At 60.9% G+C, this 41,997-nt stretch carries 38 protein-coding genes, 1 other RNA gene and 2 pseudogenes; 15 read left to right on the forward strand and 26 right to left on the reverse strand.

The genetic code is table 11. The annotated features are described in order from the left end of the window. Positions 1-2: 2 nt before the first annotated feature. From ACIGDJ_RS12240 to ACIGDJ_RS12250, 3 genes and pseudogenes are all read left to right on the forward strand, one after another. A pseudogene (locus ACIGDJ_RS12240) lies at positions 3-1,220 on the forward strand (glutamine synthetase family protein); the annotation flags it as partial. Between the two features lie 208 nt (positions 1,221-1,428). Beyond that, positions 1,429-2,181 carry a carbonic anhydrase family protein gene (locus ACIGDJ_RS12245; RefSeq protein WP_312999748.1) on the forward strand — a complete coding sequence of 251 codons (753 nt, stop codon included), beginning with the start codon at positions 1,429-1,431 and terminating at the stop codon, positions 2,179-2,181. 89 nt (positions 2,182-2,270) lie between these two features. Next, on the forward strand, positions 2,271-2,897 hold the full coding sequence (locus ACIGDJ_RS12250; protein WP_101161463.1) for a TetR/AcrR family transcriptional regulator: 627 nt from the start codon (positions 2,271-2,273) through the stop codon (positions 2,895-2,897). Between the two features lie 133 nt (positions 2,898-3,030). On the opposite strand, the gene ACIGDJ_RS12255 is transcribed toward ACIGDJ_RS12250, so the two are convergent. From ACIGDJ_RS12255 to ACIGDJ_RS12290, 8 genes are all read right to left on the reverse strand, one after another. Next, positions 3,031-3,246 (reverse strand): molybdopterin-binding protein, encoded by a 216-nt coding sequence (locus tag ACIGDJ_RS12255; protein WP_003229256.1) that lies wholly within the window; start codon positions 3,244-3,246, stop codon positions 3,031-3,033. 31 nt (positions 3,247-3,277) lie between these two features. Further along, positions 3,278-4,084, reverse strand: coding sequence for an aliphatic sulfonates ABC transporter ATP-binding protein (gene ssuB / locus ACIGDJ_RS12260; protein WP_397479312.1), 807 nt, complete (start codon positions 4,082-4,084; stop codon positions 3,278-3,280). Continuing rightward, on the reverse strand, positions 4,081-4,863 hold the full coding sequence (gene ssuC, locus ACIGDJ_RS12265; RefSeq protein ID WP_093097304.1) for an aliphatic sulfonate ABC transporter permease SsuC: 783 nt from the start codon (positions 4,861-4,863) through the stop codon (positions 4,081-4,083). The genes ssuB and ssuC overlap by 4 nt, the downstream gene beginning before the upstream one ends. A gap of 9 nt (positions 4,864-4,872) precedes the next feature. Beyond that, positions 4,873-6,021 (reverse strand): FMNH2-dependent alkanesulfonate monooxygenase, encoded by a 1,149-nt coding sequence (gene ssuD, locus ACIGDJ_RS12270; protein ID WP_101161467.1) that lies wholly within the window; start codon positions 6,019-6,021, stop codon positions 4,873-4,875. 25 nt (positions 6,022-6,046) lie between these two features. Continuing rightward, entirely contained in the window at positions 6,047-7,021 is a 975-nt protein-coding gene (locus tag ACIGDJ_RS12275; RefSeq protein ID WP_397479313.1) for a sulfonate ABC transporter substrate-binding protein, read from the reverse strand. A gap of 89 nt (positions 7,022-7,110) precedes the next feature. Then, entirely contained in the window at positions 7,111-7,704 is a 594-nt protein-coding gene (gene ssuE / locus ACIGDJ_RS12280; protein ID WP_101161471.1) for an NADPH-dependent FMN reductase, read from the reverse strand. 331 nt (positions 7,705-8,035) lie between these two features. Beyond that, complete coding sequence (locus ACIGDJ_RS12285) at positions 8,036-8,674, reverse strand: peroxiredoxin (RefSeq protein WP_024014725.1); 639 nt, start codon at positions 8,672-8,674, stop codon at positions 8,036-8,038. Positions 8,675-8,969: 295 nt separating this feature from the next. Beyond that, on the reverse strand, positions 8,970-10,328 hold the full coding sequence (locus tag ACIGDJ_RS12290; protein WP_397479314.1) for an OprD family porin: 1,359 nt from the start codon (positions 10,326-10,328) through the stop codon (positions 8,970-8,972). 367 nt (positions 10,329-10,695) lie between these two features. Between ACIGDJ_RS12290 and tauA the strand changes: the two genes are divergently transcribed. Next, positions 10,696-11,682, forward strand: coding sequence for a taurine ABC transporter substrate-binding protein (gene tauA / locus ACIGDJ_RS12295; RefSeq protein ID WP_397479315.1), 987 nt, complete (start codon positions 10,696-10,698; stop codon positions 11,680-11,682). Between the two features lie 161 nt (positions 11,683-11,843). Here tauA and argA read toward each other — a convergent pair whose 3' ends face one another. Together argA and argE are read right to left on the reverse strand one after the other, a co-directional pair. Further along, complete coding sequence (gene argA, locus ACIGDJ_RS12300; RefSeq protein ID WP_129997877.1) at positions 11,844-13,145, reverse strand: amino-acid N-acetyltransferase; 1,302 nt, start codon at positions 13,143-13,145, stop codon at positions 11,844-11,846. 267 nt (positions 13,146-13,412) lie between these two features. Then, the gene (argE, locus tag ACIGDJ_RS12305) at positions 13,413-14,567 is read right to left on the reverse strand and encodes an acetylornithine deacetylase (RefSeq protein WP_101161478.1); all 1,155 of its coding nucleotides are present in this window, start codon (positions 14,565-14,567) and stop codon (positions 13,413-13,415) included. Between the two features lie 158 nt (positions 14,568-14,725). Here argE and ACIGDJ_RS12310 point away from each other — a divergent pair, with 158 nt between their 5' ends. Beyond that, complete coding sequence (locus tag ACIGDJ_RS12310) at positions 14,726-16,096, forward strand: inorganic triphosphatase (RefSeq protein WP_397479316.1); 1,371 nt, start codon at positions 14,726-14,728, stop codon at positions 16,094-16,096. A 93-nt stretch (positions 16,097-16,189) separates the two neighbouring features. Here ACIGDJ_RS12310 and ACIGDJ_RS12315 read toward each other — a convergent pair whose 3' ends face one another. Further along, on the reverse strand, positions 16,190-16,654 hold the full coding sequence (locus tag ACIGDJ_RS12315; protein WP_024014730.1) for an Lrp/AsnC family transcriptional regulator: 465 nt from the start codon (positions 16,652-16,654) through the stop codon (positions 16,190-16,192). A gap of 125 nt (positions 16,655-16,779) precedes the next feature. Here ACIGDJ_RS12315 and ACIGDJ_RS12320 point away from each other — a divergent pair, with 125 nt between their 5' ends. From ACIGDJ_RS12320 to ACIGDJ_RS12330, 3 genes are all read left to right on the forward strand, one after another. Next, the gene (locus ACIGDJ_RS12320) at positions 16,780-17,118 is read left to right on the forward strand and encodes a hypothetical protein (protein ID WP_101161482.1); all 339 of its coding nucleotides are present in this window, start codon (positions 16,780-16,782) and stop codon (positions 17,116-17,118) included. A gap of 92 nt (positions 17,119-17,210) precedes the next feature. Beyond that, on the forward strand, positions 17,211-18,995 hold the full coding sequence (locus ACIGDJ_RS12325; RefSeq protein ID WP_101161485.1) for a GspE/PulE family protein: 1,785 nt from the start codon (positions 17,211-17,213) through the stop codon (positions 18,993-18,995). A gap of 64 nt (positions 18,996-19,059) precedes the next feature. Beyond that, complete coding sequence (locus ACIGDJ_RS12330) at positions 19,060-19,380, forward strand: DUF2388 domain-containing protein (RefSeq protein WP_172667868.1); 321 nt, start codon at positions 19,060-19,062, stop codon at positions 19,378-19,380. A gap of 140 nt (positions 19,381-19,520) precedes the next feature. Here the strand turns inward: ACIGDJ_RS12330 and gcvP are convergent, their stop codons facing one another. The 9 genes from gcvP to ACIGDJ_RS12375 form a co-directional block, all read right to left on the reverse strand. Next, the gene (gcvP, locus tag ACIGDJ_RS12335) at positions 19,521-22,394 is read right to left on the reverse strand and encodes an aminomethyl-transferring glycine dehydrogenase (protein ID WP_397479317.1); all 2,874 of its coding nucleotides are present in this window, start codon (positions 22,392-22,394) and stop codon (positions 19,521-19,523) included. A 200-nt stretch (positions 22,395-22,594) separates the two neighbouring features. Next, positions 22,595-22,978: a glycine cleavage system protein GcvH gene (gene gcvH, locus ACIGDJ_RS12340; protein ID WP_042607071.1), complete on the reverse strand. Its 384-nt coding sequence runs from the start codon at positions 22,976-22,978 to the stop codon at positions 22,595-22,597. Between the two features lie 48 nt (positions 22,979-23,026). Then, positions 23,027-24,109, reverse strand: a complete 1,083-nt coding sequence (gene gcvT / locus ACIGDJ_RS12345) for a glycine cleavage system aminomethyltransferase GcvT (RefSeq protein ID WP_101161490.1) — start codon at positions 24,107-24,109, stop codon at positions 23,027-23,029. A 155-nt stretch (positions 24,110-24,264) separates the two neighbouring features. Next, positions 24,265-25,881 (reverse strand): iron ABC transporter permease, encoded by a 1,617-nt coding sequence (locus tag ACIGDJ_RS12350; RefSeq protein ID WP_101161492.1) that lies wholly within the window; start codon positions 25,879-25,881, stop codon positions 24,265-24,267. A gap of 141 nt (positions 25,882-26,022) precedes the next feature. Next, positions 26,023-27,027 carry an extracellular solute-binding protein gene (locus ACIGDJ_RS12355; RefSeq protein ID WP_101161494.1) on the reverse strand — a complete coding sequence of 335 codons (1,005 nt, stop codon included), beginning with the start codon at positions 27,025-27,027 and terminating at the stop codon, positions 26,023-26,025. A 221-nt stretch (positions 27,028-27,248) separates the two neighbouring features. Continuing rightward, entirely contained in the window at positions 27,249-28,466 is a 1,218-nt protein-coding gene (locus ACIGDJ_RS12360; protein WP_178081231.1) for a 2-octaprenyl-3-methyl-6-methoxy-1,4-benzoquinol hydroxylase, read from the reverse strand. Between the two features lie 109 nt (positions 28,467-28,575). Beyond that, positions 28,576-29,763 carry a 2-octaprenyl-6-methoxyphenyl hydroxylase gene (gene ubiH / locus ACIGDJ_RS12365; RefSeq protein ID WP_101161498.1) on the reverse strand — a complete coding sequence of 396 codons (1,188 nt, stop codon included), beginning with the start codon at positions 29,761-29,763 and terminating at the stop codon, positions 28,576-28,578. After that, a complete protein-coding gene (pepP, locus tag ACIGDJ_RS12370; RefSeq protein ID WP_101161500.1) occupies positions 29,760-31,094 on the reverse strand; it encodes a Xaa-Pro aminopeptidase in 1,335 nt (444 codons plus the stop codon). Before pepP ends, ubiH begins: the two co-directional genes overlap by 4 nt. A 27-nt stretch (positions 31,095-31,121) precedes the next feature. Continuing rightward, a complete protein-coding gene (locus tag ACIGDJ_RS12375; protein WP_101161501.1) occupies positions 31,122-31,682 on the reverse strand; it encodes a YecA family protein in 561 nt (186 codons plus the stop codon). A 125-nt stretch (positions 31,683-31,807) separates the two neighbouring features. Here ACIGDJ_RS12375 and ACIGDJ_RS12380 point away from each other — a divergent pair, with 125 nt between their 5' ends. The 4 genes from ACIGDJ_RS12380 (at position 31,808) to ACIGDJ_RS12395 (ending at position 33,226) form a co-directional block, all read left to right on the forward strand. Continuing rightward, a complete protein-coding gene (locus ACIGDJ_RS12380; protein WP_007911197.1) occupies positions 31,808-32,017 on the forward strand; it encodes a TIGR02449 family protein in 210 nt (69 codons plus the stop codon). Continuing rightward, complete coding sequence (locus ACIGDJ_RS12385; protein WP_056791703.1) at positions 32,014-32,331, forward strand: cell division protein ZapA; 318 nt, start codon at positions 32,014-32,016, stop codon at positions 32,329-32,331. The genes ACIGDJ_RS12380 and ACIGDJ_RS12385 overlap by 4 nt, the downstream gene beginning before the upstream one ends. Before the next feature lie 30 nt (positions 32,332-32,361). Further along, positions 32,362-32,540: non-coding RNA, 6S RNA (gene ssrS / locus ACIGDJ_RS12390), on the forward strand. An 80-nt stretch (positions 32,541-32,620) separates the two neighbouring features. Beyond that, positions 32,621-33,226 carry a 5-formyltetrahydrofolate cyclo-ligase gene (locus tag ACIGDJ_RS12395; protein WP_101161503.1) on the forward strand — a complete coding sequence of 202 codons (606 nt, stop codon included), beginning with the start codon at positions 32,621-32,623 and terminating at the stop codon, positions 33,224-33,226. Between the two features lie 35 nt (positions 33,227-33,261). Here the strand turns inward: ACIGDJ_RS12395 and ACIGDJ_RS12400 are convergent, their stop codons facing one another. Further along, a complete protein-coding gene (locus tag ACIGDJ_RS12400) occupies positions 33,262-33,417 on the reverse strand; it encodes a hypothetical protein (protein ID WP_090287349.1) in 156 nt (51 codons plus the stop codon). Positions 33,418-33,614: 197 nt separating this feature from the next. Here ACIGDJ_RS12400 and ACIGDJ_RS12405 point away from each other — a divergent pair, with 197 nt between their 5' ends. After that, on the forward strand, positions 33,615-34,064 hold the full coding sequence (locus ACIGDJ_RS12405; RefSeq protein WP_397479318.1) for an EVE domain-containing protein: 450 nt from the start codon (positions 33,615-33,617) through the stop codon (positions 34,062-34,064). A gap of 94 nt (positions 34,065-34,158) precedes the next feature. Here ACIGDJ_RS12405 and ACIGDJ_RS12410 read toward each other — a convergent pair whose 3' ends face one another. Further along, on the reverse strand, positions 34,159-34,566 hold the full coding sequence (locus ACIGDJ_RS12410) for a flagellar basal body-associated protein FliL (protein WP_056791694.1): 408 nt from the start codon (positions 34,564-34,566) through the stop codon (positions 34,159-34,161). 150 nt (positions 34,567-34,716) lie between these two features. On the opposite strand from ACIGDJ_RS12410, the gene ACIGDJ_RS12415 reads away from it, so the two are divergent. Both ACIGDJ_RS12415 and glpT read left to right on the forward strand, forming a co-directional pair. After that, positions 34,717-35,694 carry an NADPH:quinone oxidoreductase family protein gene (locus ACIGDJ_RS12415; protein ID WP_397504558.1) on the forward strand — a complete coding sequence of 326 codons (978 nt, stop codon included), beginning with the start codon at positions 34,717-34,719 and terminating at the stop codon, positions 35,692-35,694. Between the two features lie 256 nt (positions 35,695-35,950). Further along, on the forward strand, positions 35,951-37,300 hold the full coding sequence (glpT, locus tag ACIGDJ_RS12420; RefSeq protein ID WP_397479320.1) for a glycerol-3-phosphate transporter: 1,350 nt from the start codon (positions 35,951-35,953) through the stop codon (positions 37,298-37,300). Here glpT and ACIGDJ_RS12425 read toward each other — a convergent pair. The 4 genes and pseudogenes from ACIGDJ_RS12425 to rho all read right to left on the reverse strand — a co-directional run. Next, the gene (locus ACIGDJ_RS12425; protein ID WP_024014748.1) at positions 37,276-37,944 is read right to left on the reverse strand and encodes a gamma-glutamylcyclotransferase; all 669 of its coding nucleotides are present in this window, start codon (positions 37,942-37,944) and stop codon (positions 37,276-37,278) included. The two genes, glpT and ACIGDJ_RS12425, sit on opposite strands and share 25 nt — an antisense overlap. Positions 37,945-38,128: 184 nt before the next feature. Continuing rightward, entirely contained in the window at positions 38,129-39,097 is a 969-nt protein-coding gene (locus ACIGDJ_RS12430) for a CDP-6-deoxy-delta-3,4-glucoseen reductase (protein ID WP_397479321.1), read from the reverse strand. Beyond that, the gene (gene ubiD, locus ACIGDJ_RS12435) at positions 39,097-40,563 is read right to left on the reverse strand and encodes a 4-hydroxy-3-polyprenylbenzoate decarboxylase (protein ID WP_039757427.1); all 1,467 of its coding nucleotides are present in this window, start codon (positions 40,561-40,563) and stop codon (positions 39,097-39,099) included. The genes ACIGDJ_RS12430 and ubiD overlap by 1 nt, the downstream gene beginning before the upstream one ends. Positions 40,564-40,801: 238 nt before the next feature. Further along, positions 40,802-41,997: pseudogene (rho, locus tag ACIGDJ_RS12440) on the reverse strand (transcription termination factor Rho); the annotation flags it as partial.

Here is a 41,997-nt window from a genome sequence, read left to right on the forward strand (position 1 = left end):
AAGGCATCAACCTGCCGGCCTCTCTATTTGCTCTGGATATCAATGGCTCCACGGTGGAAAGCACCGGCCTGGGCCTGGACATCGGCGACGCCGATCGTATCTGCTATCCAATCCCCGACACCCTGTGCAACGAGCCATGGCAGAAGCGCCCGACCGCGCAACTGCTGATGACCATGCACGAACTCGAAGGCGATCCGTTCTTCGCCGATCCCCGTGAAGTGCTGCGCCAGGTGGTGACCAAGTTCGACGAACTGGGCCTGACCATCTGCGCCGCATTCGAACTCGAGTTCTACCTGATCGACCAGGAAAACGTGAACGGCCGTCCACAGCCGCCACGCTCGCCGATCTCCGGCAAACGCCCGCATTCGACCCAGGTCTACCTGATCGACGACCTTGACGAATACGTCGACTGCCTCCAGGACATTCTGGAAGGTGCCAAAGAGCAAGGCATTCCGGCCGATGCGATCGTCAAGGAAAGTGCCCCGGCGCAGTTCGAAGTGAACCTGCACCATGTCGCCGACCCGATCAAGGCGTGCGACTACGCGGTCCTGCTCAAGCGTCTGATCAAGAACATCGCCTACGACCATGAAATGGACACCACCTTCATGGCCAAGCCGTATCCGGGCCAGGCGGGCAATGGTCTGCACGTGCACATTTCGATTCTGGACAAGGCCGGCAAGAACATTTTTGCCAGCGAGGATCCCGAGCAGAACGCCGCGCTGCGTCACGCGATCGGCGGTGTGCTCGAGACCCTGCCCGCGCAGATGGCGTTCCTCTGCCCGAACGTCAACTCGTACCGTCGTTTCGGCGCGCAGTTCTACGTACCGAACTCGCCGTGCTGGGGCCTGGACAACCGCACCGTGGCGATTCGGGTACCGACCGGCTCCGCCGATGCCGTGCGTATCGAACACCGCGTGGCGGGCGCCGATGCCAACCCGTACCTGCTGATGGCTTCGGTGCTGGCCGGCGTGCATCACGGTCTGGTCAACAAGATCGAGCCGGGCGCACCTGTCGAAGGCAACAGCTACGAGCAGAACGAGCAAAGCCTGCCGAACAACTTGCGCGATGCCCTGCGCGAGCTGGACGACAGCGAGGTGATGGCCAAGTACATCGATCCGAAGTACATCGATATCTTCGTCGCCTGCAAGGAGAGCGAGCTGGAAGAATTCGAACACTCCATCTCCGACCTTGAGTACAACTGGTACTTGCATACCGTGTAAGCGGTTGCAGTAACAACAACGCCGCCGGCCTTAAAGCCTGCGGCGTTTTTTTTGCCCGCAATTGATGCTTACCGATCAACCAGCAATCTCGGAATGGCCCTACAGGGTCCGTCGAAGTCACCCTACAGAGCAATCCCTGCCGCCCTCTCACACTCAAGAACCCCGGGATCTGACCGGTTTTCTTTCCACAGTGCCGAGAGTAACCCTCATGAAAAAGCAGCTAATGAGCGCCGCCATTACATTGTTGATCACCAGTGTATGCACGACCGCAGGGGCAACCACAGGGCAAGCCGCCACATGGAGTTACGCCGCCCCCACCGGGCCGGAACAATGGAGCGAACTGAAGAGTGACTATGCGCTTTGCTCGTCCGGCCTGACGCAATCGCCAATCGACATCCGCGATGCAGTCGACACTCGACTTGCCCCCCTTGTCTTCACGTATCAGCCGAGCGCAGCTGTCGTCTCGAACAACGGTAATACCATTCAGGTGGCGCCCGTGGATGCGGGCAGTCTCACCCTCGCGTCCGGCGATTATTCCTTCGTGCAGCTGCACCTTCATACGCCAAGCGAAGAACAGATCCAGGGCCGCTCCTATCCAATGAGCGCGCATCTGGTTCACCGTAGCGCTGCAGGCGAACTGGCCGTCGTCGCAGTGCTGTTTGAAGAGGGGGCGCACAACCCGGCACTGGATTTGATTTTGGAAGCCATGCCCAAGGAGGCGGGCGGTGTGATGAATCTGCAAACGCTGAACGTTACCGATCTTTTGCCTGCCACCCGCCATTACTACGCCTACGCTGGCTCCCTGACGACACCACCGTGTGCTGAAGGTGTTCGCTGGCATGTCCTTTCCACAGCGGTGACGCTGTCTCCCGCACAACTGCAGGCTTTCCAGGCGCTGTACCCGATGAACGCTCGTCCGGTGCAACCCTTGAATGGCCGTAGCGTGGAGGTCGGCGGCTAGGTCGCAGACGGCCAGCCGGGGCAATGGGCCCGTGCAGACAAGGTGCAAGTCGCCTCGTACAATGCCCGCTGCCCCCGCTGGAGATTTCAATGAGCCGACTCGTCACCCCACGCAAACCCCGCGCTCGCAGCCAGGCCCGGATCGATTCGATACTCGACGCCGCGCGCACGCTGCTGGCGGCCGAGGGCGTGGCGAGCCTGTCGATCTACAGCGTCGCCGAACGCGCGCAGATTCCGCCCTCCTCCGTGTATCACTTTTTCGCCAGCGTCCCAGCGCTGCTCGAAGCGCTGACCGCCGATGTGCATGCGGCATTTCGCGCCTGCCTGCAAGCGCCGATCGATCACGATGCCCTGCATGACTGGCGAGATCTGTCGCGACTGGTCGAACAGCGCATGCTTGAAATCTACGACGAAGACGCGGCTGCGCGGCAATTGATCCTGGCGCAACACGGCCTGACCGAAGTGACCCAGGCCGACCGTCAGCACGACCTGGAGCTGGGCGATTTGATGCACAAATTGTTCGACCAGCATTTCGAGCTGCCGAGGCTGCCGGACGATGTCGATGTGTTTGCCCTGGCGATGGAACTGGGCGACCGGGTTTATGCCCGCTCGGTGCAGCAGCACGGCCAGATCACCCCGCGCATGGCTGAGGAAGGGATGCGGGTGTTTGATGCCTACATCGGCCTGTATCTACCGCCCTATCTACCTAAACGCTAATAGATCGCAGCCTTCGGCAGCTCCTACCTTGGAATGCGTCCCCCTGTAGGAGCTGCCGAAGGCTGCGATCTTTTGATCTTCAAAAAAAACCCCGCAGGGCTCACACCCTCGGGGTTGTTTTTTGCTCACCGACTTACAACTTGGCGATCGACACCTCGGTGGATTTCACGAAAGCAATCACCTCACTGCCCACCACCAGCTCCAGCTCTTTCACCGAGCGAGTGGTGATCACCGAAGTGACGATACCCGAAGCGGTCTGCACGTCGATTTCCGACAGCACGTCGCCGAGGACGATTTCCTTGATCGAGCCTTTGAACTGGTTGCGCACGTTGATGGCTTTGATAGTCATGGCATTGATTCCTGTCGTTGATAAAACTGAGTTATTGCGCCCAACGCAATTGCGCAGGCAGGGGTGAAACGGGTTCCGGCGTCGGCGGTTCGCCGGGCAGGGACAGAACACGGTTGAGCACTTCGGTTTCCAGTGCGGCCAGGCGATGCGAGCCGCGCGCGCGTGGGCGCGGCAGTTCGACGTGCAGGTCGAGGCCGACTTCGCCGTCCTCGATCAGGATCACCCGATCGGCAATCGCCACCGCTTCACTGACATCGTGGGTCACCAGCAGCACGGTAAAACCGTGTTGCTGCCAGAGCCGTTCGATCAGTTGCTGCATCTCGATCCGGGTCAGTGCATCCAGCGCGCCGAGCGGTTCGTCGAGCAGCAGCAGTCGCGGTTGATGGATCAGCGCCCGGGCCAGCGCGACGCGCTGCTTCTGGCCACCGGACAATGCCGCCGGCCATTCATGAGCGCGATCCGCCAGGCCCACCGCTTCCAATGCATCCAGCGCTTGCTGGCGCCAGTTACCCTTGAGGCCGAGGCCGACGTTGTCGATGATCCTTTTCCACGGCAGCAGCCGCGCTTCCTGGAACATCAGACGCGTATCGTCACGCGCCTGGCTGAGCGGCGCGGAGCCGGCGAGCAGGTCGCCGCCAGTTGGTTGATCGAGACCGGCCAGCAAGCGCAAGAACGTGCTCTTGCCACAACCGCTGCGCCCGACCACGGCGACGAACTGCCCCGCCGGAATATGCAAATCGATGTCCCGCAGCACCTGCCGCGCGCCGAAGGTTTTCTGCAGGTTGCGCACCGCCAGCGGAATCCCGCGCAGCAGCCGTGGAGGTTGTTGAGCGGTCATGCCGCACCTCCCTTGGCGACCTGATAGGCCGGGTGCCAGCGCAACCACACACGTTCAAGCCCTCGGGCGGCGAGGTCGGCGAGTTTGCCCAGCACCGCGTAAAGCAGAATCGCCAGTACCACCACATCGGTCTGCAAAAACTCACGGGCATTCATCGCCAGATAGCCGATACCGGAGCTGGCCGAGATCGTTTCAGCGACGATCAGCGTCAACCACATGAAGCCCAACGCGAAACGCACACCGACCAGAATCGAAGGCAGCGCACCCGGCAGAATCACCTGCCGGAACAGACTGAAACCGCTCAAGCCATAACTGCGCGCCATCTCCACCAGCGCTGGATCGACGTTGCGGATGCCGTGGTAAGTGTTGAGGTAGATCGGGAACAACGTGCCCAGCGCCACGAGGAAAATCTTCGCCGACTCATCAATGCCGAACCACAGAATCACCAGCGGAATCAGCGCCAGATGCGGCACGTTGCGAATCATCTGCACCGAGCTGTCGAGCAGGCGTTCGCCCCACTTCGACAGGCCGGTGATGAAACCCAGCACCAGGCCAATGCTGCCGCCGATGGTGAAACCAAGTGCCGCGCGCCAGCCGCTGATCGCCAGGTGCGTCCAGATCTCGCCGCTGCGCACCAGACTGACGCCGGCTTCGATTACTGCCACCGGTGCCGGCAGGATCCGCGTCGACAACCAGCCCGCCGACACCGACAACTGCCACACCGCCAGCAGCAACACCGGCAGCGCCCAGGGCGCGAGGCTGTGGATTAATTTCTTCATGGCCGCGCCTCAGCTCTGCGACGCGGCTTTGGGCAGGATGTCGTTGGCAACCATCTCGCCGAACGGGCTGACATAACCGGCGCTTTTCGGCAGTTCCGGGCGCTCGACGTCCAGGTGCGGGAACAGCAGCTCGGCCACACGATACGACTCTTCGAGGTGTGGATAACCGGAGAAGATGAACGTATCGATGCCCAGATCAGCGTATTCCTTGACTCGCGCTGCCACAGTCGGGCCATCGCCGACCAGTGCCGTACCGGCGCCGCCACGTACCAGACCGACGCCGGCCCAGAGGTTCGGGCTGACTTCGAGGTTGTCGCGGCTGCCGCCGTGCAGCGCGGCCATGCGTTGCTGGCCGACCGAATCGAAGCGCGCCAGCGAGGCCTGCGCACGTTGGATGGTGTCGTCGTCCAGATGCGAAATCAGCCGGTCCGCCGCTTGCCAGGCTTCGGCGCTGGTTTCACGGACGATCACATGCAGACGAATACCGAAGCGCACGGTGCGTCCGAGCTTGGCGGCTTTGGCCCGGACTTGTGCAATTTTTTCGGCAACGGCCGCTGGCGGCTCGCCCCAGGTCAAGACCATCTCCACTTGCTCGGCGGCCAGATCCTGCGCCGCTTCCGATGAGCCGCCGAAATACAGCGGCGGACGCGGTTGCTGGATCGGCGGATAGAGCAGCTTGGCGCCTTTGACGCTGATGTGCTCGCCGTCGTAATCAACGGTTTCGCCTTCCAGCACGCGACGCCAGATACGGGTGAATTCTACCGAGGCCTGATAGCGTTCTTCGTGGTTGAGGAACAGACCGTCGCCCGCCAATTCTTCCGGGTCGCCGCCGGTTACCAGATTGAACAGCGCACGCCCGCCGGACAAACGATCCAGCGTCGCAGCCTGCCGGGCCGCAACCGTCGGGGAAATAATCCCGGGGCGCAGGGCAACGAGAAATTTCAGACGCTGGGTCACCGCAATCAGCGAGGCCGCCACCAGCCACGAGTCTTCGCAGGAGCGCCCGGTAGGAATCAGCACACCGCCAAAACCGAGGCGATCCGCCGCTTGCGCAACCTGTTGCAGGTAACCGTGGTCGACCGCGCGGGCGCCTTCGGCGGTGCCAAGGTAATGGCCGTCGCCATGGGTAGGCAGGAACCAGAAAATGTTGAGGCTCATGGAGTGGTCTCCTTGTGGATTCGAATTACTGCGCTTGGGAGCTTTGGGCCACAGTGGCCGGCGGGGTCCAGATCACGTCCTTGATACTCAGCGGCTTGGGAATCAGCTTGAGCTGGAAGAACGTGTCGGCGATTTTCTGTTGTGCGGCGACCACGTCCGGGGTAAGGAACAGCGCGCCGTAGCCTTGGCGTTTCACCGAGGTCAGGGTGATGTCTGCCGGCAGACCGAGCAGTGGCGCGACCTGTTGGGTCACGTCCTCAGGATTGGCTTTCGACCATTCGCCGACCGCGCGCACTTCTTCGACGAGCGTCTTGATCACCTCGGGATTTTTCTGCGCGTAAGGTTTGGTAGCGAGATAGAACTGGTGGTTGTCGACGATGCCTTTGCCGTCACGCAGGGTGTGCGCTTGCAGTTGCTTCTCGGCGGCCGCCTGGTACGGATCCCAGATGACCCAGGCGTCGACGCTGCCACGCTCGAACGCGGCGCGGGCATCGGCCGGCGGCAGGAACACAGTCTGAATGTCGCTGTACTTGAGGCCGGCGTCTTCCAGTGCGCGCACCAGCAAGTAGTGAACGTTGGAGCCTTTGTTCAGCGCGACTTTCTTGCCTTTGAGATCGGCCACCGATTTGATCGGGGAGTCTTTTGGCACAAGGATCGCTTCGCTGTGCGGCGCTGGCGGTTCGTAAGCCACGTAGAGCAGATCGGCGCCAGCGGCCTGGGCGAACACAGGCGGGGTTTCGCCGGTCACGCCAAAGTCGATCGAACCGACATTGAGACCTTCGAGCAGTTGCGGGCCGCCGGGGAATTCAGTCCATTGCACGTCGACGCCTTGGGCGGCCAGCCGTTTTTCCAGCGTGCCTTTGGCCTTGAGCAGCACCAGCGTGCCGTACTTCTGATAACCGATCCGCAAGGTCTCGGCTTGAGCTTGAGTAATGGCGCCAATGGACACAGCCGCAGCAAACAGAGCGACCAGACCACGACGCAAAAATACAGGGCGCATGGCGCTCTCCTTTTTGCTGTTGGGTTGTGGCTGCACCTGCTTGCCCGTTGGCGGGCGAGTAAGGCCAGTACTTCAAATTGCGGTGAGACTCAAATGCTCCAGCGGGCACTCAACAAACGTTCGTTCAACAAGCCCGGCTCCAGCGGTTTCGGCCGGCGCGCCATGGCGCCGACAAACTGCTCCAGCGCTTCATGCAGACGCTGCTCCAGCGCTGGAGCCAGTTGCGCGGCGGCACTGCCTTCGCCGTAAGCGATCTGGCTGTCCTCGGCGAAAATACCCTGCAGCATTTCCTGGGCTTTGAGTGCCGACAGCACAGGCTTGAGCGCGTAATCGACCACCAGCATGTGGGCGATACTGCCGCCGGTGGCCATCGGCAAGACAATCTTGTGGCTCAGCGCACGTTCCGGCAGCAGATCCAGCAGGGTCTTCAGCGCTCCGGAAAACGAGGCCTTGTACACCGGCGTGGCGATCAGCAGGCCATCGGCGTTTTCGATCTGTTGCAGCAGGTCGAGGACCTTCGGGCTGTCGAAGCGGGCGTGGAGCAGATCCTCGGCCGGGAAATCCCGTACCTGATAACTCACCACTTCCACCCCTTGCTGCTGCAACCAGCGTTGCGAACGCTCCAGCAGCACTCCGGAACGGGAGCGCAGGCTGGGGCTGCCACCGAGTGAGACGACCAGCATTGCAGATTCCTTTAAGCGTTACAGGCGATTCGCAGGCTGCGATCTCGCTTCAATGGCAGTGACCTTACCAGTTGATTTATATATCCATAAATCATATTTATTCATTTAGTTATGCGTTTAAGAGATATACCTTTTAGCCGAATTCAGGCGAAAAAAAAGGCCGTCGAGACGGCCGAAATTCCCCTGCATCGTGGCTCTTAAAGCTCAATTGCGGGTTGCCTGCGCTGACGCCTTCGGGGGCAAGCCCGCTCCCACATTTGGAATGCGTTCTCCCTGTGGGAGCGGGCTTGCTCGCGAAAGCGCCGGTAGCTACGGCCAATATCTCACTGATTCATTTGTTCGGCTGCGGCGTCAGGCGCAGGTACGGCTTCACCGCGCGGTAGCCTTTCGGGAAGCGCTGTTTGATCTCGTCCTCATCCTTGAGCGACGGCACGATTACCACTTCTTCACCGTCCTGCCAGTTGGCCGGCGTGGCGACTTTGTAGTTGTCGGTGAGTTGCAGCGAGTCGATCACCCGCAGGATCTCGTGAAAGTTGCGCCCGGTGCTCGCCGGGTAAGTAATGGTCAAGCGGATCTTCTTGTTCGGATCAATCACGAACAGTGAACGCACGGTCAGCGTGTCGTTGGCGTTCGGGTGGATCAGGTCGTAGAGATCGGAGACCTTGCGATCGGCATCGGCCAGGATCGGGAAATTGACAATGGTGTTCTGGGTCTCGTTGATGTCCTCGATCCACTTGTGGTGCGAGTCGACCGGGTCGACCGACAGCGCGATGGCCTTGACACCACGCTGGCTGAATTCATCCTTGAGCTTGGCGGTGAAACCCAGCTCGGTGGTGCACACCGGAGTGAAATCCGCCGGATGGGAAAACAGCACACCCCAGCTATCGCCCAGCCATTCGTGGAAACGAATCTTGCCGGCGCTGGAGTCCTGTTCGAAATCGGGGGCGATGTCGCCGAGTCTGAGGCTCATGGTGCTGCTCCTGATGAGGGATGGGAGACAACAACTGTAGCTCGTGATTGATCAGCGTTAAAAAGAATAAATAACTAGATATCTAGAACATTAAAGAATATTAAACATCTGTTCATTGGACACCGACCGGTATCGCGACGAACATCTCACGCAAGGTTCGAGAAGGCCTTGAGTTGCAGCAAAGAGGGAAATCGGGAAGGGCTTACGGGGGTGAGCCTGACTCGAAACGCAAAAGCCCCGTCCGGCGCGATGCCGGACGGGGCTTTTTTTTTGCTTCAGTAACTTGGTCGAGCTGTTACAGCAGCGGGATCGAGTAGCTGAGGATCAGGCGGTTTTCGTCCTGGTCGCGTTGACCGGCGATGTCGGTGCGCCACGAAGCGTTTTTCCACATGAAGCCGACGTTTTTCAACGGGCCTTCTGGAACAACGTACGCTACGGTCAGATCGCGTTCCCACTCGGAAGCGCCATTGGAAGTCTGGACGCGACGAGCGTAGGTATCTACGTTGTCACCGCGCAGGTAAACCATGCCGGCGGTCAGGCCTGGCACGCCAACTTTGGCGAAGTCATAGGAGTAGCGTGCTTGCCAGGTGCGCTCGCCGGCGCGGGCGAACTTCTGGATCTGCATGTCGGTGATCGTGTAGTTCGACGAACCGTCACCCTGGTTCAGCCAAGGGAAGTCGCTGCTGCCGTTGCTCACCTGATAGCCGCCACCAAAGGTGTGACCGGCAACGGTGTACAGGAACAAGCCGCTGTACAGGTTGTTGTCGACCTTGCCTTTGCCGTTACCCAGCGTACTGTTGCCGTACGCACCGTTGCTGAAGTAGTCCGAATCGTTGCCATTGCGGCCGTCATCGGAGCTATTGAAGTAACGGAAGTCGGACTTCAACACACCTGGGCCAATCGACCAGTTATGCACCAGACCCAGGAAGTGTTGCTTGTAGAAGTTTTCCAGATTGCCGTAGTAGTACTGGGCTGTCAGGTCTTTGGTGATTTTGTAGTCACCACCCGCGTAGATGAACTTGTTGCTGTTTGTGGTACGCGCAGTTGCGCCACCGATCGACAGCTGTTCATTGTTGCTGGAGTTACGACCTTTCACGTGCTCGATCTGGCCACCGACCAGCGTCAGGTCCTTGATCTCGCCGGAAGTGATCTGGCCACCCTGCCAGGTTTGCGGCAGCAGACGACCGTCGTTGGTGACGATGACCGGGTTCTTCGGCTGCAAGGTACCCAGCTTCAGTTCGGTCTGGGAAATCTTGGCTTTGGCCGTCAGACCCAGGCTGGAGAAGTTATCAACCGCCTGACCGTTGGATTCGCTTGGGAAAACAGTGCCGCCGTAGGCACTGCCAGCGGTGCCATCACCGTTAACGTTGCCGTTGGTGCCGCCGCCCGAATCCAGACGTACGCCCAACAGGCCGATGGCATCGATACCGAAGCCGACGGTGCCTTGGGTATAGCCCGAGATGAAGCGCAGGTCGAAGCCTTGGCCCCACTCTTCGTTGCGACTTGGTTCGGCAGTGCCGTTACGGTTGTCGGTGTTGATGTAGAAGTTACGCAGCCCCAGAGTAGCCTTGCTGTCTTCGATGAAACCGGCGGCGCCTGCCTGCTGCGCCATAACCCCAACGGCCACAGCCAGGGCCAAGGTGGACTTGTTCATGTATCGCTCCTCTCGTTCTAATTCTTGTGTTCCTGGTTCGGGGTCGATTTGCCCTGAATCCTAAGATGCGCGATTAGCGCCAGACCGTGACTGCCAAGTCAATCGTAACCTTGTGTGTCTACGACCATCGTCTAATCGCAGGTGACTGGGTCCCTGCAGCGTAAAGATTTCCTGATAATCCCAAAAAGAATTTATTCATCCTTTTTCATACCATTCGGGTATATGGCCCATTAATGGCCATCCGCGCTGGGAAACAGCGTATCGGCGCCTAAGCTCATTCCTAAATGGTATTTGTTGACCTTTTTTTAGATCGATTAGCTTTGGCGTGCTCCCAACACGTCAAATCCCCTCGAAAAGGCGACGCATCATGGCGAAACGCGCACTATCAAGTCAATTTGTTACAGTTTGTGTATCGGCGCTGTTTTCTTTTTCCGCACAGGCCGCCGGTCTGACCGTGGGCTATCAAACCGGCATCGACCCGAGCAAAGTGCCGCAGGCCGATGGCGTCTACGAAAAAACCATTGGCAAGAAGATCGACTGGCGGCGCTTCAACAGCGGCCCGGAAGTCGTCACCGCCATTGCTTCCGGCGACGTACAGATCGGCAACCTCGGCTCGAGCCCATTGGCTGCAGCGGCCTCGCGCAATCTGCCGATCGTGGCGTTTATTGTTTCGGCGCAGATCAATGCCGCCGAAGCCTTGGTGGTGCGCAATGGCAGCGGCATCGACAAGCCGCAGGATCTGGTCGGCAAAACCATCGCCACGCCGTTCGTGTCGACCTCTCATTACAGTCTGCTCGGAGCGCTGAAGCACTGGGGCCTGACTACTTCGCAAGTCAAAGTGGTCAACTTGCAACCGGCGGAAATCGCCGCCGCGTGGAAGCGGGGCGACATTGACGGGGCGTTTGTCTGGTCGCCGGCGCTGGGCGAGATTCGCAAGACCGGCAAGACCCTGACCGACGCCGCCCAGGTCGGCCAGTGGGGCGCGCCGACCTTTGAGGTTTGGGTGGCGCGCAAGGACTTTGCCGAGAAGCATCCCGAGGTTGTGGCGAAATTTGCCAAGGTCACCCTGGACTCGTTCGCTGATTACGCGGCGCACAAAGACAGCTGGACGGCCGACTCGGTGCCAGTACAGAAAATCGCCAAATTGACCGGTGCCAACGCGGCGGATGTGCCGGAACTGCTGGCCGGCTCCACATTTCCGGATGCTCAGGCGCAGCAGACCACCGCGCTGCTGGACGGCGGCACCGCGAAGGCAATCGCCGAAACCGCGAAATTTTTGAAGGAACAGGGCAAGGTCGAGACTGTGCTGCCGGATTATTCGCCGTATGTCAGCGCGAAATTCGTAACGCAATAAAAGCTTCGCGAGCAGGCTCGCTCCCACAGGTGCATTGATCGTTCCCACGCTCTGCGTGGGGATGCAGCCCGGGACGCCCGCGTCCCATCAAAAGCCGAACGCGGAGCGTCCGTTGAGGCATTCCCACGCAGAGCGTGGGAACGATCGATGGCGTGACGCGATTACAGCGTCTTCTCGAAAATCTTCGAATTACGCTGATAGTTGTACAACGACGCCCGTGCCGCCGGCAGGCGTTCAACGCTGCTCGGCTCGAACCCGCGCTCGCGGAACCAGTGCGCGGTCCGTGTGGTGAGGACGAACAGGGTCTTCAGACCCTGCGCCCGCGCTCGGGTTTCGATGCGCTCGAGCAATTCGTCGCCACGGCCGCCATGGCGATACTCCGGGTTCACCGCCAGGCACGCCAGTTCGCCGGCATCGGAGTCGGCAATCTGATACAGCGCCGCACAGGCGATGATCATGCCTTCGCGCTCGACCACGCTGAACTGTTCGATCTCGCGCTCCAGCACTTCGCGCGAGCGGCGCACCAGAATGCCCTGCTCTTCCAGCGGACTGATCAGATCGAGCAACCCGCCGACGTCTTCGATCGCCGCCTCGCGCACCCGTTCGAATTGCTCCTGTGCGACCAGCGTACCGCCACCGTCACGGGTGAACAGCTCGGTCAACAGGGCGCCGTCTTCGGCGTAACTGACGATATGGCTACGCGCCACGCCGCCACGGCAGGCTTCGGCAGCCGCGTCGAGCAACTCCGCTTGATAATTGCTCATGCCCAGACGCTGCAAATGCGCCGGCACCTGTTGTGGGCGCAGTTCGCGCACCAGTTTGCCGTTCTCGTCGATCAGGCCAAGCTCGGCGCCGAACAACAGTAGCTTGTCCGCGCCCAGATCAATCGCGGCGCGGGTGGCGACGTCTTCGCAGGCAAGGTTGAAGATCTCGCCGGTTGGCGAGTAGCCCAGCGGCGACAGCAGCACGATCGAACGCTCATCGAGCAGGCGATTGATGCCCTTGCGATCGACCCGACGCACTTCGCCGGTGTGGTGATAGTCGACGCCTTCGAGGACGCCGATCGGCCGCGCGGTGACGAGGTTGCCACTGGCCACGCGCAGACGTGAGCCCTGCATCGGTGACGAGGCCATGTCCATGGACAGCCGCGCTTCGATGGCTATGCGCAACTGGCCGACCGCATCGATCACACATTCGAGCGTCGCGGCATCGGTGATGCGCATGCCGTGATGGTAATGCGGGGTCAGGCCACGGGCGGCGAGGCGGGTTTCGATCTGCGGGCGCGAACCGTGCACCAGCACCAGACGCACGCCGAGGCTGTGCAGCAAGACCAGGTCGTGGACGATATTGCCGAAGTTCGGATGCTCGACGCCGTCGCCGGGAAGCATGACGACGAAGGTGCAGTCGCGGTGAGCATTGATGTAGGGAGACGCGTGGCGGAGCCAATTGACGTATTCGGGCATGAACCTGGGCCTGTAATAAAGAGCAGCCGAAAAAAGGGGCGAAACGAAAAACGCACAGCGGGCTGATGGTTATCGTCGGAACAGGCTTGGCGACACGCGCGCTCTCCTCATGAATACGGGTTGGGGTGCAGGCAATTTACCGGGTTCGGTCAGATAAAACACAGATCTCCTGGTGGGAGCGGGCTTGCTCGCGAAGGCGTCCTGTCAGTCGCCAGCAAAGTGTCTGAAACACCGCTTTCGCGAGCAAGCCCGCTCCCACAGGGGATATCAGGGTTTGTCCGGGCTCAGGCAGTAATGTTCAATCAACTGCCGAATCAGATGCACGGTAGGCTGCAAACGTGACATTTCAAGGTACTCGCCCGGTTGATGCGCGCAGGCAATGTCGCCGGGGCCGAGCACGATGGTTTCGCAGCCGAGGCGCTGAAGATAAGGCGCTTCGGTGCCGAACGCTACTGCTTCGGCGCGATGGCCGGTGAGCTTTTCGGCGACGCGCACCAGTTCGGCGTCTTCGGCCTGCTCGAACGGCGGCACTTCCGGAAACAGCGGTTGGTAATCGATCTTCACTTTATGCCGCTCGGCGACCGGGTTGAGCTTGCGCAGGATTTCCGCACGAAGCACGTTGGGGTCCATGCCCGGCAGCGGCCGCAGGTCAAACTCCAGCGAACACTGGCCGCAGATGCGATTGGGGTTGTCGCCGCCATGGATGCAGCCGAAGTTCATCGTCGGTTGCGGCACGCTGAATTGTGGATTGCTGAATTCGCGTTGCCACAACAGGCGCAGACCACGCAGTTCGCCGATGGCATCGTGCATCGCTTCAAGGGCGCTGTGGCCCAGGCGCGGATCTGAAGAGTGGCCGCTCCGCCCGAGGATATCGATGCGCTCCATCATGATGCCTTTGTGCATGCGGATCGGCTTGAGGCCGGTCGGCTCGCCGATCACCGCCGCGCGGCCCAGCGGTTGCCCGGCCTCGGCCAGCGCGCGGGCGCCGGACATCGAGCTCTCTTCGTCGCAGGTGGCGAGGATCAGCAGCGGCTGCCTGAACGGTTGCTCAAGCAGCGGTTGCACGGCTTCAATGATCAGCGCAAAAAAGCCCTTCATGTCGCAGCTGCCCAGCCCGACCCAGCGGCCATCGACTTCAGTGAGTTTCAGCGGGTCGGTCTGCCACAACGCGTCGTCGTACGGGACCGTGTCGCTGTGCCCGGCCAGCACCAGGCCGCCGGGGCCACTGCCGAAACTGGCGAGCAGATTGAATTTGCCGGGGCTGACCTGCTGGATGTCGCAGTTGAAACCCAGGTCACCCAGCCAACCCGCCAGCAGATCGATGACGGCGCGGTTGGATTGATCCAGGCTCGGTTGGGTACAGCTGACCGATGGCGCTGCAATCAGCGCGGCGAACTGGTCTTGCATGGATGGCAATGGCATCACTGACTCCAGGTCCCGGATTGAGGCCCACTATAGAACCATCCGGCGCGCGGAATAAACCGCCGCAGGGCGTAGGAAGTTTGACTCCTGTACACTGCACGGCCTTGGCAGCCACACATTCCCCCGGCTGCGCTCCCGATATCCTGGATTTTCCGGCCATGCAGAAAGAAACCGAAATCAAACTCCGCGTCAGCCGCGAAACCCTCGCCGCGCTGCGTGAGCACCCGCTGCTGAAGAAACGCAACAAAAGTGGCTGGGAACGCCGTGAGTTGATGAACCAGTATTTCGACACCCCCGAGCGCGACCTGGCCCGGGCCAAAGTCGCCCTGCGCCTGCGCAAGGATGGTGACGAAGTGATTCAGACCCTCAAGACCCGTGGCCAGAGCGTCGCCGGTCTGTCCGAGCGTAACGAGTACGACTGGAAACTGCCGAAAGCCAAGCTCGACGTGAAGAAGCTCGACGGCGAATGCTGGCCCGAGGCGCTGGCCGAGCTGGACAAGAAAACCCTCAAACCGATCTTCACCACCGATTTCGTCCGCGAGCGCGCCGAAATCGCCTGGGGCCGTGGCAAGACCAAAGTGGTCATCGAAGCCGCGCTGGACCTCGGTCACGTGGTGGTCGGCAAGCAGAAGGAAGAAATCTGCGAGCTGGAACTGGAACTGCGCGAAGGCGAACCTGCCGCGCTACTGGAGCTGGCTGCCGAACTGGCCGAAACCCTGGCTTTGATGCCGTGCGATATCAGCAAGGCTGAGCGCGGTTATCGCCTGCACGACGCCAACAGTTACTCGCTGAGCTTGCCGGCGCCGCAGCTGAGCACCGAAACCCGCCTCGACGACGCCTTCGCCGCACTGAGCTGGCATTTGCTCGGCAGCAGCCAGCGTCTGGCCGAGCAGTATCGCTTCAACGGCCACTGGCGCCTGCTGCAGGACTGGGTCGAGAGCCTCGCGGAAATGCGCGCGCTGCTCAGCAGCCTCGGCCAGGCCGCACCGCGTCAGTCGACCCACGATTTGCGCGTGGCCCTCGATGCCTTGCTGGAAGACTGGCGTCCGCTGGTCCAGGTCGGCATTGAAGACGAAGACGTGCGCAAAGCCGCGCCGGAACAATTCCTCGAAGAACTGGAAGACCCGCGCTGGGGCCAGTTCTCGCTGAACGCTTCGCGCTGGCTGTTGGCCCGCACCTGGACCGCCGAGCGCAATACTCGCGGCAATCGTCAGGGTGATGCGCAATTGCACAGCTGGTTGCCGCGTCTGTTGGGCGAAGAAGCCACCGCTCTGCAGTTGCAGCGCTATCAGCAACAGCCGGAAGATCTCGCCGAGCAACTGCCGCGGATCGAGCGCATTCAGGTCTGGCTGCACCACGCGCGCAACGTGCTGGACATACCGGAAATGGATCGCCTGTACGGTGAACTGAACAAACTGGCGCAACTGGCCAACGAGCCGACCATCACCGACGAACTGCTCGATGCGCGCAAGCATCAGGCGATTGCGGTGTACCAGAACCGCGCCTGGAAAATCCTCCTGCGCATGTAACACCGCTAAAAGATCGCAGCCTTCGGCAGCTCCTACAGGGGAATAGCATTCCAAAGGTAGGAGCTGCCGAAGGCTGCGATCATTTGCTTTTGGCTACACCGGCAGGCTGGTAGTGGATTTGATCTCCGACAGTGCCACGATCGAATTCACTTCCTGTATCCCCGGCACCAGCGACAGCTTCTCGAAAAAGAACCGCTCGTACGCCTCAATGTCCGCCGCAACAATGCGCAACATGAAGTCCACCGCCCCCATCAGCACATAACACTCCAGCACTTCCGGAAAGCCGCGAATCGCCTCGGTGAACTCGGTGAAGTTCGAGCGGCCGTGCGCGTTGAGTTTGATCTCGGCAAAAATCTGCGTATTCAGGCCGATCTTTTTGCGATCCAGCAAGGTCACCTGACCACGGATGATGCCCTCCTCCTTCATCCGCTGAATCCGCCGCCAGCACGGCGATTGCGACAGGCCCACCTGCTCGGCGATCTGCGCGCTCGACAGCGAAGCGTCTTCCTGCAGCAAGGCAAGGATCTTGCGGTCGTAGGCATCCAGCTCGCTGTGCATAAAAAATCCTCATATATCAGTTTCAACGAATCACTTTTGTCGATAAGTGCACTAACGCGCCGATCATAGCCAAGAAATACCCCGCACCGAATGTAAAAATTTCTCCACTGATCTGGAGATTCACCATGCCGCACCTTGAAGCCGTAAACAGCCCCGCCACCCGCGCCGATGTCTGGAACGTCAACAACGCCCACTGCCTGGCGCAGTACCGAATTCTTGCCGAGGCCGAGCCGGATCTGCTGGTGCGCGTGCTGAATCTGTTCGCCTTGCAGTTTCTGACCCCGGAGCAGGTCAAGGTCCAGCGCCAGGACGATCTGCTGTCGATCGATCTGCTCATGGGCGGCCTGAGCTGGCATCGCGCGCAAGTGATCGGGGAAAAACTGCGTAACCTGATCAGCGTCTGCTCGGTGGATCTGCACAACGCCGACGCGGCGTGGCAAGCGCCCGCCCAGGCTGCCGGCTGACAAATCCGGCAACGGCTTCGTCGGGTAGTGGCCCAACGGTCAGCGGGGCCACGACTATCCTTTTGCGCATGTCGCTCAAAAAGGAACGCCGCATGTCCGTTCAATTTGCCACTCAGGACCGCTGGCTGGACCTTAACGATGTCTTGCGTGAACTGGTCGCCCAAGGCTTCATCTGCCAGGACGCGGCGGAACAGGCGCTCAATGCCCGCCGTCGCCATGCTGCTCACGGGCAGATGCATCCGCTGGAATTCATCGCCAGCCAGCAACTCGACGACCTCAGCCGTCCGGGCAAACATCTGGATCTTGAAAGCCTGACCCTGTGGCTGGCGCAGCAGGCCGGCCAGCCGTACTTGCGCATCGATCCGCTGAAAATCAACGTCGCGGCGATCACGCCGCTGATGTCCTACGCCTTCGCCCAGCGCCACAAAATTCTCGCCGTCGCGGTGGACCGCGATGCCGTGACCGTGGCCAGCGCTCAGCCCTACGTCAGCGGATGGGAAGCCGATCTGACCCACGTATTGAAGCTGCCGATCAAACGGGTCGTGGCCAATCCCGTGGACATCCAACGGTTCAGTGTCGAATTTTTCCGGCTGGCCAAATCCGTCAGCGGCGCCAGCAATGCCGACGCGCAGAGCGGCAACCTCGGCAACTTCGAACAACTGCTCAACCTCGGTGCCAGCGATCAGGAGCCGGACGCCAATGACGCTCATATCGTCAACATCGTCGACTGGCTGTTCCAGTACGCCTTCCAGCAACGCGCCAGTGATATCCACATCGAACCGCGCCGCGAGCACGGCACCGTGCGTTTTCGCATCGACGGCGTGCTGCACAACGTCTACCAATTTCCGCCGCAGGTGACCATGGCGATCGTCAGCCGCCTGAAAAGCCTCGGCCGCATGAACGTCGCGGAAAAGCGCAAACCCCAGGACGGCCGGGTCAAGACCAAGACGCCGGACGGTGGCGAAGTGGAGTTGCGTCTGTCGACTTTGCCGACAGCGTTCGGCGAAAAAATGGTCATGCGGATTTTCGACCCCGAAGTGCTGCTGAAGAATTTCGACCAGTTGGGTTTCAGCGCCGACGACCTGCGCCGCTGGCAGGACATGACCCGTCAGCCCAACGGCATCATTCTGGTCACCGGGCCGACCGGTTCGGGCAAGACCACGACCCTGTACACCACCCTGAAAAAACTGGCGACGCCGGAGGTCAACCTCTGCACCATCGAAGACCCGATCGAAATGGTCGAGCCGGCCTTCAACCAGATGCAGGTGCAGCACAACATCGAACTGACCTTCGCCGCCGGAGTGCGCGCGCTGATGCGCCAGGACCCGGACATCATCATGATCGGCGAGATCCGTGATCTGGAAACCGCCGAAATGGCGATTCAGGCCGCGCTCACCGGGCACTTGGTCTTGTCGACCCTGCACACCAACGACGCGCCAAGCGCGATCAGCCGTTTGCTCGAACTCGGCGTGCCGCATTACCTGATCAAGGCGACCGTGCTCGGGGTCATGGCCCAGCGTCTGGTGCGTACTTTGTGCCCACACTGCAAGACGCCGCTGACGCTCGAGGATGAAGACTGGCAAACCCTGACCCGGCCCTGGCAAGCGCCGCTGCCGAGCAATGCGCAACGGGCGATCGGCTGCCTGGAATGTCGCGACACCGGCTATCGCGGCCGCGCCGGGGTCTACGAAATCATGCAACTGAGCGACAGCCTGAAGGCGCTGATCACTCCGGACACCGACCTCACCGCGATCAGGCGCCAGGCCTTCAAGGAGGGCATGCGCAGCCTGCGCCTGTCCGGTGCGCAGAAAGTCGCGGCGGGGCTGACCACGGTGGAGGAAGTGCTGCGGGTGACACCGCAAAGTGAGTTGAAATAAGTCGGCACGGAACTGGATCGGGGATCGGCTATCCAACGCCGTAGTCAATCCCAGGAGTCACCTCATCATGCGTCTCAAACTTGCTGTCGCCACCTTGGCCCTGCTGTCGCTTCCCGTTGGTTCGGCCATGGCGGACAGCTTTTGGCGTAACGTCATCTCCTCCGGTGCCACGACCGGTTCGACCTACCTGACTTTCAAGGATCACAAGCTGATCGTCGCCGCTCAGGACGACGCCGGCAGCTTCGTCGCCAGTGACGGCGGCATCCGTGGCCCGTACCTGGAAGCAGCCATGCAGAAAGTCCGCGCCGACAATCCGGGCCTGCAGGCTTCGGACATGGAACTGGCGAACGCGATTCTGGCGAAGAACGCGGTGGCGTCCGAATAAGCCTTTCGCGTATGAAAATGCCGCTCGATCGAGCGGCATTTTTTTTGCGCCAGAATCAAAAGATCGCAGCCTTCGGCAGCTCCTACCTTTGGAATGCATTCCTACTGTAGGAGCTGCCGAAGGCTGCGATCTTTTGATCTTCAGCGGTAATCATCGACCGGCACACACGCGCAAAACAGATTGCGATCGCCGTAAACGTTATCCACCCGATTCACCGCCGGCCAATACTTGTGCGCCCGGGTGTGCGCATCCGGGGTTATGGCCTGTTCGATGCTGTAAGGGCGCTCCCAGATTCCAGTGACATCGACCAAGGTATGCGGCGCGTGTTTGAGCGGGTTGTCTTCGGCCGGCCAGTTGCCCTTATGCACTTCATTGATCTCGGCGCGAATGCTCAGCATCGCCGCGATGAAGCGGTCGAGCTCTGCCTTGGATTCGCTCTCGGTCGGCTCGACCATCAAGGTGCCCGGCACGGGGAAGGACATGGTTGGCGCGTGGAAGCCGTAATCCATCAGCCGCTTGGCGATGTCTTCCTCGCTGATGCCGGTCTGCGCCTTCAGTGGGCGCAGATCAAGAATGCATTCATGCGCCACCCGGCCATTGCGCCCGGTGTAGAGCACCGGGAACGCGCCGGATAAATGCTGCGCCAGATAATTCGCCGCCAGAATCGCCACCTCGCTGGCGTCCGCCAGTTGCGGCCCCATCATGGCGATGTACATCCAGCTGATCGGCAGAATGCTCGCACTGCCCCACGGCGCTGCGCTGACTGCACCGTTCTGCGCCAGCGGCCCGTCAATCGGCACCACCGGGTGGTTGGCGACGAACGGCGCCAGGTGCGCGCGAACCCCGATCGGGCCCATGCCCGGCCCGCCGCCGCCATGGGGAATGCAGAATGTCTTGTGCAGATTCATGTGCGACACGTCGGCACCGATATCGGCCGGCCTGGCCAAGCCAACCTGGGCATTGAGGTTGGCGCCATCCATGTACACCTGACCGCCATGCTGGTGAACCACTGCGCAAATGTCGCTGATGCCTTCCTCGTAAACCCCGTGGGTCGACGGATAGGTCGCCATCAGGCACGACAACTTGTTCCCCGCCTCGGCGGCTTTCAATTTCAAATCATCCAGATCGACATTGCCCGCCTCATCGCATTCGACAATGACCACGCGCATCCCGGCCATCTGCGCCGACGCTGGATTGGTGCCGTGGGCCGACGACGGAATCAGACAGATATCCCGCGCGCCTTCCTTCCGGCTCTCGTGATATTTACGGATCGCCAGCAGCCCGGCGTATTCACCTTGAGCGCCAGAGTTGGGCTGCATGCAGATCGCATCGAAACCGGTAATCGCACAGAGCCAACGCTCAAGCTCCTCGATCATCAGCGTGTAACCGACGGCCTGCTCTCTCGGTACGAACGGATGCAGATTGGCGAACTGCGGCCAGGTGATCGGGATCATTTCGCTGGTGGCGTTGAGTTTCATCGTGCAGGAACCGAGCGCAATCATCGATTGGTTGAGCGCCAGATCCTTGTTTTCCAGTTGCTTGAGATACCGCAGCATCTCGGTTTCGCTGTGGTGCGCATTGAAGACTGGATGGCGCAGGTACGGCGTGCTGCGCTGCAGTTCGTCGGGAATTGCCGATCCAATTTGCTGTGCATCCAGCGCGTCGACGCTCAAGCCGTGATCGGCGCCGAGCAGCACATCGAACAGTTTCGCCACGGTGTGTTCGTCGCAGCTCTCGTCCAGGCTCAGACCGATGCGGCCTCGACCAAGAATGCGTAGGTTGATCTGCGCTGCCTGAGCGCTTTCGATGATTGCGGTTTGTGCGCCGCCGACGTCCAGCGTCAGCGTGTCGAAGAACTGCCTGTTGAGCCGTTTGATGCCGTTGCGCTCAAGGCCCGCTGCGAGGATGCATGTCAGGCGATGCACGCGCTGGGCAATACGCTTCAAACCCTCGGGGCCGTGATACACCGCATAACAACTGGCGATATTGGCCAGCAGGACCTGCGCCGTGCAGATGTTCGAATTGGCCTTCTCGCGGCGGATATGTTGCTCACGGGTTTGCAGGGCCATGCGCAGCGCCACGTTGCCGCGAGCATCCTTCGACACGCCGATGATCCGCCCCGGAATTGCCCGTTTGTATTCTTCGCGGCTGGCGAAGAACGCCGCGTGCGGACCGCCATAACCCATCGGCACACCGAAACGCTGGGACGAACCGAACACCACATCGGCGCCCAGCTCACCTGGCGGCGTCAACAAAAGCAAGCTGAGCAGGTCGGTGGCGACGCAGGCCAGTGCCTGTTGCGCGTGCAGATGATCGATCAGGGGTTTGAGATTGCGGATCTCGCCGTGGGTGTCGGGGTATTGCAGCAGCGCGCCGAATACCTCGTGCTGCGCCAGGTTATCCACCGCGTCGACGATCAGCTCGAAGCCGAAACCTTCGGCGCGGGTCTGCACCACGGAGAGGGTTTGCGGATGGCAGTTTTCATCCACAAAGAACAGATTGCTTTTCGACTTCGCCACGCGCTTGGCCAGGGCCATGGCTTCGGCCGCTGCGGTGGCCTCATCGAGCAACGAGGCGTTGGCCAGTTCCAGACCGGTGAGGTCGATGGTCAGTTGCTGAAAATTCAGCAGCGCTTCGAGCCGCCCTTGGGCGATTTCTGGTTGGTATGGAGTGTACGCGGTGTACCAGCCGGGGTTTTCCAGCACGTTGCGCAAGATGACGGTTGGCGTGACGGTGCCGTGGTAGCCCATGCCGATCAGGCTGGTGAACAGTTGGTTCTGCTCGGCATACCCGCGCAGTTTCATCAACGCAGCTTGTTCGTCGAGGGCCGGCGGCAGATCCAGTGCGCGATTCAAGCGGATGCCCGGCGGCACGGTCTGCTCGATCAGCTCGGCGCGACTGCCAAGACCGAGGCTGTCGAGCATCGCCTGCTGCTCGGCAGCATCCGGGCCAAGGTGACGGCGCAGAAAGGCTTCGCTATCGCGTAACTGGCTCAGGGACGACAACTGGGACATGACGGGCTCTCCTGGCTGACGGTTGGCGTCAATCGACACGGTCAAACCAGCATAGCAGTGCCCTCGAAGATCAAAAGATCGCAGCCTTCGGCAGCTCCTACCTTTGGAATACATTCCCCTGTAGGAGCTGCCGAAGGCTGCGATCTTTTGAATCTGAAAAAAAACCCCGACGAATCGGGGCTTTGGGTTTGGCCGGCAAGTTACTCGCCGATGGCCGCCTTGTAAGCCGCCGCATCCAGCAGCTTGTCCAGCTCGGCCTTGTCGCTTGGCTTGAGCTTGAAGATCCATGCGCCGTACGGGTCGGAGTTCAGCAACTCGGGCGAACCGCTCAGCTCTTCGTTGATCGCGATGACTTCACCGCTGACCGGGGCATAGATGTCGGAGGCGGCTTTCACCGACTCGACCACACCGGATTGATCACCGGCGGCGAACACCTTGCCGACTTCGGTCAGTTCGACGAATACCACGTCGCCCAGCGCTTCCTGCGCGTGATCGCTGATGCCCACGGTGACAGTGCCGTCGGCTTCCAGACGCGCCCATTCATGACTTTCAGCAAAACGCAGTTCGGCAGGGATATCGCTCATCTTCGGTGTCCTCGAGAAATTGTCAGCGGTCATGCCCGCCAGAAAAGGTTAGATCAAGGTTTTGCCATGGCGCACGAAGGTCGGTTTGACCACTCGCACCGGGTACCACTTGCCACGGATTTCCACTTCGGCGCGGTCGGCGGTTGCCATCGGTACACGCGCCAGGGCAATCGATTTGCTCAGCGTAGGAGAGAAACTACCACTGGTGATCTCCCCTTCGCCAACATCGGCGATGCGAACCACCTGGTGAGCGCGCAAAACCCCGCGCTCTTCCAGCACCAGACCGACCAGTTTGTGCGCCACGCCGGCAGCTTTTTCCGCCTCCAGCGCCGCGCGGCCGATGAACTGACGCGAGGCCGGTTCCCAGGCGATGCTCCAGGCCATGTTCGAAGCCAGCGGCGAAACGTCCTGATGAATGTCCTGACCGTAAAGGTTCATCCCGGCCTCGACCCGCAAGGTGTCGCGAGCGCCGAGGCCGATCGGCGAAATGCCGGCGCCCACCAGATCGTTGAAAAAACCCGGGGCCTGATTCGCTGGCAGGCAGATTTCCAGGCCATCTTCGCCGGTGTAGCCGGTACGCGCGATGAACCAGTCGCCGTCGACGGCGCCTTCGAAAGGTTTGAGTTGCTGGATCAGCGTGGCGCGGGACTGGGTCACCAGTTCGGCAATCTTGTGCCGGGCTTGCGGCCCCTGTATGGCGAGCATCGCCAGCTCGGAGCGCTCGTGCAGTTGCACTTCGCAAGCGCCGAGCTGCGCGTTCATCCACGCCAGATCCTGATCGCGGGTGGAGGCGTTGAACACTAGCCGGTACGCGTCGTCGAGGCGATAGACGATCATGTCGTCGACGATGCCGCCACGCTCGTTGAGCATGGTGCTGTACAAAGCCCGGCCGGGGCTGTGCAGACGTTCGACGTCGTTGGCCAGCAAATGCTGGAGCCAGGTCTTGGCCTGGGCGCCGGTGACATCGATCACGGTCATATGGGAAACATCGAACACCCCGCAATCGCGACGCACTTCGTGGTGCTCCTCGACCTGCGAGCCGTAATGCAGTGGCATGTCCCAACCGCCAAAATCGACCATCTTCGCGCCGAGCGCGAGGTGCAGGTCATACAGAGGCGTACGCTGTCCCATGGGTTTCTCCTTCCGGGCGTGGCGAGGGTGCGGACCGCCGCTATACGGCTGGAAACCTTGATAAATAAGGCTTTCAGCCGATTCCAGCGCACGGGTCTGTCAGACGAACCGCACCGAATGCCGCGCATTGTAGCCGCATGATGTAGGACTGACGACTAAGTGTTTCGGTGCGCGGAGCGCCTGATCAATCCGATAACCGGCAACAGACCGACCAACACCAGCGTCAGTGCCGGCAACGATGCCCGCGCCCACTCGCCTTCGCTGGTCATTTCAAAGATGCGCACCGCCAGCGTGTCCCAGCCAAACGGGCGCATCAGCAGGGTCGCGGGCATTTCCTTGAGCACATCGACGAACACCAGCAGCGCCGCGCTCAACGTGCCGGGCAGCAACAACGGCAGATACACTTTGAAAAACAGTCGCGGCCCACTGACACCCAGGCTACGCGCCGCTTCAGGCAAAGATGGCCGTATACGCGCCAGGCTGCTTTCCAGCGGCCCGTAAGCGACAGCAATGAATCGCACCAGATAGGCCATCAGCAACGCCGCGAGACTGCCAAGCAGCAACGGTTTGCCGGCACCGCCGAGCCATGACGAAAGCGGAATCACCAGCTCGCGATCCAGATAACTGAAAGCAAGCATGATCGACACCGCCAGCACCGAACCGGGCAAGGCGTAGCCGAGATTGGCCAGACCGACGCCGGAGCTGATCGTCTGGGTCGGCGCCAGACGCCGGGCAAAGGCCAACAACAACGCAACGCTGACGGTGATCAGTGCCGCCATCGCTCCCAGATACAGCGTGTGCAGGATGAGCCCGGCGTAGCGTTCATCCAGATCGAAACGCCCGCGCTGCCAGAACCACACCATCAGTTGCAGCAGCGGAATGACGAAGGCGCAGGCGAACACCAATCCACACCAGGCCGTCGCCGCGAACGCCTTGATTCCGCGCAGGTGATACAGCGCTTTCACCCTTGGCCGCTCATTGCTGGCCCGATTCGCCCCGCGTGCCCGGCGTTCGCCGTACAGCACCAGCATCACCACCAACAGCAACAGACTGGCCAGTTGCGCCGCGCTGGGCAGGCTGAAGAAGCCGTACCAGGTTTTGTAGATCGCCGTGGTGAAGGTATCGAAGTTGAACACCGACACCGCGCCAAAATCGGCCAGGGTTTCCATCAGCGCCAGCGCCACACCCGCGCCAATCGCCGGGCGCGCCATCGGCAACGCAACCCGCCAGAACGCCTGCCACGGCGACTGCCCGAGCACCCGCGCCGCTTCCATCAAACCTTTGCCCTGAGCCAGAAACGCGGTGCGCGCCAGCAGATAAACGTAGGGATAAAAGACCAGCACCAGCACCACGATCACCCCGCCGGTGGAACGCACTCTCGGCAGGCGCAGGCCGCTGCCAAACCATTCGCGCAGGAGGGTTTGCACGGGGCCGGCGAAATCGAGCAGGCCGACGAAGACGAACGCCAATACATACGCCGGAATGGCGAAAGGCAGCATCAGCGCCCAGTCGAGCCAGCGCCGACCGGGGAATTCACAGAGGCTGGTCAGCCAGGCAAGGCTGACGCCCAGCAGGGTCACGCCGACACCGACGCCAAGGATCAACGTCAAGGTATTGCCGAGCAGGCGCGGCATCTGGGTTTGCCACAGGTGCGACCAGATCTGCTGATCGATGGTCTGCCACGACAACAGCAGCACACTCAGCGGTAACAGCACCAGAGCGGCGATGGCGAAGACGATGGGGTACCAGCGGCGCTGGGCGGGGTAGGCCACTTTTGAATCTCGCGGATAGGTCGTGGAGTGTGGGGAGAAAAGCAAAAAGATCGCAGCCTTCGGCAGCCCCTACATGTGAAACGTGTTCCCCCTGTAGGAGCTGCCGAAGGCTGCGATCTTTTGCTCTTTACAACAGCAGAATCAGTTCCACCCAGCCCGATCCATCATCCGGATCGCTTCGGCCTGGCGTTTGCCCGCCACCTCAACCGGCAAGGTATCGGCAACAAACTTGCCCCACGCCGCCACTTCTTCCGATGGCGCCACTGCCGGGTTGGCCGGGAATTCCTGGTTCACGTCGGCGAAAATTTTCTGCGCCTCTGGCGTGGTCATCCATTCAACCAATGCCTTGGCCGCTTCCGGGTGCGGTGCGTGTTTGGTCAGGCCGATGCCCGACAGATTCACATGCACGCCGCGATCGGCCTGATTCGGCCAGAACAGTTTCACCGGCAGTTCAGGCTTCTGCTTGTGCAGGCGGCCGTAATAGTAGGTGTTGACGATGCCGACATCACACTGCCCGGCACTGATCGCTTCCAGCACCGCAACGTCATCGGAGAACACGTCGGTGGACAGGTTGTTGACCCAGCCCTTGAGAATTTTCTCGGTCTTCTCGGCGCCGTGGACTTCGATCATGGTCGCGGTCAGCGACTGGTTGTAGACCTTCTTCGCCGTGCGCAGGCACAGGCGGCCTTCCCAATTCTTGTCGGCCAACGCTTCGTAGGTGGTCAGCTCGCCCGGTTTCACCCGTTCGGTGGAGTACGCGATGGTCCGCGCGCGCAGGCTCAGGCCGGTCCAGGCGTGGGTGGACGAGCGATATTGCTGGGGAATGTTGGTGTCGATGGTTTTCGAGGTGAATGGCTGGAGGATGCCCATTTGCTCGGCCTGCCACAGGTTGCCGGCATCAACCGTGAGCAGCAGGTCGGCGGTAGCGTTCTCGCCTTCGGCCTTGATGCGCTGCATCAATGGCGCTTCCTTGTCGGTGATGAACTTGATCCTCACCCCGGTCTTGGCGGTGTAGGCATCGAACACCGGTTTGATCAGCTCGTCGATGCGCGACGAGTAAACCACCACCTCATCGGCAGCCTGGGCAGCAGTGCTGCCGATCAGGGTCAAGGCCAGTGCGGTCAGAAGACGCTTGGGTGCCAACATGGGAGTGGTCTCTCGGTCGGGAAATGTGGGCCAAATGATAAGGACTCACATTTACCACCACAATCGAACACTGGGGGAAGGCGTTACCAGATGTTGCACAGGCTGAATGTTGCGGTGACTGGACTGACGCCTTCGCGAGCAAGCCCGCTCCCACAGTTGGAATGCATTTGAACTGTGGGAGCGGGCTTGCTCGCGAAGAGGCCGTAAGCCTCGATAGACAACTAAGGCTTTGCCAGGGCTGGGAGGTCACCCGTCAACCCCAACGCCTCGCGCACAAACAACGCCTTCGCCTCCGGCATCCGCTCTACCACCTTCAACCCGGTATTACGCAACCAGCGCAGCGGCAGCGGATCAGCCTGGAACAACCGCTCAAAGCCCTCCATCGCGGCCATCAGCGCCAGATTGTGCGGCATGCGCCGACGCTCATAACGGCTCAGGACCTTGACGTCTGCCAGTGACTCGCCACGCTCATGCGCCTGCAGCAACACTTGCGCCAGCACCGCCGCATCGAGGAACCCAAGGTTCACACCCTGCCCGGCCAACGGGTGAATGGTGTGCGCCGCATCACCGATCAACGCCAGGCCTTGCGCGACATAGCGTTTGGCGTGGCGCTGACGCAGCGGTACGCACAGGCGCGGATCGGCACTGATCACCTCACCCAGGCGCCCTTCGAAGGCCCGCTCCAGCTCAGCGCAAAACGCAACGTCGTCTAGCGCCATCAAGCGTTCGGCTTCACTTGGCGTGGTCGACCAGACGATCGAGCACCAGTCCTGCTGACCATCACGCTCCAGCGGCAGAAACGCCAACGGCCCGTGATCGGTAAAACGCTGCCACGCGGTTTTGCGGTGCGCCTGAGTGCAGCGCACGCTGGTGACGATCGCATGGTGCAAATAATCCCACTCGCGAGTCGCCACGCCGGTGAGACGGCGCACAGCGGAATTGGCGCCGTCGGCCGCGATCACCAGCGGCGCGCGCAAGGAGCGGCCATCGGCCAGCGTCAACAGCCAGTCATCGCCGGAGCGACGCATCTGCTCCAGCCGCGCATTGGCGAGAAGGCCCAGATCGCAATCGTGCAAACGCTCGAGCAAAGCATCCTGCACCACGCGGTTTTCGACAATGTGACCGAGCACATCGGCATGCACGCTGCTCGCCGAGAAATGAATCTGCCCGGTGCCGCTGCCGTCCCAGACGTGCATGTCGGTGTACGGGCTGCTGCGCCGTTGGACGATGCCATCCCAGACGCCGAGGCGTTCGAGGATGCGCTGGCTCGCCGCCGACAATGCACTGACGCGCGGTTCGAACGCCGCTTCGGCATCGAACGGTTTCACGCTCAGGGCGCTGCCGTCGAGCAGCAATACTTCCAGGCCGCTGTCCTGTAGCGCCAGCGCCAGGGCGCTGCCGACCATTCCGGCTCCGACAATCAGCAGATCTGCACGCATTTCCATGCTTTAGGCCTGTCTAGCTTGCGGCTTGCGCCGCACGTAAGGGTTTTTACCGAGCGCACCCGTTGGCGGCGCGATCCTGAAATTGAAAGTGCCGCTCCGCCACTCAAGCATCCGGGCGTGTTCCCAGGCCCATTGCCTGCCGGGCGAACCAGCGTTTGGCCGGCGGCAGCAGGTCGAGGCCGAGCAGGCCGAGGTTGCGCCCCAGCGACACCAGCGGCTGGGTGCTGCCGAACAGGCGTGTGACCTGATCGGAAAAACCCACGGTGAGGTCCTGATCGAGGCGCTGCCGTTCGCGATAGGCCTGCAACGTGGCAAAGTCGCCCAGCGCTTTTTCGCTGCCCAGCAGCGCGGCGGCCAGAGCATCGGCGTCGCGCAGCGACAGGTTGAAACCCTGGCCGGCGATCGGGTGCAGGCTGTGCGCGGCGTTGCCGAGCACGGCCAGATGCGAACGCACCTGCTCTTCGGCTTCAACCAGCGAAAGCGGATACAGGTGCCGCGCGCCGACCTGTTTCAGCGTGCCGAGGCGGTAACCGAACACACCCTGCAATTCGCTGAGAAATTCCCGCTCACTCAACTCGGCCAGACGCTGCGCGTCCATGCCCAGACGCGTCCAGACCAGTGCGCAACGGTTGTCCGGCAACGGTAGCAAGGCCATCGGCCCTTCGTCGGTGAAGCGCTCGAACGCCATGCCGTTGTGCGCTTCGCTCGGGGTGATGTTGGCGATCAGCGCGCTCTGGTTGTATGGACGCGTGCGCACGTTGATGCCCAGCTGTTCGCGCAACCCGGAACGACCGCCATCAGCGAGCACGGCGAGGTCGCATTCCAGCGTGCTTTCATCGTTGAGGGTCAGGCGATAGCCATCGGCCAACGGCTCCATGCGCGTGACTTCCGCCGGGCAGCGCCAAGTGATGACGTCTTTGTCCAGGTGTTGCCACAGGCACTGGCCGAGCCAGGCGTTTTCCACCACGTAACCGAGCGCGGGCACGCCTTCTTCCATCGCCGACAAGCGCGCGGTGGAAAAGCGGCCACGGTCGGAAACGTGAATCTGTTTGATCGGCTCGGCACGGCGGGAAATTTCCTGCCAGACGCCCAGACGCTGATAAATCTGCCGCGAGCCGAACGACAGCGCCGAGGAGCGTGCGTCGTAGCTCGGCTGCCAGCTATCGCCGGGGGCGAAAGGTTCGATCAGGACGATTTTCCAGCCACGGGCCTTGGCCCCGGCCTGCAAGGCCAACGCCAGACTGGCGCCGACCAGACCGCCACCGATGATTGCCAGATTGACTCGACTCATGCTGCGTGTGTCCTTGCTTGTGCCATCAGCGCTTCGATCTCGGCGACGGTTTTTGGCACGCCGCTGGTGAGAATTTCACAACCGGATCGGGTCACGACCACGTCATCCTCGATGCGCACGCCAATGCCACGCCATTTCTTCGCCACGTTCTGATTGTCCGCCGCGATGTAGATGCCCGGCTCCACGGTCAGCGCCATGCCGACTTCCAGCACGCGCCATTCGCCGCCGACCTTGTACTCGCCAACATCATGCACATCCATGCCCAGCCAGTGGCCGGCGCGGTGCATGTAAAAAGCCTTGTAGGCTTCGCTGGCGATCAGTTCGTCAACGTTGCCCTGCAGCAAACCGAGCTTGACCAGACCCGTGGTGATCACCCGCACCGTGGCTTCGTGCGCCTGGTTCCAGTGCTTGTTCGGTGCAATCTCGGCGAACGCCGCTTCTTGCGAAGCCAGCACCAACTCGTAGATCGCCTTCTGCTCCGGCGAAAACCTGCCGTTGACCGGCCAGGTGCGGGTGATGTCGCTGGCGTAGCAGTCAATCTCGCAACCGGCGTCGATCAACACCAGATCGCCGTCCTTGAGCAACGCGTCATTCTGCTGGTAATGCAGGATGCAACTGTTGCGCCCGGCGGCGACGATCGAACCGTAGGCCGGCATCTTCGCCCCGCCCTTGCGGAATTCATAATCCAGTTCGGCTTCGAGGCTGTATTCATACAGCCCCGGACGACTGGCCTGCATCGCGCGGATATGCGCTTGCGCCGAGATCCGCGCGGCTTCGCGCATCACCTTCACTTCTGCCGCCGATTTATACAGGCGCATGTCGTGCAGCAGATGATCCAGGGCAACGAACTCATTCGGCGGTTGCGCGCCGAGGTGCGCCTTGGAACGGATCACGTTGATCCAGTCCATCAGGTGCCGATCAAACTCGGGGTTGCTGCCCATCGCCGAATACACCCGGTCGCGGCCTTCGATCAGGCCCGGAAGGATGTCGTCGATGTCGGTGATGGGAAAGGCGTCGTCGGCGCCGTACTCACGGATCGCGCCTTCCTGCCCCGCGCGCAGGCCATCCCACAATTCGCGCTCGGCATTGCGTTCACGGCAGAACAGGATGTACTCGCCGTGCTCGCGGCCGGGCATCAGGACGATGACGGCTTGTGGCTCGGGAAAACCGCTGAGGTATTGGAAGTCGCTGTCCTGACGGTAGACATGCTCGACGTCGCGATTGCGGATCGCCACCGCGGCGGCGGGCAGGATCGCGATGCTGTTGGGTTCCATCTGCGCCATCAGCGCCCTGCGGCGCCGGCTGTATTCCGCTTTGGGGATATGGGTCATGGGCAGATGGTTTTCCCTGGCACGCGATTAATGCAGCGACGGCTTGGCGGCTGGCGGCACGTCGGCTTTCTTGGTTTCCGAAAACAGCAACAGCGGCGCGACGCGCAGGTATTCCATGACTTCCATGTAGTCGGATTCGCCGTCTTCGGACTCTTCCAGTGCATCCTGCACCTGGGAAATGGCCGCCAGATCCTGCAGCACTTCGGTGGCTTCGGTGCTGAGCATGCTGCTGTCGCGGCAGTTCAGGCCGAAACCGCTGAGAAAGCCCTGACACCACTCGCCCAGTGCAGCAGCGCGTTCGGCCAGCGGCGCATCATCGGTCGGCAGCAGCAGAACGACGGTGACGTCGTCGCCGGTCAGTTCGCCTTTGACCATCTCCTGCAGGCCGATCAGGGCATTGCGGACGTTGTCCTGGATGTCGCCTTCGAGCAGTTCGGCGGCGTCGATCAGCCAGCCTTCGTGATCGAAGCCGGCCCCGGCGCAACTGCGCCCGAGCAGCACGCCGTGCAGCTCGGCAGGCGAGACGTTGTGGCCGCTGGCAGTCAGCAGGGTGGCAAAGGCTTGGTACGGGGAATTCGCAATGGTCATGGGCAGCTAGGCGCCAGACGGCGCTATGTCTAGAATGAAGGCCTTGTATCCTACATCGACAGCCCCGCCAAGACCATTAAAGGCTGTCCGCCAGTCACCACCCATCAGACGAACACGTGGACCCAATGGAAGACACCGACCTGCAAGCGCTGATGGCCAGACTCGAACTGCTGATTGGCCGAGTCGAGCAACTTAAGAGTCAAAACGCACTCTTACTAGCTCAGGAAAAAACCTGGCGCGAGGAACGCGCTCACCTCATTGAAAAAAACGAAATCGCCCGGCGTAAGGTCGAATCGATGATTTCGCGCCTCAAGGCCCTGGAGCAAGACTCATGAGTTCAAGCAATAGCGTTACCGTGCAGATCCTCGACAAAGAGTATTCGATCATCTGCCCGCCGGAAGAACGCAGCAATCTGGTCAGCGCCGCACGTTACCTGGACGGCAAGATGCGCGAGATCCGCAGCAGCGGCAAAGTCATCGGCGCCGACCGCATTGCCGTGATGGCCGCGCTGAACATCACCCACGACCTGTTGCACAAAGAAGAGCGCCCGGACATCCAGGCCAGCGGTTCGACCCGCGAACAGGTGCGCGACTTGCTCGATCGTGTCGATCTGGTCCTGGCCGACGATCAGAACACCGTCAAGGGCTGATTCGACTGGCAGCTTGAGGTATACTCGCGGCACTCCCTGGGGTGCTTGCCAGTTGACGATGTCCCGGAGCCGATTCGCACTACCCTGGAAGTTGCACGTTGGGCTGGTGTGCATGTCCGCTAGACGGAAAGCCTTAAAGTCTACTGCTTCTTCCACCTTGAACTTTCGGGTTCAAGGGCTGAGTTGACAGCGGTTCATCCGGGGAGCCTGATTCGAATCCGATGTCGGTGTATGCCGACATCGGATTTTTTATGCGTACGTTTTTGCATCCACCTGCCGAAGCCGAACCATGACCGAACCCGCGCTGCTGCCCCGCCCGCAACTTCGCCGCCTGCTGCGCAAGGCGCGCCGCGCATTGACGCCGGGCCAACAACGTCAGGCTGCCAAGTGCCTGTTCCGGCAATTGGCCCAAGACCCGCACTTTCGGCGGGCGAAACATCTCTCTCTGTATTTGCCTACCGACGGTGAAATCGATCCGCGCTTGCTGCTGCGCGAAGCCCAGCGTCGCGGCAAGGCAACTTATCTGCCGGTACTCAGCGCCTGGCCGCGAACCAAAATGGTCTTCCAGCGCATTCGTCCCGGCGAAAAGCTGACCCCTAATCGTTTCCGGATTCTTGAGCCCCGCGCCAATCTGGCTCGGCAACGCAAGGTCTGGGCGCTGGATCTGGTGCTCTTGCCGCTGGTGGGGTTTGACGATGTCGGTGGACGACTGGGCATGGGCGGCGGGTTCTATGATCGCAGCCTTGCCTACCTGGCCCGGCGCCAGAACTGGCGCAAGCCGACACTGCTGGGCCTGGCCCATGAGTGTCAGAAGGTCGAGCGTTTGGCGCAGGCGAGCTGGGATGTCCCGTTACAAGGCACGGTCACCGACAAGGCATGGTATTTCGCAGAGTAGACGCCGCACGGAACAGCGGCGTCGAAGAGACAGGTTCAGCGTTTGAAAGCAGTCGACTGTTGCACTTGTTGTGCAATCTCAATCGGTGCATCAGCCTTGTTCGCCCACAGGCTCTGCGCGTAACCGGTGGTCACCACGCCCAGGCCAAACAAAATTACCAAAGTCCATAGCAAATCCGGTTTGCGTTTCATCGATTGCCCCCCTCAAGGCACATCATCACGATGACAGCAGCGGTTTCCGTTCGTAGGCCGTGCAGCAGCGTCAAGCTTTAAAGGCCGGCATTTTGCGGCAACGTGAACCTGTGCGCAAACGCTGGCGTCAACCGACTGTCGGTTTGTCATAAAATTGCCCGACAACCTGCCCAATGACCGCTTCAGGAGCACACGACATGGCCTATTGGCTGATGAAATCAGAGCCCGACGAACTTTCGATCAAGGGTCTGGAAAAGCTCGGCAAGGCGCGCTGGGACGGGGTTCGCAATTATCAGGCGCGCAATTTCCTGCGGGCGATGGCGGTAGGCGATGAATTCTTTTTCTACCATTCCAGTTGCCCGGAACCGGGAATTGCCGGCATCGGCAGGATCATCGAAGCGGCGTACCCGGATCCCACCGCTCTGGAGCCGGAAAGTGAATACTTCGATCCCAAGGCTACGGCGGAGAAAAATGCCTGGAGCGCGATTGATGTCGAGCATGTCGAGACCTTTGCGCGAGTGCTGAAACTGGATTATCTGAAGCAGCAGACCGCGCTGGCCGAGATGCCACTGGTGCAGAAAGGATCGCGATTATCGGTGATGCCGGTGACGCCGGAGCAGTGGGCGGCGGTAATTGCGTTGCGTTAACGCGCAAAAAGATCGCAGCCTTCGGCAGCTCCAACAGGGAAACGTATTCCAGGGTAGGAGCTGCCGAAGGCTGCGATCTTTTGACTTTTAAGACTTACTGGATGATCAGGTTGTTGAACAACAGATCCTCAACCACTGGCTTGCCGGTCTCGTCATTCATGACCTGCTGGGTCTGCTTCAACGCTTCCTGCCGCAGCTTTTCCTTGCCTTCAATGCTGCCCATCGCCTCGGTCGACTGCTGAGTGAACAGCGCCACCAGCTGATTGCGGATCAGCGGCTCGTTGGCCTTGACCAGTTTGGTCGCTTCTTCGCCGGTGACGCGCAGGGCCACATCGGCCTTGTAGACCTTGAGTTTGGCGGTGCCGTCGAGGCCATAGTTGCCGACGAACGGCGGGCTCAGGGTGATGTAATTGACCTTCGGCGCCTCGCCTTCTTTGGCTTCTTCGGCCAGTGCTGCCACAGGCAGAGACAGGGCCAGCAACAACATGATCCACGCTTTCACAATTCGCTCCTTATCCGTTTTGCGGCCTAGCATAACGACCCGCCGCGCAAGCACAAGCTTATGCCTGACTATCAGGGTCGGGCATGCTCGTTGACCCGTTGATTCACACACCTACACTTATCGGCCATCACTCCCAAAGGAATAGCCCTGATGAAAGCCGTGCTGTGCAAAGCCTTCGGCCCTGCCGAATCGCTGGTGCTGGAAGACGTCGCCAATCCTGTCGCCAAGAAGAATGAAATCCTGCTGGAGGTGCACGCCGCCGGGGTCAACTTCCCGGACACGCTGATCATCGAGGGCAAATACCAGTTCAAACCGCCCTTCCCGTTCTCGCCAGGCGGTGAAGCGGCCGGCGTGGTGCGCGAAGTAGGGGAAAAGGTCAGCCACCTCAAGGTCGGCGACCGGGTCATGGCCCTGACCGGCTGGGGCAGTTTTGCCGAGCAGGTCGCGGTGCCGGGCTACAACGTGCTGCCGATTCCGCCATCGATGGATTTCGACATCGCCGCTGCATTCAGCATGACTTACGGCACATCGATGCACGCGCTCAAGCAACGCGCCAACCTGCAACCGGGCGAAACCCTGCTGGTGCTCGGCGCCTCTGGCGGTGTCGGTCTCGCCGCTGTGGAAATCGGCAAAGCCATGGGCGCACGCGTGATCGCTGCAGCCAGCAGCGCCGAGAAACTCGCAGTGGCCAAAGCGGCCGGCGCCGATGAGTTGATCAATTACAGCGAAGGCAATCTGAAGGACGAAATCAAACGCCTCACCGATGGCCAGGGCGCCGACGTGATTTACGACCCGGTCGGCGGCGACCTGTTCGACCAGGCCATCCGCGCCATCGCCTGGAACGGCCGCCTGCTGGTGGTCGGCTTCGCCAGCGGACGCATCCCGCAATTGCCGGTCAACCTCGCCCTGCTCAAAGGCGCGGCAGTGCTCGGCGTGTTCTGGGGCTCGTTCGCCCAGCGCCAGCCCCAGGACAATGCAGCCAACTTTCAGCAGCTGTTCGGCTGGTTTGCCGAGGGCAAGCTCAAACCACTGGTATCGCAGGTCTATCCGCTGAGCAATGCCGCGCAGGCGATCAATGATCTTGGCCAGCGCAAGGCTGTGGGCAAGGTTGTCGTTCAGGTTCGTTAAAACATGGAGCGATCCGGAGCAGCAATCCGGATCGCTTTATCGTTGAGGTCTGCCTCTTCTATCCGTCAAACCGCAGAAACCCACCCGAGTCACCATTCCCTCAGCGCCCGGTACTTGTCTCAGAGCGACATGTTCATAAAGGAACGCTCGGCTGCCCACATTTCCGCTTTTTAGCCGACATGAAGCGATGCTATTTTCGGTAACGAAACTGTAACATTCGCATCCGCAGTCAAAACAATAAAACTGGAGCTCTTGAATGTTTGCTTTCTTTCGTCCCGCCGCACATCAGGCTCCATTGCCTGAAGAAAAAATAGACAGCACCTACCGTCGCCTGCGCTGGCAGATCTTCGCCGGTATCTTTATCGGCTACGCCGGTTACTACCTGCTGCGCAAGAACTTCTCCCTGGCCATGCCATACCTGATCGACGAAGGCTACAGCCGCGGCGACCTCGGCCTGGCGATGTCGGCGATTGCCATCGCTTACGGTCTGTCGAAGTTCCTCATGGGCCTGGTGTCCGACCGCTCCAACCCGCGCTTCTTCCTGCCGTTCGGTCTACTGGTCTCGGCCGGGGTGATGTTCATTTTCGGTTTCGCGCCGTGGGCCACGTCCAGCGTGACCATGATGTTCATCCTGTTGTTCATCAACGGTTGGGCGCAGGGCATGGGCTGGCCGCCGAGCGGGCGGACCATGGTGCACTGGTGGTCGCAGAAGGAACGCGGTGGGGTAGTGTCGGTGTGGAACGTGGCGCACAACGTCGGTGGCGGCCTGATCGGCCCGCTGTTCCTGCTCGGCATGGGCCTGTTCAACGACTGGCACGCGGCGTTCTATGTGCCGGCGGCGGTGGCGCTGGGCGTGGCGGTGTTCGCGTTCATCACCATGCGCGACACCCCGCAATCGGTCGGCCTGCCGCCGATCGAGCAGTACAAGAACGATTACCCTGAAGGCTACGATGCCAGCCACGAAGACGAATTCAGCGCCAAGGAAATCTTCGTCAAGTACGTGCTGCGCAACAAAATGCTTTGGTACATCGCCCTCGCCAACGTCTTCGTCTACCTGCTGCGCTACGGCGTGCTGGACTGGGCGCCGACTTATCTGAAGGAAGCCAAGGGCTTCACCGTGGATAAAACCTCGTGGGCGTATTTCTTCTATGAGTGGGCAGGCATTCCGGGCACGCTGCTGTGCGGCTGGATGTCCGACAAAATCTTCCGTGGCAACCGTGGCCTGACCGGCATGGTGTTCATGGCCCTGGTGACTGTGGCGACTCTGGTGTACTGGCTCAATCCGGCCGGCAACCCGATGGTCGATATGATCGCCCTGTTGTCGATCGGCTTCCTGATCTACGGCCCGGTGATGCTGATCGGCCTGCAAGCGCTGGAACTGGCGCCGAAGAAAGCCGCCGGCACCGCAGCGGGCTTCACCGGTCTGTTCGGTTATCTGGGCGGTTCGGTCGCGGCCAGTGCGGCAATGGGCTACACCGTTGACCATTTCGGCTGGGATGGCGGTTTCGTCCTGCTGGTCGGCGCCTGCCTGCTGGCGATGGCCTTCCTTGCGCCGACGCTATGGCACAAGCAAGTCGCCAGTCAGAGCCGTGACGCGGTCGCCTGATCACTGTGTGATTTACAGCGCTTGAGCCGCGCCTCCAGATTGCGGTCTGGCATGGCGTGGCTGCGCAGGGCGTGCGCGGTCTGCTCGACATAATCACGAGTCGTGCCGTAACGCCCGCTGGCGCTGGCGAACACCTGGCTGAGCACATGATCCGGCAAGTTGCCGGCATAGCTCGGCAGGTGACGCTCCAGAACAAATCCCAAGGCCTGCACCTGAGTGCCATCCTCGAGCCGGCAATTGAGCCAGTGCGGGCGATACGACGGGAACGGCATCTCGCGTTTCCACAAGGCGTACAGCGCGGTATCGAGATTGTCTTCCGGCAAGCGGTAGGCAAAACCGCTGCACGACCCGCCACGATCCAGACCGAATACGAGCCCGGGCATTTCCGGCGTCCCACGGTGCTCGTGAGACCACAGGTACAAGCCGCGATGATAACCATGCACGCGACCGCGCATGCGCTCCACTGCTGTGCATTCCGGACGCCAGATCAGCGAGCCATAGGCGAACAGCCACACCGGCCCGCCCTTGTGGCGCGCCATGGTCGATTGCATGGAAGCGAGAAGTTGTTCGTGCGTCAGCTGCGGCCCAAGATCGAGCCGTGGAGGGTAAGCCAGGTTCAGAATTGCGTTTTCAATGGCGCTCATGGCGAATAGCGTTCAGCTCCCCGCGGGTGATGAATTACTTAATAGAACGCACCGCTGTAACAATAAGGCACATATGTTTTAAGGCAAATTAAGTGCCACTGATTAATTGCCTGATTGATATATAACCTAGCGGTATTTATGCAATTGCATAAATACCAATCGGCTATATACCAAGTTATAAGTATCAGGAGCGCGGCGCGTAGGCGAACACGTCGGCACGCATCTGGTGCGCATCCATGCCCGCCTCGACGAGCGCATCCAGCGTGCCGTAGACCATCGCCGGCGAACCGCTGGCATAGACGTGCAGCGGCTTCAGATCGGGGAAGTCCTCGCAAACCGCCTCATGCAACATGCCGCAACGCCCTTCCCAGCCGCACTGATCGCTGACGACCTTGTGCAGAAACAGATTGGGCAACTTCAGCCATTCGTCCCAGTGCTCGATTTGATAGAAATCTTCCGGACGGCGCACGCCCCAGTACAGATGCACCGGATGCTTGAAGCCTTCGGCACGGCAATGCTCGATGAGGCTGTGGATCTGGCCCATACCGGTGCCAGCGGCGATCAAGACCAACGGGCCGTCCGGCAATTCGGCCAGATGCGTGTCGCCGAACGGCAGCTCGACGCGCACCATCGGGTTGCGTTGCAACTGCTCGATCAGGCTCAGCGCACTGGCTTCGCGCGCCAGCACATGGATTTCCAGATCACGTCCGCCGTGGGGTGCCGAAGCCATGGAGAACGCCGATTTCTCGCCGCTCTCGCGCTCGATCATCAAATACTGCCCGGCGTGATAGCGCGGCGGCTTGCCGGCCGGTGCACGCAGACGCACGCGCCAGGTGTCGCCGCCCACCTCGCGACACTCGATGACCTGACACGACAGGCTGCGCACCGGCAGCTCCCCCAGCGCGAGCACGCCATCCCACAGCAGCACGCAGTCTTCCAGCGGTTCAGCGATGCAGGTGTAGAACTCGCCGTGGTCGCGAACTTTGCCGGCCTGCTCGACACGGCCCTCGACCAGCAGCGCGGCACACACGTGGCAATTGCCGTTGCGGCAGCTTTGCGGGCAATCAAAGCCCAGGCGCCGCGCGCCGTCGAGAATCCGCTCACCGGGTTGTATCTCGAGCACCGCTCCGGAAGGCTGCAGGGTTACACGCATCAATCTATTCCTAACTGATTCCAGATGGCATCGATCCGCTGGGTGACGGCGTCGTCCTTGACGATCACGCGGCCCCACTCGCGGGTGGTTTCGCCCGGCCACTTGTGGGTGGCATCCAGGCCCATTTTCGAGCCCAGGCCGGAGATCGGCGAGGCGAAGTCGAGATAGTCGATCGGCGTGTTGTCGATCATCACCGTGTCGCGCTTGGGATCCATGCGCGTGGTGATGGCCCAGATCACGTCGTTCCAGTCGCGGGCATTGATATCGTCGTCGGTGACGATAACGAACTTGGTGTACATGAACTGTCGCAAAAACGACCAGACGCCGAGCATCACGCGCTTGGCATGCCCCGGATACGACTTCTTCATCGTCACCACGGCCATGCGGTACGAGCAGCCTTCCGGCGGCAGGTAGAAGTCGGTGATCTCGGGAAACTGCTTCTGCAGGATCGGCACGAACACTTCGTTCAGCGCCACGCCCAGAATCGCTGGCTCATCCGGCGGACGGCCGGTGTAAGTGCTGTGATAGATCGGCTTGATCCGGTGGGTGATGCGCTCGACGGTGAACACCGGGAAGCTGTCGACTTCGTTGTAATAACCGGTGTGGTCACCGTACGGACCTTCATCGGCCATTTCGCCCGGATGAATCACGCCTTCAAGGATGATTTCGGCGGTGGCCGGCACTTGCAGGTCGTTGCCCCGGCACTTGACCAGTTCGGTGCGGTTACCGCGCAAGAGCCCTGCGAAAGCGTATTCGGAGAGGCTGTCCGGTACCGGCGTCACGGCGCCGAGAATCGTTGCCGGATCGGCGCCAAGGGCCACGGACACCGGGAACGGCTGGCCCGGATGCTTCTCGCACCACTCGCGAAAATCGAGGGCACCGCCACGGTGGCTGAGCCAGCGCATGATCACCTTGTTGCGGCCGATCACCTGCTGACGGTAGATGCCGAGGTTCTGGCGCTCCTTGTTCGGGCCTTTGGTGACCGTCAGGCCCCAGGTGATCAGCGGGCCGACGTCGCCGGGCCAGCAGGTCTGTACCGGCAGCATTGCCAGATCGACATCATCGCCTTCGATGACTACTTCCTGGCACACCGCATCTTTGACCACTTTCGGCGCCATCGAAATGATCTTGCGGAAGATCGGCAGCTTCGACCACGCATCCTTCAAACCCTTCGGCGGCTCCGGCTCCTTGAGGAACGCCAGTAGCTTGCCGATTTCGCGCAGTTCGCTGACCGACTCGGCGCCCATGCCCATGGCCACGCGCTCGGGTGTGCCGAACAGGTTGCCGAGCACCGGAATGTCGTAGCCGGTGGGTTTTTCGAACAGCAGCGCCGGGCCTTTGGCCCGTAGCGTGCGATCGCACACCTCAGTCATCTCCAGCACCGGCGAGACGGGAATCTGGATGCGTTTCAACTCTCCGCGCTGCTCAAGCTGCTGCACGAAATCCCGAAGATCCTTGAATTTCATTGACGATGGCACCCTCAAAATAGGCGTACATCCTACCTGCTCTGACGGGCAAACAGCAGCCCGTCATCGCTCGATTATGGCTAGCGCGCTACTGCGAAGGAGCAGGCTGCGGACTCCGGAGTGCGCAGCCGACACCGCAGAATCAGCGCATCAGCCGATATATCCGCTGGGTGCGAGATTCTTCGGGGCAAAAAAAACGCCCCCTTGCGGGAGCGTCCTTTATTGAAACGCCAGCGTATTACTTGCGCTTCATCGACAAGAAGAACTCGTCGTTGGTTTTGGTCGTTTTCAACTTGTCGACCAGGAACTCGATGGCGGCAACTTCGTCCATCGGGTGCAGCAGCTTGCGCAGAATCCACATGCGCTGCAGTTCGTCGTCGGCGGTCAGCAACTCTTCGCGGCGGGTGCCGGAGCGGTTGATGTTGATGGCCGGGAACACACGCTTCTCGGCGATCTTGCGATCCAGCGGCAGTTCCATGTTGCCGGTACCCTTGAACTCTTCGTAGATCACTTCGTCCATCTTCGAGCCGGTTTCTACCAGCGCGGTGGCGATAATGGTCAGCGAGCCGCCTTCTTCGATGTTACGCGCGGCGCCGAAGAAACGCTTCGGCTTCTCGAGGGCGTGGGCATCGACACCACCGGTCAATACCTTGCCGGAGCTCGGGATCACGGTGTTGTAGGCACGGGCCAGACGGGTAATGGAGTCCAGCAGGATCACCACGTCTTTCTTGTGTTCGACCAGGCGCTTGGCCTTCTCGATCACCATTTCAGCGACCTGCACGTGACGGGTCGGCGGCTCATCGAAGGTCGAGGCAACCACTTCGCCGCGCACGGTGCGCTGCATTTCGGTCACTTCTTCCGGACGCTCGTCGATCAACAGCACGATCAGGTGAACTTCAGGATTGTTACGCGCGATGTTCGCTGCGATGTTCTGCAGCATGATCGTTTTACCGGCTTTCGGCGGTGCGACGATCAGACCACGCTGGCCTTTGCCGATCGGTGCACACAGGTCGATCACGCGACCGGTGAGGTCTTCGGTGGAACCGTTACCGGCTTCCATCTTCATGCGCACGGTCGGGAACAGCGGGGTCAGGTTCTCGAAGAGAATCTTGTTTTTCGCGTTCTCGGGACGATCGAAGTTGATCGTGTCGACCTTGAGCAGGGCGAAATACCGCTCGCCTTCCTTCGGAGGGCGGATCTTGCCAACGATGGTGTCACCGGTGCGCAAGTTGAAGCGGCGGATCTGGCTCGGCGAGACGTAGATATCGTCCGGGCCGGCCAGGTAGGAAGCGTCTGCGGAGCGCAGGAAGCCGAAGCCGTCCTGGAGAATCTCCAGCACGCCATCACCGGAGATTTCCTCGCCGCTCTTCGCGTGCTTTTTCAGCAGGGAGAAAATCACGTCCTGCTAGCGCGAACGGGCCATATTTTCTATGC

It is taken from the genome of Pseudomonas sp. NPDC079367, from assembly GCF_044542195.1.
Taxonomy (GTDB): Bacteria; Pseudomonadota; Gammaproteobacteria; order Pseudomonadales; family Pseudomonadaceae; genus Aquipseudomonas.

Bases quoted from the DNA above. Each gene is read 5' to 3' on its own strand.
- ACIGDJ_RS12425 (WP_024014748.1), bottom strand. From the start codon at position 37,944: ATGAGCGCCATTGAAAACGCAATTCTGAACCTGGCTTACCCTCCACGG.
- ACIGDJ_RS12385 (WP_056791703.1), top strand. From the start codon at position 32,014: ATGAGTTCAAGCAATAGCGTTACCGTGCAGATCCTCGACAAAGAGTAT.
- argA (WP_129997877.1), bottom strand. From the start codon at position 13,145: ATGCCCGAATACGTCAATTGGCTCCGCCACGCGTCTCCCTACATCAAT.
- ACIGDJ_RS12400 (WP_090287349.1), bottom strand. From the start codon at position 33,417: ATGAAACGCAAACCGGATTTGCTATGGACTTTGGTAATTTTGTTTGGC.
- ACIGDJ_RS12380 (WP_007911197.1), top strand. From the start codon at position 31,808: ATGGAAGACACCGACCTGCAAGCGCTGATGGCCAGACTCGAACTGCTG.
- ACIGDJ_RS12255 (WP_003229256.1), bottom strand. From the start codon at position 3,246: ATGACTATCAAAGCCATCAACGTGCGCAACCAGTTCAAAGGCTCGATC.
- gcvP (WP_397479317.1), bottom strand. From the start codon at position 22,394: ATGTCCCAGTTGTCGTCCCTGAGCCAGTTACGCGATAGCGAAGCCTTT.
- ACIGDJ_RS12430 (WP_397479321.1), bottom strand. From the start codon at position 39,097: ATGCGTGTAACCCTGCAGCCTTCCGGAGCGGTGCTCGAGATACAACCC.
- ACIGDJ_RS12250 (WP_101161463.1), top strand. From the start codon at position 2,271: ATGAGCCGACTCGTCACCCCACGCAAACCCCGCGCTCGCAGCCAGGCC.
- ACIGDJ_RS12325 (WP_101161485.1), top strand. From the start codon at position 17,211: ATGTCCGTTCAATTTGCCACTCAGGACCGCTGGCTGGACCTTAACGAT.
- ACIGDJ_RS12375 (WP_101161501.1), bottom strand. From the start codon at position 31,682: ATGACCATTGCGAATTCCCCGTACCAAGCCTTTGCCACCCTGCTGACT.
- ACIGDJ_RS12290 (WP_397479314.1), bottom strand. From the start codon at position 10,328: ATGAACAAGTCCACCTTGGCCCTGGCTGTGGCCGTTGGGGTTATGGCG.
- ACIGDJ_RS12405 (WP_397479318.1), top strand. From the start codon at position 33,615: ATGGCCTATTGGCTGATGAAATCAGAGCCCGACGAACTTTCGATCAAG.
- ACIGDJ_RS12395 (WP_101161503.1), top strand. From the start codon at position 32,621: ATGACCGAACCCGCGCTGCTGCCCCGCCCGCAACTTCGCCGCCTGCTG.
- glpT (WP_397479320.1), top strand. From the start codon at position 35,951: ATGTTTGCTTTCTTTCGTCCCGCCGCACATCAGGCTCCATTGCCTGAA.
- ACIGDJ_RS12315 (WP_024014730.1), bottom strand. From the start codon at position 16,654: ATGCACAGCGAGCTGGATGCCTACGACCGCAAGATCCTTGCCTTGCTG.
- ssuB (WP_397479312.1), bottom strand. From the start codon at position 4,084: ATGACCGCTCAACAACCTCCACGGCTGCTGCGCGGGATTCCGCTGGCG.
- ACIGDJ_RS12310 (WP_397479316.1), top strand. From the start codon at position 14,726: ATGCAGAAAGAAACCGAAATCAAACTCCGCGTCAGCCGCGAAACCCTC.
- ssuC (WP_093097304.1), bottom strand. From the start codon at position 4,863: ATGAAGAAATTAATCCACAGCCTCGCGCCCTGGGCGCTGCCGGTGTTG.
- ACIGDJ_RS12320 (WP_101161482.1), top strand. From the start codon at position 16,780: ATGCCGCACCTTGAAGCCGTAAACAGCCCCGCCACCCGCGCCGATGTC.
- tauA (WP_397479315.1), top strand. From the start codon at position 10,696: ATGGCGAAACGCGCACTATCAAGTCAATTTGTTACAGTTTGTGTATCG.
- ACIGDJ_RS12275 (WP_397479313.1), bottom strand. From the start codon at position 7,021: ATGCGCCCTGTATTTTTGCGTCGTGGTCTGGTCGCTCTGTTTGCTGCG.
- ACIGDJ_RS12415 (WP_397504558.1), top strand. From the start codon at position 34,717: ATGAAAGCCGTGCTGTGCAAAGCCTTCGGCCCTGCCGAATCGCTGGTG.
- gcvH (WP_042607071.1), bottom strand. From the start codon at position 22,978: ATGAGCGATATCCCTGCCGAACTGCGTTTTGCTGAAAGTCATGAATGG.
- ACIGDJ_RS12360 (WP_178081231.1), bottom strand. From the start codon at position 28,466: ATGCGTGCAGATCTGCTGATTGTCGGAGCCGGAATGGTCGGCAGCGCC.
- gcvT (WP_101161490.1), bottom strand. From the start codon at position 24,109: ATGGGACAGCGTACGCCTCTGTATGACCTGCACCTCGCGCTCGGCGCG.
- pepP (WP_101161500.1), bottom strand. From the start codon at position 31,094: ATGACCCATATCCCCAAAGCGGAATACAGCCGGCGCCGCAGGGCGCTG.
- ubiH (WP_101161498.1), bottom strand. From the start codon at position 29,763: ATGAGTCGAGTCAATCTGGCAATCATCGGTGGCGGTCTGGTCGGCGCC.
- ssuD (WP_101161467.1), bottom strand. From the start codon at position 6,021: ATGAGCCTCAACATTTTCTGGTTCCTGCCTACCCATGGCGACGGCCAT.
- ACIGDJ_RS12285 (WP_024014725.1), bottom strand. From the start codon at position 8,674: ATGAGCCTCAGACTCGGCGACATCGCCCCCGATTTCGAACAGGACTCC.
- ubiD (WP_039757427.1), bottom strand. From the start codon at position 40,563: ATGAAATTCAAGGATCTTCGGGATTTCGTGCAGCAGCTTGAGCAGCGC.
- ACIGDJ_RS12355 (WP_101161494.1), bottom strand. From the start codon at position 27,027: ATGTTGGCACCCAAGCGTCTTCTGACCGCACTGGCCTTGACCCTGATC.
- ssuE (WP_101161471.1), bottom strand. From the start codon at position 7,704: ATGCTGGTCGTCTCACTCGGTGGCAGCCCCAGCCTGCGCTCCCGTTCC.
- ACIGDJ_RS12245 (WP_312999748.1), top strand. From the start codon at position 1,429: ATGAAAAAGCAGCTAATGAGCGCCGCCATTACATTGTTGATCACCAGT.
- argE (WP_101161478.1), bottom strand. From the start codon at position 14,567: ATGCCATTGCCATCCATGCAAGACCAGTTCGCCGCGCTGATTGCAGCG.